Genomic DNA, 53,041 nt, shown 5'->3' with positions numbered 1-53,041 from the left:
ACCCGACGAGGGATAAAATTTGGCATTGACTATCAAGCACACTGTTGAGTTCTCAAACAACCGACGCACACCATCCGGTCCCAAGCTTCCGCTCGTTTCCCGTCCGGGGCAACCCTTCAACCTTACCCGGTTCGTTTTTCCCTGTCAACTCCCTGCCGTGAGGCTGAGAAGTTGATCCGGGCGTACCGGTCCCGACCGAGAGCGCACTGCGCCCTCGAGATGAAGGAGTCGGGATCTCGCCCTCGGGACCGGCCACCGGTACCCACCCTCTCGGGTGTCTCCTCGGTGTCCGTTCCTCCCTGCCGGGCGAACGTCGAGAACATTACTCAGAGGTTTCCCCCTGCGTCAAAGCGCTGCGCGGCGACCTGCGTCACACCCCGTCGCTCAGCGCTCGAGGCCCCAGCTGCGGTCCGTGAGCATGCGCGAGACAGCCAGCCCGATCGCCAGCGCCACGACCACCAGGCCGGCGTCCACGGCGTACCCCAGCGCCTCGGCCGTGCTCCCCGCGTTGAACTCGTACACCGCCCGGTAGGCCGTCACGCCCGGCACCATGATCACGACGGCGGGGACCGAGATCGTCAGGCGCGGGACCCGCAGCCGGCCCGCGAACGCACGCGCCAGGAGCCCCACCACCAGAGCGGCCCCCGCGGCAGCCGCCTGCGGTGCCACCGCCCACACGTCGACCATCACCAGGCGCAGCACGTTGGCCACCATGCCGATGCTCGCGGCGCCGAGCGCCATGTACCAAGGGCTGTTGAACATCAGGGCGAACCCCAGCACGCCGAAGAAGCTGGCGAGGGTGAGCAGCGACCACGTCGTCACCGGGTCGAGCGCGGCGGGCTCGAGCGCCTCCGGCTGCAGCCCCACCACCGCCGACACCGCCCACAGGGAGAGTGCCGCCGAGAAGAGGATCATCACCGCATAGGTGATCCGGGAGATGCCCGCCGAGAAGTCCAGGCGTGCCAGATCGAGCGCCCCCGTGACCAGCGGGAAGCCCGGCACCAGGAACAAGACCGCCGACACGTAGCCAGCCACGTGCTGTCCCGGCAGGTCCAGCAGGTCCCCCACCAGCAGCACCAGGCCCAGGTACGCCAGGCTCGCCACCGCCGCCGCCAGCATCGTGACCCCGAACTGGTTCACCCCACGGTGGATCAGCGAACGCCGCAGCAGCTGGCCCAGCGACGCGGCGACCAGCACCGCGGCGCACTCCACCGCGCCGCCGTGGTTCAAGAACGCGAACGCGGCACACGCCACCCCGGCCGACAACGCGTTCGCCCACGCCGGGTAGAGGGGCGGCTTCGCGGCGATCCGGTCCAGCCCCGAGGACACCTCGTCCAGACGCGCCCGCGGCGGGAGATCACCGATGTACCGCTCCAGCTCCGCGAGCCTGTCTGCGTTGATGCCCACCGTGCGGACCTCCGACACCTCCGTGCGGAAGATCGGCCCGCGCACCGACGTCGTCGTGATCTCCGTGAGCGCCACGTGCGCCTTGACCTCGTCCAGGCCCAGCGCACGCCCCACTCGCTCCATGTGCGACTTGACCCGGTAGCTGCCGTGCCCTGCCGAGAGGGCCAGCCGGCCCGCACGGTGCACCGTGCCTGACTGCCGGATCAGCTCCACAGGCTCGAGGTCTGCCTCGCCTGCCGCTCCCGCACCGGGATCCTGGGTGGTCACCCGGTCATGATCCCGGGTTCACGGCGGACGGTCGACCCCGGCACGCACCCGAGCGGTGCGACGTACGGCACGCGTCCGTCCGCCGTCGGACCGGCGGCGGACGGACGCCCGAGGCGGAGGGCGCGGGATTCGAACCCGCGGTGCGGGGTTGCCGCACAACGGTTTTCAAGACCGTCACATTCGGCCGCTCTGTCAGCCCTCCACGGCGTCGCGCAGACTACCAGGGCGGGTCCCGGCAGCCCTGGCGGCAGCCGGCGCCGCGGGCGGCGAACGCCGTCGGGAGCGCCCACCACCGCGCACACCACCGCCCAGCCCCGACTGCGAGCGAGCCCCACAACGGGTAGGCAAGAAGCATGCGGATCCGAGACACCGGCGACCTGTGGTGGAAGAACGCCGTCATCTACTGCCTCGACGTCGAGACCTTCATGGACTGGGACGACGACGGCATCGGAGACTTCGGCGGCCTCGTCCAACGCATCGACCACCTCGCCGACCTCGGCGTCACCTGCCTGTGGCTCATGCCCTTCTACCCCACCGCCGACCTCGACGACGGGTACGACATCAAGGACTTCCTCGGCGTCGACCCCCGGCTCGGCGACGTCAGCGACTTCGTCGAGCTCATCCGCACCGCCCGCGACCGCGGCATCCGCGTCATCGCCGACCTCGTCGTCAACCACACCTCCGACCAGCACCCCTGGTTCAAGGCCGCCCGGCGCAGCAAGGACAGCCCCTACCGCGACTTCTACGTGTGGCGCGCCGACGAGCCGCCGCCCACCCACGACGAGGTCATGTTCCCCGACGAGGAACAAGGCATCTGGACCTACGACGAGCAGGCCGGCGAGTGGTACCGGCACCGGTTCTACCGGCACCAGCCCGACCTCAACACCGCCAACCCGCAGGTGCGCGACGCCATCGCCAAGTCGATCGGCTACTGGATGCAGCTCGGGCTCTCCGGCTTCCGCGTCGACGCCGTGCCCTACTTCGTCTCCGGCACCGCCGACGACCACGCCGACGGCCTGGACGACCCGCACGACCTGCTCCGCGAGCTGCGCGGGTTCCTCGGCCGGCGGCGCGGCGACGCCATCCTCATGGGCGAGGTCAACGTGCCCTACGAGGAGCAGCGCCGCTACTTCGGCGTCGAGACTCGCACCGGCGACGAGGACGACGTGCAAGGCCCCGTCGGCCAGGAGCTCACGCTCCAGCTCGACTTCAACGCCATGCAGTACCTCTTCCTGTCGCTCGCCCGGCAGGACGTCGCCCCCCTCGTCGACACCCTGCGCGCCCGGCCCGCCATCCCCCGCGACACCCAGTGGGCCACGTTCCTGCGCAGCCACGACGAGCTCACCCTCGACCGGCTCACCGACGAGGAGCGGCAGGAGATCTTCGCGGCGTTCGGCCCCGAGCCGCACATGCAGATCTTCGACCGCGGCCTGCGCCGCCGGCTCCCCCCGATGCTCGACGGCGACCCCCGGCGCCTGCGCAACGCCTACTCCCTGCTGTTCGCCCTGCCCGGCACCCCGGTGCTGTTCTACGGCGAGGAGATCGGCATGGGCGAGAACCTCGACGTGCCCGGCCGCCTCTCCGTCCGCACCCCCATGCAGTGGACCGCCGAGCGCAACGCCGGGTTCTCCCGCGCGCAGCCCCGGCGCCTCGTCGCCCCGCCGCCCGACGGCGGGTACGCGCCCGAGCACGTCAACGTCGCCGACCAGCGCCGCGACCCCGACTCCATGTACACGTTCATGCAGATGCTCATCCGGCGCTACCGCGAGTGCCCCGAGCTCGGGTGGGGCGAGGTCGAGATCCTCGAGCAGCCCGAGCCCTCCGTGCTCGCGATGCGCTCCACCTGGCAGGACGCCTCGATGGTGACCCTGCACAACATCGGCCCCGAAGCGACCACCGTCACCCTGGAGCTCGACGACATCCCCGCCGACACCCGCCTCGTCGACCTCCTGCAGAACGGCGAGCAGGTGATCGGCAAGGACGGCAAGGTCGAGGTCACCCTCGACTCCTACGGGTACCGGTGGCTGCGCATCAGCCGGCCCGAGTCACGCCGGCTCCTGTGAGCGGCGCCTGACCGACCCTGGGTACGACCACGGCGGGCCGGCGACCATGTGGTCGCCGGCCCGCCGTCGTCGGGACGCCCTGAGACGGGCTCCCCCGGAGTCAGGACTCCGTCAGGAACCCGCCCCCGCACGCAGCTGGCGCATCGCCAGCTGCACGAGCGAGATGAGCGTCTGCTTCGTCGCCGCACGCGAGCGCGCGTCCGTGTACAGCATCGGCACGTGCGCCGGGATCTGCAGCGCCTCGCGCACGTCCTCCAGGCGGTGCTTGGCCACGCCGTCGAAGCAGTTCACACCGACGACGAACGGGATGTTGCGCGACTCGAAGTAGTCGATCGCCGGGAAGCACTGCTCGAGACGGTCCGTGTCGACCAGCACCACGGCACCGATCGCGCCACGCACCAGGTCGTCCCACATGAACAGGAAGCGGTCCTGGCCCGGCGTGCCGAACAGGTACAGCCACAGGTTGCCCGGCAGCGAGACACGACCGAAGTCCATCGCGACCGTCGTGGTCGTCTTGCGGTCCGTCACGCCACCCGCGTCGTCCACGCCCACCGAGTGCTCCGTCATGGCAGCCTCGGTGTTGAGGGGCTCCACGTCGGAGATCGAGCCGATGAACGTCGTCTTGCCGACGGCGAAGCCACCCGCCACGACGATCTTGACGACCGTCGGAGCAGCACGGTCCGGGGCCGGAGCCGACGCAGGCGCCTGGCCCGCAGCCGGGGCAGGCGCCCCCTGACGGGCGGGAGCCTGCGCCATCGGAGCGGTACCCGTGCCGGGCTGGCCCGCCTGGGCCGTCGGAGCGGCCGGCGCCGGAGCGCCAGGACCGGACAGGACGCTGGTGCGGGCCGGCGCGCTCGCCTGCGGGGCGGCCGCGGGAGCCGGGACACCGGAACCGGAGCCACCGAAGCCCGCGCCACCGCCCTGGCTCACCGGAGCCCAGCTGGGTGCAAGACCGCCGGGCGCCTGGCCGGTTGCGCGGTCAGAGGGCGGAAATGCCATTGAGAACACTCTCCAAGACGCTCAGGGACAGGCCCGACTGGGTGCTTCCGTGCCCCGTGTGGACGTTCACCGGGGTCGAGGTGTGCACGGTGATGTGGCCCTCCTCCTGCATGTCCGCCACGAGGATGCGGACGACGCCCAGGGGCAGCCGCAGCAGGGCCGAGAGCTCGGCGATCGAGACGTACGTGTGGGCCGCGTGCTGCAGGATGGCGCGCTTCTCCGGCGTCAGACCCTGACCCGAGACTGCGCCGGGGAGGACCTCGACGAGCGCCTCGAGCGGCAGGTCGGACATCGCCGAGCGCACTCGCCCGCCCGTGACGGCGTAGGGGCGCACCGTGGCAGCCTCGTAGCCGTCACCGGCGTGAGGTCCAGGACGCTCTGCTCCGTGGGATCCGTACGACATCGGCGCTACCTCATCCCACCGACGTGGTGCGGGCCGCACCCTCGACCGGCAGGCTGCCACGCATCTCGGAGATGAGCTGCGGGGTGAGCGTCTGCTCCGTGCGCGACACCAGCAGGGCCATCTCGTAGCCGATGAGGCCGATGTCGCACGACGCCTCCGCGACCACGGCGAGCACCGAGCCGTTCGAGACGTTCATCAGGAACAGGAAGCCGTTGTCCATCTCGACGACCGCCTGGCGGACGTTGCCGCCGTTGAGCTGGCGCGAGGCGCCGCGCGTCAGGCTGGACATGCCCGACACGATGGCGGCCAGCTGGTCACCGCTCGTGCGGTCGAGCTGGTCGGACATCGCCATGAGCAGACCGTCTGCCGAGACCACCAGCGTGTGGCGGCTCCCCGGGACGGTGCGCACGAAGTTGTCCAGAAGCCATCCGAAATTGGTCGCTTCGGTGCTGAGGGTCACTCTTCCTCCTCGTCAGGACGCCGTTGGCGGTCGACGGGCTCCAAGCCCCCCGTCCCGCCGCACCGGCGCAGGGATCAGTGCGTCTGCGGCGCCGATCGGTCGCCATCATTCACGGTTCTGGGTGCCCACGTCGAGCCCCCGTCGCCATCTCCTTCGGCACGACCGCGGGCGGTGGCCGACTGGAATGCCGACAGCCGCGAACGCAGCTGCTCGGGATCCCGCTCGATGCGGGCGGTGAAGCGGTCTGCCGGGCTGACCCGCTCGGCAGCACGCGAGGTGCGGCGCACCAGCCCGTGGCCCTCGGCCGGGGCGACGGCGAGCGGGCGGTAGGTGTCGTCGTTCGTCGGAGTCACGCTCTCTTCCTCGAAGACACCGCGGCGCAGCAGCGAGGACATCTCCTCGTAGAGGACGGCCGACGCCATCCACTCGGAGCGTGCCTCGACGGTGTCGGGGACGTACTGCGGGTCGAGCGGATCCGCCACCGCGTCGGTCGAGGCGGAGCGCAGCGGCAGAGCAGAGCCGCCACGGGAAGAGCTGGTGGTGGTGCGCGTACCCGCCGGCGTACCAGCAGGCTCGAACGCCGCCGGAGCGGGCGTGTACGGCACCGAGTCGTGCTGCGGCTGCGGGATCGCCGGAGCCGGCACGGGGCTGGGCTGTGCAGGGGCGGCCACAGACGCCTGCGGGGCCGGCTGCTGCTGGTTGAGCACCGACGCACGCGCCGGAGCCGCCGGAACGGCGGCCACGGGGGCCGGCGTCGGCTCGCTCACCGGGGCGAACGGGCCCTCGGACGCCTCCGACTGCTGCGCCGGGAAAGCCGTCGTAGCGGGCGAGTCCTCCGGACGCCGACCGAACAGGCCACGCTTGCGAGCACCCTGGGAGTCTCGGGGGCTGCGGCGCGACGGCAGGTCCGCCATCAGCTCCTCGAAGGCAGGCAGCCCGTCACCGGCGGTCGGCGCCCCGGCCGCGGCCGGCTGAGCCTCGGCCGCCGGCTCCTCGGGGGCACGCACGGGCGAGAACGGGTTCGTCGGCGCCTGCTGCTCGGGGGCGTACTGCTCCTGCGGACGGAACGCCTCGACCCGCTGCTCCGGCGCACGCTGCTCCGGGGCGCGGTGCTCGTGAGCGCGGTGCTCATGAGCCTGCTGCTCCTGAGAGTGGCGCTGAGGCTCCGGCGCGGGGCGCACCGGGGCGGGAGCAGGCGTCTCGGCCACTGCGACCTGCGGTGCCGTCAGCGGCTCCGGCAGGGCCGCCGGGTCGTCACCGGAGCCCTCCAGGTGGAGCGAACCCGTCTCCGCAGGGTCCGGCTCGATGCCGCTCAGCGAGCGGAAGCTCGAGAACAGACCCGTGCGCTGGTCGACGGCCAGCACGGGCGCTGAGACAGGCGCCGGCTCCGGCAGCGAGTCGGCCTGCTGGGCGCTGCGCTGCCGGCTCGGCAGGGAGCGACCGCTGGCCTCGACATCGGACGGCGGGGTCCACGAGTCGTCGAGCGTCAGGTTCGTGGGCAGCTCGGGCGTCTCGATCGGGGGCAGCACCACCGCACCCGTGTCCTCCGGCTCCGGGCGGGCCGTACGACGACGCGGCATCCCGGTCGCCGTCGTGCCGTCCGTGAGCGCATCGAGGTCCACCGGGACCGCGACCGGGGGCTCCGGCTCCACCAGCGGGGCGGCCGCGCGGGCCGCCGGCTGCTCGTACGCCGGGGTCTCGTAGGCGGGCGACGGCGCGTACGGTGCGCCCGTCTCCGCCAGCGACGGCAGCTCCGGGTGCTGACCGAACGCCCCCGCGACCGGCACCGTGGCCGTGTGCGGGCCCGTGACCGAGGGGCCGCCGTGGCCGAGGCTCGCGACCTCGCGCTGCGTGGACGCCTCCAGCGGGTCCGTCGGCTGCGGCAGCGGCACCGCCTCGTCCGGCAGGAACAGCTGCGACGGGAACACCACCGTCACGACCGTGCCCGTGCCGTCCGGCCCGTTGTCGAACGTGATGACCGCACCCAGGCGGTCGGCCAGACGACCCACCACGTACAGGCCCAGGCGCTGGGCGCCGACGGCGTCCTGCGCCGAGCGGCTGGCCACCTTGCGGTTCGCCTCCGCGATCTCGTCGGGCGCCATGCCCAGACCGTGGTCGCGCACCGTGACGACGACGCCGCGCTGGTCGCGGTTCGTGGACACCTCCACCGGCGTGTGCGGCTCGGAGAACATCGTCGCGTTCTCCAGCAGCTCCGCCAGCAGGTGCGCGGCGTTGAGGGCGTTGTGGCCCAGCATCATCGGGTCGACCGTCAGGTCGAGGCGGACGCGGTCGTACAGCTCGATCTCGGACGACGCCGTACGGATCACGTCGGAGACCGGCATCGGCTGGCGCACGCGACGGCCCGAGTCGATGCCGGCGAGGACCAGGAGCGACTCGGCGTTACGACGCATACGCGTCGCGAGGTGGTCGAGGCGGAACAGGTTCGACAGCGTCGACGGGTCCTCCTCCGACCGCTCCAGCTCGTCGAGGAACGCGAGCTGGCGGTTGAGGAGCACCTGGTCACGACGGGCCACGTTGACGAACATCTCCGCGATCGAGCCACGGAGAGCGGCCTGCTCGCGGGCGACCTCCATCGTGGTCACGTTCACGTCGTTGAACGCAGACGCCAGACGGCCGATCTCGTCGCGGGACTCGACGGGGATCTGGATCAGGTCCACCGACGGCTCCTGGCCCGGCACCGCCATCTGCTCCACCATGCGCGGCAGGCGCTGACGCACCTCGGCCGTGGCCGCCGTCAGGCGCCGCAGCGGCATCACGATGCGGCGGGCGATGAAGATCGCGAAGAGGAGCGACAGGATCACGACGCCGAACACCGAGCCGGCCGTCAGGAACGTCTGCTGCCGGGCGTCGTCGGCCAGGCGCTGGGCGAACGCGCCGGTCTCCTGACGGACCTCGTCACGCGAGACGTTCGCGCGGTCGACCCAGTCGCTGGACAGGTCGCCCCAGCCCTGCGCGACCTCCGGGTCGATGCGGCCGAAGTCGTTCGCCAGCACCGCCGAACGGATCTGGCCGAAGTGACCCGAGAACGTGGGCACCAGGTGGCGGCCCGGGATGCGGTCCAGCGCGGTACCGGCGTCGGTGTGCAGCTGGTCCGTCTGACGGATCACCGTGGACAGGCGCTGGGCCAGCGCGGGCGTGATCTCCTGCCCCGTCGCCGCCCGCTGGAGGGCTGCGGCCACGACCGGGCGCTCCTCCGTGTTGCTCAGCAGCACCTCGTCCAGAGCGATGTACGCCTCGATGCGCGGCGCGAGGTCACGGTCGAGGGTGGTCTCGGCGAGGATGCGGGGCACCTCGAGGGCGTTCTGGATGAACGCGTTGTACTTCTGCGTCGCCTCGCCCTCCGTGATGGAGCCGTCCAGGACCTGCTTCTGCAGCAGGTCCACCGAGCCGACGTCGAGCATCGTGCGGCGCACCGCCTGGCCGACGCGAGGGTCGAGCGCGCTGGTGTCCAGCTCGGCCAGCGCCGCGTTGCGCTCCCGGAGCGCCTCGTCGGTCTCGGCCTGCGCCACGTTCAGCTGCGACCGCGCCCCCGTGATGCCGAGCGACATCGCGATGCTCAGCGCACGCTCCTGGGCGAACGCCGTACCGGCGCGGTCCTGCAGCTCCAGGGAGCGCACGAGCTGCGAGGTCTGCTCGGCTCGGCGAGCATCCTGGTAGGACCCCCACGAGATCCACGCAGCACCGAGCAGCAGCACGAGGACCGGCACGGCGAGTGTCGCGAGGATCTTCCCGCGCACGCCCAACCTGCGAAGCATGGACACCTCTTCTTTCCTCTGACGCCCCGCGCGACGGTCGTCTGCCTCTTGTCGTGTCGACGGTGCTGGCGCAGCCGCCGACCCCGCGAGCACGGCACCGACCGGGCGGTGGTCCCGCCGCCGTCAGACACCGTGCTTGCCCGCCTCGGAACCCACGTCTGCCCTGGTCGGGCGCACGTCGCTAGGCTCTTTCGGTGTGCGAGCCGTCACGATATCGGGACAACATGGTCCAGGGAAACTCTCTCTAGGGGATGAGATCGCGCCCGCCCCCAGGACGGGTGAGGTGATCGTCCAGGTCGCCGCCGCCGGCGTGAACCGCGCTGACCTGCTGCAACGCGCCGGAAAGTACCCACCGCCCGAGGGTGCACCCCCCTGGCCGGGCCTCGAAGTCTCAGGCACCGTGGTCCAGGTAGGTCCCGGCGTGTCCTCCCGGCGTGTCGGCGATCAGGTGGTAGCGCTGCTCGAAGGCGGCGGGTACGCCGAGCTCGTCGCCGCCCGCGAGACGCAGACCCTCCCCGTCCCCGCCGGCATCGACCTCGTCGACGCCGCAGCCCTCCCCGAGGCGGTGTGCACCGCCTGGACCAACCTCGTCGACACCGCCCGCCTCCAGCCCGGCGAGCACGTGCTCGTCCACGGCGGGTCCGGCGGCGTCGGCAGCATCGCCGTCCAGCTCGCACGCGCCCTCGGCGCGCACGTCGTCGCCACCGCCGGAGGGCCCGAGCGCACCGCCAGCGTGCGAGACCTCGGAGCCCACGCCGTCGTCGACCACCGCCGGGAGGACCTCGTGGACGCCGTGCGCGACGCCACCGGCGGCCACGGGGCCGACGTCGTCCTCGACGTCCTCGGCGGCGCCGCACTCCCCGCCAACGTCCGCGCGCTCGCCCACGGCGGGCGCCTCGTCGTCATCGGGCTGCAGCAGGGCCGCAAGGGCGAGCTCGACCTCAACGCCCTCATGGCCAAGCGCGCCTGGGTCACCGGCACCACCCTGCGCTCGCGCACCGCTTCCGAGAAGGCCGCGCTCGTGGCCGCCGTCGGGCAGCACGTGTGGCCCATGGTCGAGGACGGACGGCTGCGGCCGGTCGTCCACGCCCGCCTGCCGCTCGCCGAGGCGGAGGAGGCCCTGCGCACGCTCGAGGACGGGGAGGCGTTCGGCAAGGTGCTGCTCCTGCCCTGAGCGGACAAGCCCGCGTGCGCGCGCAGCACGCGCAAGGATGGGCCCATGAGCGAGCAGCCCGAGCACACCCCGGCCGACGCCGACGCGCAGGCCGCCCCCGACCAGCCCGCCGCGCCCCACGGCGACCGGGCCGCCGAGACGCGCGTCGTCACCCCCGACGGCGCCGAGGTCTCCGGCACCGACGTCGACGAGGAGGACGACGGCACCTCCCGCATCGAGGAGCCCGCCAAGGTCATGCGCATCGGCGGCATGATCAAGCGGCTGCTCGACGAGGTCCGCGACGCACCCCTCGACGAGGCCGCACGCAGCCGCCTCGCCGAGATCCACGAACGCTCCATCCACGAGCTCGAGGACGGCCTCTCCCCCGACCTCGTGGACGAGCTGCACCGCATCACCCTGCCCTTCAGCGAGGACTCCGCCCCCTCCGACGCAGAGCTGCGCGTCGCCCAGGCACAGCTCGTCGGGTGGCTCGAAGGGCTCTTCCACGGCATCCAGACCGCCCTCGTCGCCCAGCAGATGGCCGCTCAGGCCCAGCTCACCCAGATGCGCCGCGGGCTCCCGCCCGGCGCCGGCGTGCCCGGCGGGGCCCCCGGCGGGTTCCCCGGCGCACCCGGGCCGCAGGGCGGTGGCGAGGACGGCCGACCGTCTCCGGGGCAGTACCTGTAAGGGCGCCGCCGCGGTCGGCGCGGCCCCGGCGGTGTCACGCTCTGGGGCCGCGCCTCTCGCACACCATCAGCAGGTTGCCGTCAGGGTCCCGGAACTGCAGGAACGCGACCGACCCGATGTCGACCACACCGCTGGTCTCGGAGACCCCCAGCCCCACCAGGTGCCGCTCCACCTCCGCCAGGTCGTCGGCCCACCAGAAGAACCGCGGCGGTCCGTCCGGCGTGAAGGGAGCGTTCGCGTCGAGCGCGACACCCGGGCCGTCATCCATCGGCAGGTCGCAGATGGTGTCCTCGTGGCTCGGCGTCGCCACCGGCAGCCCGAGGAGCCGGCAGTACCACGGCACCGCGGAAGCCATGTCGCGGACCGGGACGAAGACCTGGCCGACCTCGCGGCGGATCGGTGAGCCCATGCCAGCCGACAGTAGCGGAGCCCGTGGACGGCCCGGGCTCGGGCACGGGGCGCTCGGGTTCATCCAGGCTAATGCGGGGAGCACTCCATCAGCTACGACGTGTGCGAGACAGGTGCCGGCTCATCCCCGCTCATGCGGGGAGCACCTTGCGTACTGACCCATCGAGCGGCGAGCGCGGGACTCATCCCCGCTCATGCGGGGAGCACCTGCTGGACCGCTTCCTGACGGTCGACAAGCCGGGCTCATCCCCGCTCAGGCGGGGAGCACGCCGTCGACCGTGGCGGCCTGGCCTTCCCGCTGGGCTCATCCCCGCTCAGGCGGGGAGCACGACAGCCCGCCATTGGAGAACGCGCTGGTCACGGGCTCATCCCCGCTCAGGCGGGGAGCACCCGACGATCTCCTCGGCTCGGAGGTTGACGACCGGCTCATCCCCGCTCAGGCGGGGAGCACGCCAAGGGCCTGGAGGGCGACGCCTGGAAGAAGGGCTCATCCCCGCTCAGGCGGGGAGCACGACTCCCACACCGGCTCGACCAGGCCGCGCGACGGCTCATCCCCGCTCAGGCGGGGAGCACGTGCCGTCCGGATTCACGCGAGCCTGGAAGTAAGGCTCATCCCCGCTCAGGCGGGGAGCACGACGGGTCGCCCACGCCGGTTGCGGGGTTGTAGGGCTCATCCCCGCTCAGGCGGGGAGCACGGCCAGATCGACGACGTCGCATCTGCCGCAGCCGGCTCATCCCCGCTCAGGCGGGGAGCACAGGGCGGGGTGGGACTGGATCGGCCGCAACGTCGGCTCATCCCCGCTCAGGCGGGGAGCACGTCATGGCCTGCTCGAACTCGGCGAACCCGATCGGCTCATCCCCGCTCAGGCGGGGAGCACAAGTCGCGGGGCATCGAGCCGCCGGCGGCAGGCGGCTCATCCCCGCTCAGGCGGGGAGCACGGCGTCCAGATGCGCCGGGCGTAGATGACGTACGGCTCATCCCCGCTCAGGCGGGGAGCGCCGGTGGCTTCCCAACCTGACAGGGCGGCACCCCGGCTCATCCCCGCTCAGGCGGGGAGCACTTGCGGGCCTCGCGCCGCCGGTCTTGCGCGGCGGGCTCATCCCCGCTCAGGCGGGGAGCACTCGGTCGACGTCGAGACCCACGACCGCAGCTGGGGCTCATCCCCGCTCAGGCGGGGAGCACTCGGTCGAGGCGAGGTCGGCGTTGAGGAGGCCGGGCTCATCCCCGCTCAGGCGGGGAGCACGTGCGCGCAGGGCGCAGGCGGTCCGCCAGCCGCGGCTCATCCCCGCTCAGGCGGGGAGCACCTGCCCACCGCCCGCTTCTCGATCGGTGCCTGGGGCTCATCCCCGCTCAGGCGGGGAGCACGATGGGGTCCTTCTCGCGCCACGAGGTGAGGTCGGCTCATCCCCGCTCAGGCGGGGAGCACTGTCGCGCCGGCCAGCGTCCCAGTACCTCGTGGGGGCTCATCCCCGCTCAGGCGGGGAGCACGCGGGCATCTCCGCCGTCGTGAGGGTGTGCGTCGGCTCATCCCCGCTCAGGCGGGGAGCACCCTTCGACCACCTGCGACGTGACGGTGATCGAGGGCTCATCCCCGCTCAGGCGGGGAGCACCCCCCGATGTTGGACAGCAGCGCGTCCACAGGCGGCTCATCCCCGCTCATGCGGGGAGCACGAGACATTCAGCAGCGAGCAGGATGCCGCGCGCGGCTCATCCCCGCTCATGCGGGGAGCACGCGAAGCTCGTGGTGCCGCGCCTGGCGCAGCGCGGCTCATCCCCGCTCATGCGGGGAGCACCGGGAGGGGGCTCGCTGATGCCGACCATCGACGGGCTCATCCCCGCTCATGCGGGGAGCACCTGCGCACGGTCGCCGTGGAGTGCCCGCGCTCCGGCTCATCCCCGCTCATGCGGGGAGCACTCCCTGAGTGCGTCGGCGGCCGCCGACGCCTCGGGCTCATCCCCGCTCATGCGGGGAGCACGGCTTGGTGCGGTTGCGGGAGGCCTGGAGCCCGGGCTCATCCCCGCTCATGCGGGGAGCACCGGCAGCTCCTCGGTGCGGAGCCCAACGGGCAGGGCTCATCCCCGCTCATGCGGGGAGCACCACCATGCGCTTGCCCCAGTCGACGAGGTTCGTCGGCTCATCCCCGCTCATGCGGGGAGCACGGGGTCGTCGTGCCGTGGTCGGGGCAGCGGGGGGCTCATCCCCGCTCATGCGGGGAGCACGCGGTCGAGGTCCGCAAGGGGCTCGCACACCTGGGCTCATCCCCGCTCATGCGGGGAGCACTCCCGGTCCAGGGCGTCGGCGTAGCGGTCCAAGGGCTCATCCCCGCTCATGCGGGGAGCACCCCCCGATCGTCACGGATGCGTTGTCGTTCGCCGGCTCATCCCCGCTCATGCGGGGAGCACCTCAAGGTGGTCGCCGGCGGGCTCGGATCGATCGGCTCATCCCCGCTCATGCGGGGAGCACGGCCTGTACGCCCGCGGCGCCCAGCTGATCGCGGGCTCATCCCCGCTCATGCGGGGAGCACCCCGCGAGCTCGGCGGGCATCCACTCCACCTTGGGCTCATCCCCGCTCATGCGGGGAGCACGACCGGGACAGGTAGATCGTCCCGATGGTCCCGGGCTCATCCCCGCTCATGCGGGGAGCACGGTGGCCTGATGGTTGACGTTGACGTCTCCGAGGGCTCATCCCCGCTCATGCGGGGAGCACATCGGGTCCTTGCCGAGCGGGTGTGCGGGCGCGGGCTCATCCCCGCTCATGCGGGGAGCACGCCTTCTACGGCTGGGCGCACGGGGCTGGGCTCAGGCTCATCCCCGCTCATGCGGGGAGCACACGAACAACCCCGACGCGACGGACTCGAACGAGGGCTCATCCCCGCTCATGCGGGGAGCACCACCGACGCCCGGGAATGCCCGCGAGGGTGAACGGCTCATCCCCGCTCATGCGGGGAGCACCGGCCCTCACCGCCCAGGTGTGTCGCGGCGAGGGGCTCATCCCCGCTCATGCGGGGAGCACTACGACCCGGAGCAGGCGTTCACGGCTGGACAGGGCTCATCCCCGCTCATGCGGGGAGCACTACACGGACGGTGCGGGGGCGGTGCTCGGCTGGCGGCTCATCCCCGCTCATGCGGGGAGCACACTTCTTGACCTGGGACTTTACCGCCAGGCAGAGCGATCCACCTTCACTCCGGGGACGGAGTCTCCTCGCTGGGTGGACCACTATCCCGGCGTCGCTCGACGGCGTTGCGGTACCGCCGTCGGCGCCCGGCCAAGCTCCACGCGCCGCCACGGCGTCTCTGCTCTTCGTCCAGCCCAGCGCCTGTGGCGTCTCCAGCACGGGCAGGCTGGCTCCTTCGACGGGCGAGCTCCCGGGACTCGGCCGTCTGACGGCGCACCAGTGCAAGACCGTCGAAGTCCTCCACAGCCCATGCGTGGTTGTGGACGCGGAAGGCGAGGCGCTGCTCGCCTCGTGTCGACCAGACCATCAGCGCCCGCCCACGACCGACGTCCTCGACGACCCGTAGCCACAACATCTCGCGGACGCGGGCGGGCAGGTGACCTACGTAGACGCCGGCGCTGATCTCGAGAAGCCACCTGGTGAGCTCTCCGCGCAGCTTCTCAGGGGTCACCGAGAGGACGACGACTATCACCAGTCGACGTCCAGCGCCTGGGCGGTGCTGTAAGAGGTGCCACCTGCGACGGTGCCGTCCCGGCCGTCCCACAGCATGACCACGTCAGCCCAGTCCTCCGCCCCGGTGGCGGCATCTTCGTCGCTGTCGCCCAGGAGCAACCAGCGCACGTCTCGGACGCACCGTTCGAGCAGCCGCGTCTCGAACATCCTGTCCCGCATCTGCCGGCGCACGTGGCCGCTGATGTCCGTCAGATCGAGAGCCGCCGCCTCGAACGCCACCGGGATGGCGAGCTCGGCCTTGTACAGGTCCGCGACGTCGTACACGAACGACCGCTCGTGCCCGGTGTGGACGAACCCGAGCCCCGGCGAGCAGCCCAGCGCGACGATGACGGAGTGGGCAAGCCCGTACAGGCACGTGGTGGCCCCGGAGAGCGCCTGGTTCACGGGGTCCGACGCCGCGAAGTCGTCCGGGCGGTAGTCCCGCCCAGTCCAGGGGACCCCTGTGCGCCGGGACTCCTCGCGATAAGCGCGTCGCACCCGGGCCCCTTCCCGCCCGCGGAGCTGCTGCATGGTCAGCGCGGCGACGTCCTCGTCGGGGAACCGCATCTCGTACATCTTGCGGGCCACGGCGAGGCGCGAGTCGCGTCGTGTCACCAGGTTGGCCTGGGCCTCGAGCAGGCGGGAGGAGCGTGCCAGGGAGCGTCCGTGCGCGTAGTAGCGCACGCCCCTCTCACCGATCCAGACGACGGTGGATCCGCTCTCGGCGAGCAGCACCATCGCCTGGTGGGTCACGTTCGTCCCGGGGCCGAGAAGGAGCGCGCCGAGGGTCGCGGCGGGCACGTGCACGGTGCCGCGCTCGTCCGTCGCGGTGATGGCGCTGGCGTCCCGGGAGACGACGCACCGTTCCAGGTAGAGGAACGTGAGCCGGTCCTGCGCGCGGACGAGCTCGGGCACCGACGGTGGCCGCGCCCCCGGGATCATGGGCTCAGCCCACCGGTGCGAGCGTCAGCAGGCCGCAGCCGTACCCCTTGGCCGGCCCCATCCCTGCCACCAGAGCCGTGCGCAGGGCGTGCGCGTCGGTGACCCGGAGGATGCCGTCGAAGGTCGCCTTGGCGATGGTGACGGTCGCTCCCTTGCGGTTGAAGCGCTCGGTGCGCCGGTCACGGACGACGACGTCGGGCACGCCGTCCTTCTCGGGCACCTCGAAGCCCCAACGCTCCGCGCGGTCGAGCAGCCAGTCCTGCTGCTGCGCGACGGTCACGTGCGCGTACCGCTTGGACCGGCCGCCGGGAGGCGACCCGGCAGGCACCTGCGGGATCCCGGCCACCACCTCGGTGGCCCGGCTGGACCGGGTCGGGTTGGCCGTGAGACGGAAGGCCCACACCTGACCGTCGGCGAGGCGATCCAAGAGCGGTCCGTACGGTCGCACGGTCCACGCCTCGTCACCGCCCTGCGTCGTCGGCCATCCCGCCTGCTCGACGACGTGGGCGAAGTCGGGGGCGGGGCGGCTCACCACGTACAGCCAGTGCTGGTGGGCGTCCCGGTCGACGCGCCACAGCACACGGCCACGCTCGTCGTCGGGCTGCGGGAAGGCGGCCAGCACCGCGGCGTGCATGGCCTGCGGTGACCCCAGGAGGGTGCGCCCTCCGCGCCGCGCGGGATTGATCTGGATTCGTGACAGGTGCATCAGGCCCCTCCGAGCAGCGCCATGGGATCGTGCGCGAGGTCCCGACCGTCGGGGTTGGAGATCGCGATCGCCGTCCGGACGACCTGCCGCAGGCCGTACTGCCTCAGCCGTGGGTCGTAGCTGATGGGGGTGTCCTTCTGCGTGAAGGGGGTCCGGTCGGCGTCCGGCACGTCCGCGGGCACCGCCTCGGCGTCCAGGAGCATCTCAAGCTCCAGGTTCTTGCCCTGCTTGATCTTCCACCAGCGTGCGGCCTGCCACTCGGTGGTCTCAAGGTCCGTCAGGGCCGTCCACAGGTCGGTGTGGACCACGCCGAGGTTGAGGCGCCCGGCGGGTGGGCACGAGCGCCTGCCCAGGTACAGGGGGAAGACGGGACGCCGCAGGGCCTCGTCGAGGGCGGCGATGAGGGAGTCGTCGCCCTCGACGGCCGCCACGAACGTCGCGTCCGTCAGGTAGAACCGCTCCGTCAGCGGGAAGGCCCTCGAGCCGTCCGCCGTCCGCGCCGTCTGGAAGTCACGCTCGACCCGCCCCGGCTGGTCGATCCGCACACCGAACCGCAGGGTCAGCAGCTCCTCGAGCGGGTCGGTCCGCCGCAGCCCTCGCGCCGCCGCCAGCAGGCCGACCACGCCGCTCTTGGTGGGGGCGTGGTCGGTGGACCTGCGCGTGAAGCGTGAGGACCCTCCCCATGCCTGCATGGGGCCGGCCAGGCGCAGCAGGAGCGTGCTCATGCGGAGGTGGCGGCACCCGCCGCCAGACGCTCCGCGACCAGGGAGGCCACGGACGCGACGGCGTCGTCGAACGATGTCCGCTCCCCGAGCGCCTCGAGCGGCTCGCCCGCCGCACCGACGCCCACGACCCAGGTCTTGACCGGCTCCCCGCCGTAGGCCTCCGTCACGCTGCGGGCGTGCTCGGCGAGCTTCTGCGCCGAGCGGCGCACCCGGCCGCCGTCGAGCGTCTCGGTGACCGCCTCCTCGAACGCCCCGACATAGGAGACCGGCTGGTCCTCGCGGACGCTCACCACGACGGCGTCGGGCAGGGTGCGGTTGGCGAACGTGTTCTGCTTGCCCGTGGGCATCGAACGCACGAACGCCTGGAGGAACGCACGAACCGCACGCTCGGCGGCCTCGACGTCACCCAGGTTCTTGGCGAGCAGGTCGACGTCGATGGTGGCGTAGCGGTACAGCGTGGCGGAGTTGAACTCCACCGTGCCGATCATGCCGGCGCCCGCGTCCTCCTCGGCGTCGTCCGCCTTGTGGTCGTCCACCGCCGTGAAGTAGTCGTACTCCGTCTCCACCACGTGGGTCGACAGCGCGTGCGCCACCTGGCACGAGGCGTCCACGTTGAGGTCCGTGACGTCGGCGACCATCCGCCCGAAGAGCGCGAGGTCGATCGAGTTCTTGCCCTTGATCAGGGCCTGCGCCGCCTTCTTGTCCGGCTTCTCGCCCGACGCCGCAGCCTCCGCCGCCAGCTCCGCGAGAGCGTCGCGCTGCTGGGCGGAGAGGAAAAGCAGGTAGCCCGACTCGGCCGGGGCGCCCTTATTACCCCGCGGCTCCTTGACGGCGATCCCCGCCTCCTTGAGCACCGTCTCCGCCGCCGCGAGCGCCTCCTCACGGGTGAGGTCGGCGCCCTGAGTCAGGATTCGCTCCGCGATCAGCTCCACGACCCGCTTGGTGCGCACGCCGAGCTCGCTGCTGTCCAGGTGGTCCTTGAACGCCTCACGGGTGGCCCGCTTCCACGCCTGGGACGACACCCGGGCCCGGCGCACGCCGCCGTACGTCGCCGTCTTCGGCGAGCCGTTGTCGTCACGGTTGAGGTTGCTCGGCGGGACGGTCTGCAGCAGGTGGACGTCCACGATGGTGCGGCTCACGGGTGCTCCTCGGCAGTGGTCTCGGGGGTGCTCTCGGGGGTGGTGGTCTGATCGTCGGCCGCCTCGGAGCGGTCGAGACGGTAGTACTGGCGGGCCCAGCGGCGCCGGACGTCGTCGGCACGGCCCGGCCGCTGGAACTGCAGGAGGTCCTCGGCGAGCATCCCGTAGTCGAGGCCCTCGCCCTCCGCGCGCATCCGCTGCACCAGGCCGCGCAGGTGGTGGGCGAGCTCGGTGAGGCTGCCGCTGGTGATCATGGCGTCGAACCGGCGGCGCACCGGCGAGGGGCCCTCCTGCTCCTGGCCACCCGTCTTGCGCTCGAGGCGCGCGACCGCCTGGCCGACGCCGACGCCCGGGCGGTGCATACCTTCCTCACGGGACTGCTGGTGGGCACCGAACAACGTCATCGCCAGGTGCACCGCCCGCTCCTGCGGCGTCGGGGCGTCGCCGTCGGGCACACCAGGCACCCCGTCGACGGTGAGCGCCCACGTCGTGGGGTCTGCCCCCGGTGCCCGCCCCACGCCCGCACGCAGACGGGCCAGGTCCCGGCGCGCCTGCGCGACGGCACTCCTGCTGTCGCTGTGGAGCTTCGCCTGGAGCGAGGCCGCACGGCGAGCCACCAGCTCCCGGACCCGGGCGGACGGCGGCACCGTCTCCTCGGCAGCGACGGTCGTGGACTCGCTCATGCGGCCTCCTCGGTCTCCGGCCCGGAGCGGCCGGTCGGACGGGCGTGCGGAAGGACCTCGCGCACCCTCTTGCGGAACCAGTGCAGCGCGAGACCGGCGTCGCGGAACTGCCCGCCCGACGTCCGGCCCACCAGAGCCGCGGGCCCCGCGGCGTCGACCACCTCGTCGGCGAGCGAGCTCACCAGGCGCAGCACCGTGCGGTGCCACGAGGCCCGCCGCTCGGCGGCGTCAGCGCTCGCGGTGAGGGTGGGCACCCAGCGTCGGAACTCCTGGTCGAGTGCCGCGTACGCGCGGACGGATACCTGCTCCCGAGGCCCGTCCGACTCGGGAGAGCCCCCCGCGGCCAGGGCGACGTTCTGCGCCAGGCTCCCGAGCGCGTAGACGGCCTTCTCCGCCGCGTCGACGGCGTCCACCGCCTCCTGCGCCAGCACGCGGTCCGCGAGCAGCGCGACCGGGAGCACGATCTCGTCCGCCACGATCTCGTCGAACACCGACTCGTTGGAGCCGTACTCGATCCCCACGGCCCGCCACCGCAGCAGGCGGTCGTCGAGGTGACCGTCGGTGCGCAGCTCCGCGACCCAGGCCGCGAGCGCCGGCGGCCTGCGCCGGTCCGGGCCGCCAGGCTTGACGGGGCGGCTGGTGTGCGGGAGGAGCGCTTCGAGCCCTCGCCAGAAGGAGCGTGCCGCGTCGTGCTTGAGCGGCATGTACGTGACCTGGCCGGCGGCCTTGGTCTGGGGCTCCGAGTACCGCCAAGCCGTCATGGACTCCACGGTGAACCGGTTCTGGGGCGTGGCCCGGTCCCCCTGGGCGTTGATCACGCCGGTGGCGCGCTCGCGGGTGCCGAACAGCCGGATGCGGCGCGTGGGCCAGGTGTACAGGTCCACCGGGCCGGTGGGCTGCCGGTAGCTCCGCCCGGAATCGTCGTCGGGGTGCCAGCCCTCGGGCAGCACCGTGAGCGGCGCCCGCTCCCACACCGGCAGGTCGGCGTCGACGTCGATCTGCATGCCGACGGCGTCCGGGGCCAGGAGGTTGAGCAGCAGCGTGTCGCGGAGAGTCTCGCCCACGAGGTGGATCGCACCGATCTGGCCGGCCCAGCCGGTCCCGATGCCGTAGCCCTTGCCTCCCTTGACCCGGGGGTCACCGACTCCTCCCGAGTGGATGCCCGAGACGTCGTAGGCGTGGGCGTGCAGCAGCCAGCGAGCCGCCTCCGGCCAGGTGGCGGTGTCGAGGTCCGCACCGACCCGGGTGGTCAGGAACGTCGAGGTCCCCGGCCCGTCGCACACGATGCGTGAGAGCCCGAACACCTCGTCCTTCGCGGTGCGCAGGTCGGGCACCTGCATGAACGGCTGCTCCGGGTGCTGGAGCCAGAAGCGGTCGTGAAAGTGGTCGAGATAGCCGTCGACCGCCTCGAGCGTCCCGCCCCAGTCGTCCCGGACGTCGGCCCAGTGCCCGACCTGCCGGGGCCCGTCCGTCGCACGGTGCAGCACCGCCAGCAGCAGGCGCAGCAGCGCCACCGACTGGGTGGGCAGCTCCCCCGTGAGGGTCACGATCTCGTCCGCCTGGTGGAACGCCTCGCGCAAAGAGACCTCCCGGGACCGACCGGCCGTGTCCAGCACCGGGACCCAGCCCTCGTCCACGAGGTTGAAGAACGGTTCGGCACCCAGCAGCTGCTCGCTCATGCGAGGCGCTCCGCGCTCAGTCCGGTCTCCCGGTCGTACGTCAGCGCCCATCCCGGGATGCGGGCCCGCCGCTCGTCGTCGAGCGGCAGCACCAGCTGTCCGGCCAGGTCGGGCGAACGCTGCCACGCCTCCAGGTCCAGCTCCACGGCAAGCCTCTCCAGGTGGTCGATCACCGCGTCCCCACCACGTCCACGGGACATCGATGCAGGTAGCCGCACGGTAGCGCCCGCGATCGCACGGCGGAGCGGCAGCGACGGGATTTCACCCCGAGGCACCTGGGCCCCCGCGACCTCCCCGTCGAACCAGTCCGGGACGCGCCACTGGTCCGCACCGTCCGCCTGCACCACGATCACCTCGATCGAGTCCTCGCTGTCGCGCACCTGGGCACGTGCCCCGACGACGTCCGCCTCCCCCACGCTCCCGTCCAGCCACCCGGCCAGGCCTCTGCTCCCAGCTCCTGGCCCCGGCAGCTGGAAGGCACGCGCCCGCGCACGCTGCACCTCCCGGACGTCGCCCTGCGCGACCCGCGCCTTGCGCATCGCCGGCTGCCACTCCTCCGGGCCGAGCGGCAGGCCGTCGTCGTACGCCTGCTGCACCAGGGGGGCGATGTCCTGCGGCAGCCGGAGCGTTCCGGAGCCCTGCACGACGTCGAGCACCTGCGCCGCGGCACGCAGCAGCAGATGATCCCCGTAGACCGCGCTGCTGCCCCTCACCGGCACCGGCGGCTGCGCCACCCAGTCCTCGACCCCGACGACGACGGTGCGCGGCTCGCGCACACGCTCCGGGCGCGTGCGCGCCGGACGTTCCTGGTGCCGGTGCAGCCGACCGATGCGCTGGAGCAGCAGGTCCGTCGGAGCCAGGTCGGTCACCAGGAGGTCCACGTCGATGTCGAGACTCTGCTCCACCACCTGGGTGCCCACCACGACGAGCCGGTGCGGGCGCGGGTCCCCTTCCGCCGTCGGCTTGCCCAGCAGCCGCACGAGCTCGGCCTCACGCCGCTTGCGGTCCGAGGCCAGGAACCGGGAGTGCAGCAGCATGACGGTCGTCTCGCCGTCCCCGGCATACAGGTCACGCAGCTCCCGGTAGGTGTCCTGTGCACGGCCCACCGTGTTGCGCACCACCAGGGCACACCCGCCGTCGGCGAGCGCCTCGCGCAGGAGGGCCTGCCACGCGTCCTCCGCAGCGACCTCCAGCCGGACGGTCGACACCCGCGACGACGGCTCGGGCACGACCCGCTGCGGCTGACCGTCCTTGAGGTAGGTCAGGACGGACGACGGCGGAGGATCCGCCGTCGGTACCACGGCGGTCTCCGCGGCAACGGTCCGAGCGCCGGCCGCTGCAGGAGACCCCCAGCGGGACCGGCGTGGGCGCTGCCCGCCCGCGGAGGGGAGAGGTGCTCGCGAGTCTGCTCCCTTCGCATACGCCTGGACCAGCCGGTCGCACAACGATGCCGGGAGCGTGGCCGACAACGCCACCACCGGCACCCCGTACGCCCCCAACCACTCCAGGGCGCGCTCCAGGTACTCGTTCATGTACGTGTCGAAGGAGTGGATCTCGTCCAGCACCACCACCTTGCGCGCCAGCGCCAGGTGCCGCAGCGCCACGTGCCGGGACTTCAGCGCCCCGAAGAGCACCTGGTCGATCGTGCCCACGACGAAGTCCGCCAGAACCCCCTTGCGGCGCCCACGCATCCAGCCGTCCACGTACGCCCCGCCCGCGCCAGCCCGCGCCCCGGCGACCGGTGCCTCCTCGTCGCGGCCGACGTCGAGCACCGGCGTGGCACGGGGCACCGCCGCGAAGTCCGGGTTCAGCCACGCCTTGTCGTGCGCCAGGAAGACGGCGCGGCGGTCCCCACCTTCCCCGTACGCGCCGTCGCGCACGATGTCGCCCCCGTCATAGGTTCGCGGCTGCGAGGCGACCCAACGCATCACCCGGGCGAACATCGCGTCAGACGTCGCCTGCGTCGGCAGCGCCACCAGCACCCCACCAGCCCCCGTGCGCGCGGCGAGCACCTCGGCAGCCAGCATGGCCGCCTCCGTCTTGCCCTCACCCATCGGCGCCTCGACCACCAAGATCCCCGCCGCGTCCATCTCCCGCGCCGCCGCGACAGCAGCCCGCTGCACCGGCCGAGCCTCGACCTCCCCCGGCAGCTCGAACCGGGCTCGCAACAGCTCGTCGGCCGCCAGCTCCACCTGCGCCGGGCTCCACGGCCTCGGCAGGTCCACGGCAGCCCAGGCCACCCGCAGCCGCGCCTCGTCGTCCCCGTCCGGCTGAGCCAGCGGACGGTCCTCCGCAGACGCCAACGGGAACAGCTCCCGGTTCGAGGCCAACCAGTCAGCGACCACCACCACCGACAGAGCCAGCACCAGCACCGACCGCGGCAACGAGCGCCACCCCTGCTGCCCCAGGCGCTCCGCCGCCCCGGTCCTCGCCGCCATGTGGTCCAGCAGCTCGGCCTGCACGCCTCGCCACGGCCCGGCCCCCAGCAGCTCGGCGTTCTTGTGGGACGGGGTCCGGGCATCGTCCGCCTCCGCCGTCGACGGCGGGATCCCGTGGTGCCCCCCGACCACCGACGCGAGCGCCCTCGCCTGCCCGGTGCTCCACCCGAACCGCGACTCCAGCCACGCCTCGACGATCACCTGGCCCGCGAGACCGTGCGGCCGCTGTGCGCGATCCGGCAGCACCTGCGGCATCTCCAGGCCGGACTTCACCAGCTCGTCCCGGAGCACGCCCACCTGGACGGCGAACGCCGGAGTCGCCTTGCCGACGTCGTGGACGCCCGCCAGGAACGACAGCAGGGCCCGGCCGGCCTCGTCGCCCCCTGCGGCCTCTGCGATCTGGCGCGTCACGATCGGCGGGAGCCACTCGTCCCACAGCCGCCCCGCGATCCCGGCGGCGTCGTGCAGGTGCTGCCACAGCGGGAGCCAGCTCTCGATCTCCCGGCCGTGCATCGGCCAGCTCTTGGCCCAGACCGTGCGAGCCTGCTCGCTGAGTGCCCCACTGACGGCAACGCTGCTCATCACTCTCCTCCCGACCTCCACCCGTTCCCCCTCAGAGGCCGTACGACGTAGGGATCAGGATCGCCCCCGGACCCGCGCGCTTGGCCAACGCCTTGTCGAAGGTCGCCAGCACGCCACCGTGCGCTGAGGCCAGGGCGACGAGGTACGCATCCGTGACCTGCCGATGCCCCTGGAGACCCGACAGGTCTACGTCGGCGTACGAGACGTCGTCGGGCCAGAACTCGCAGCCCGGCCGTGCTCGGACCTGGCCGAGGATCGAAGCCACCACCGCGGGTGGCTCGCCCAGACGAACGAGCGCCCGCACCAAGGCCCCCTCCACGACAGGGCAGATGGCCACGGTGTCGACGCCGGCGACCCACCGCCGCGCTGCCTCGTGGTGCTCGTGCTCGACCAGGGTGAGCGCGATGAGCACGTTGGCGTCCAGCAGATGTGCACCCACCACGCCCCCTTCGTTCCGCAAATCACTGTAATAAGCTCATTGCATCGTCTGTTCCGAGAGTTGTCAACTCTACAATGGGCACGTCCCGCCCGCGGGATGAGCCCAGACGTTGCAACGACGTCGCAGGCGACGCATCAGTGGTCCCGGCGGCAAGCCGGGATGAGCGGCGGGCGCCCTGTGCGCCCGCCGCTCACTCGTCGTCAAGCAGCTCGGCCACCTCGTCGGAGGTGATGCGCCGACCCAGGCTGATCGCCGGGAAACCCGAGACGGGGTCCGTCACCACCGCGACCGGCTCGTCGAGCTGGGCGAGCCCCCGGACGACTAGGTCCGCGACGACCGAAGACAGGGACGCACCTCGGCGCTCGGCGATCGCCTTGGCGCGCCGATGCACGGCGGGAGGCAGGTCTACCGTGGTACGCATGCCTGCATCATATGTTCATCACGAATGATGCGAGAGTCGCTGTCGGCCCCGGCTCACCCGCCCGTGCTACCGGCGCGCTCCCCTGGCAGGATCGACACATGCACCCTCGCGCTGGTCAGCCCGCACTTCCTGAGGACCTCATCGACGTCGACGCCGTCGTCGGTGCCTACTACGACCTGACCCCGGATCCGGAGGACCCGGCGCAGCAGGTCGTGTTCGGCACCTCCGGCCACCGCGGCTCGTCGCTGGACCACGCCTTCAACGAGGCGCACATCGTCGCCATCACGCAGGCGATCGTGGAGTACCGCGCCGCGCAGGGCACCGACGGGCCCTTGTTCATCGGCCGGGACACGCACGCGCTGTCGCTGCCGGCGTGGCAGTCGGCGCTGGAGGTGCTGGCGGCGAACGGCGTCACGGTGATGATCGACGCCCGCGACTCGTACACCCCCACGCCTGCGGTGAGCCAGTCGATCCTGCTGCACAACGGGGCCGGCACCCAGGAGGACGTGCGCACCTCCGGCCCGGGCCTGGCGGACGGCATCGTGGTCACGCCGTCGCACAACCCGCCGCGCGACGGCGGTTTCAAGTACAACCCGCCCCACGGCGGCCCTGCCGACTCCGACGCGACGAAGTGGATCGCGGACCGCGCGAACGAGATCCTGCGCGGCGGCATCGCCCAGGTGAGGCGGGTACCGCTGGAGCAGGCGCTCGCCGCGGAGACCACCCGGCGGCACGACTACCTGACCACCTACGTGGACGACCTGCCCAACGTCATCGACCTGGACGCCATCCGGTCGGCGGGCGTGCGCATCGGCGCCGACCCGCTCGGGGGTGCATCGGTCGAGTACTGGGGTGCGATCGCGGAGCGGCACGGGCTCGACCTCACCGTCGTCAACCCGCAGGTGGACCCGCGCTGGGCGTTCATGACGCTCGACTGGGACGGCAAGATCCGCATGGACTGCTCCTCCCCGTACGCCATGGCCTCGCTCGTGGCCCGCATGACCGGGGAGGGCGGCGCCGCCCCGTTCGACGTCGCCACGGGGAACGACGCCGACTCCGACCGGCACGGCATCGTCACGCCCGACGGCCTGATGAACCCCAACCACTACCTGGCCGTGGCGATCCAGTACCTGTACGGCGGGGCGCGACCGCAGTGGGCGGCCGACGCCGCGATCGGCAAGACCCTCGTGTCCTCCGCGCTCATCGACCGGGTGGCCGAGGGGCTGGGCCGCCGCCTGGTCGAGGTGCCGGTGGGCTTCAAGTGGTTCGTGCCCGGCCTGCTGGACGGCTCGGTGGGCTTCGGGGGCGAGGAGTCGGCGGGGGCGTCGTTCCTGCGCCGTGACGGCAGCGTGTGGTCCACGGACAAGGACGGCCTGCTGCTCGCGCTGCTCGCCTCGGAGATCATCGCGACCACCGGGAAGTCGCCGTCGGAGCACCACCGCGAGCTCGTCGGGAGGTACGGCGAGAGCTGGTACGCCCGGGTCGACGCGGCCGCGTCCCGCGAGGAGAAGGCCAAGCTCGCGGCCCTGTCCCCCGAGCAGGTCGCCTCGACCACGCTGGCCGGCCAGGACGTCACCGCGAAGCTGACCGAGGCGCCTGGCAACGGCGCCAAGATCGGTGGGCTCAAGGTGACGACGCCGGACGCCTGGTTCGCCGCGCGCCCGTCCGGCACGGAGGACGTCTACAAGATCTACGCCGAGTCGTTCGTCTCGGCCGAGCACCTGGAGCAGGTGCAGGCGGCGGCGAAGGACGTGGTGGGAGACGCGCTGGCCTGAGTCTCGGCCCTGTTCGGCAGGAGGTCTCCGGTTCGGCCGCTCAAGCTGCCGAACCGGGGACCTCTCTCTCCGCACTCCGCACCGAGCGCCGCACGCTGGCAGCGAGCGCCGTCAGCCGCCCATCGCGATGCGTTGCGCGTCCCGGATCGCCCGGGCCGGGTCCACGCCCTTGGGGCACGCCCGCGTGCACGCCCCGATCTGGGCGCAGGGCCAGATGCCCTCCTCGTTCTCCGCCATCGCCGCCATGCGCAGCGCGTCCCCGCCGTCGCGGGAGTCGGTGTCCCAGCGGCGGGCCGTCGCGATCGCCGCCGGGCCGACGAACCCCGGCACGGCGTCGAGCACCGGGCAGGCGGCGTAGCAGAGCATGCAGTCGATGCACTGGGCGAAGCCCCGGTAGGCGTCCACCTCGCCGGGCGTCTGGCTGTGGACGGCGAGCAGGTCGAGGGCCGGGACGCCTACCGGTGCCGCGGGCGCGCCCCCGACGTGGGCGTCGGCGCCCTGCACGCTCCCGGCGTCAGCGACGGCGTCGGCGCCAGCGTCAGCGTCGGCGTCGGCGTCGGCGCCCTGCGGGCTCGACCCCGCGGCGGGGGCGCTCTGCGTCGCCGCCTCCCCGCCCGGCACCAGCCACGGCGAGAGCGAGCGCAGCCTGTCGAGGAACCCGTCGGTGTCGACGACGAGGTCGCGCTGCACCTCGGCGTGCGCGAGCGGACCCACGGTGATGCCGGAGGTGCGGTAGCCGGACACGAAGGTCTCGCACCCGAGCACCGGCCGCCCGTTGACCATCACGCCGCAGGACCCGCAGACCGCCATGCGGCACGACCAGCGGAACGTCAGGGAGGGGTCGACGTGGTCCTTGATCCAGTCGAGGGCGTCGAGCACGGAGGTGCGGTCGGTGTAGGGGACCTCGAACGTCTCGTCGCGCGGCTCCTGCCCGGGTTCCTGGCGGGTGACGGTGACGCGGACGGTGGGCGCGCCGTCGGCGGGGTTCTCGCTCATCGTGCTCCTCCGGAGGCGGTGACGGGCTCGAGACGCACCTGCACGCCCCCTCCGGGCGCCGCGGTGGCGAGCGTGTGCCGGGCGACGTCGTCGGTGCCGGGGTGGTCGAGGCGCTGGTGGGCTCCGCGCGACTCGGTGCGGGCGCGTGCGCCGGCCACGACGGCGCGCGCCACGTCCAGCATCGCGCCCAGCTCGAGGGCCTGCAGCCAGTCGGTGTTGAAGGCGGCGGCGGTGTCGGCCACGCGCACGTCGGCGTAGCGCGCGCTCAGGTCCTCGACGGCGGCCTGCGCCTGCGCGAGGCCGTCGGCGTCGCGGTAGATCCCGACGTCGGCGTCGAGCACGCGGCCGAGCTCTCGCCGGATCACGGCCGGCGGCTCGCTGCCGCGCCCGCGCATCGACAGCCACCGGTCGGCGAGCGCCCGTGCCTGCTCGGTCGCCACGGTGGTGCCGGAGCCGGAGCCAGGTGTCCCGTGCGCGGGTCCTGACACGAGGGTGTGGGAGGCGGCGTCCTCCCCGGCGGCGCGCCCGACGACGAGCGTCTCGACCAGCGAGTTGGACCCGAGCCGGTTGGCGCCGTGCAGCCCGGTGGAGGCGCACTCCCCGGCGGCGTAGAGGCCGGGCACGGGGGCGCTGTCGGCATCGAGCACGGCCCCGCGCGGGTCGGTCACGACGCCGCCCATCGTGTAGTGGGCGGCGGGGCGCACGGGCACGGGTTCCTGAGCGGGGTCGATGCCGGCGAACCGCTTGGCGAGGCCGACGACGAGAGGCAGCCGCTCGCTCAGCACGTCGCGGCCGAGGTGGCGCAGGTCGAGCAGGACGGCGCCGCCGTCGGGCGTCGGGAGGGTGCGGCCGTCGCGGTCGGCCTGCCAGAACGCCTGGGAGATCTTGTCGCGGGGGCCGAGCTCCATGCGGCGCGGCTCGGGGGCACCGAGCGGTGTCTCGGGGCCGAGGCCGTAGTCGGCCAGGTAGCGGCGGCCGTCGGCGTCGAGCAGCACGCCGCCCTCGCCGCGGGCGGCCTCGGTGAGGAGGATTCCGCTGCCGGGCAGGCAGGTGGGGTGCACCTGCACCATCTCCATGTCGCGCAGGGGCAGGCCGGCGCGCAGGGCCATGGCGAGGCCGTCGCCGGTGACGATGCCGGCATTGGTGGACGTCGCCCAGGCGCGGGCGGCGCCGCCGGTGGCGAGGACGACGGCGGGGGCGAGGACGGCGAGGGGCTCGCCACGGTGCTGGTCGTGGGCGACGACGCCGGCCACCCGGTGTCCCGGGTCGTGGAGGAGGTCGAGGACGACGTGCTCGTCGTAGCGACGGACGCCACCCCCGGTGCCCGTGCCGGCGTCGGCGCGGGCGACATCGTGCCGCAGCGCCGTCTGGAAGAGCGTGTGCAGCAGGTGGAACCCGGTCTTGTCGGCCGCGAACCAGGTGCGCGGGCGCGACATGCCGCCGAACCGGCGCACCGCCGGCAGCCCCTCCGCCGTGCGCGACCACGGCATCCCCAGCCGCTCCAGGCGCGCCAGCTCGTGCGGGGCCCGTTCGACCACGAACCGGACGGCGTCCTCGTGCGCGAGCCCCGCGCCGCCGGCCAGGGTGTCGGCGACGTGCTGCTCCAGGGAGTCGTCCGCGTCCCCGCCCAGCGCGGGCGGCAGCACCCCGGCCGCCCCGCCCTCGGCCGCGACCGTGTGCGACCGCATCGGGTACACCTTGGAGACGAGGGCGACGACGGCGTCGTCCCGCCCCGCGGCGGCGAACCGTTCGAGGGCCGCGAGCGCCGCGCTCAGCCCGGCGGCGCCGCCGCCGACCACGACGACGTCGGCGTGCTCGACCCTCACTCCTGCCCCGCCTGCGCCGGGTTCGCCTGGTCGGGGCCGGGGCCCGCGGTGCGGGAGCCGAGGTCGGTGCGGGCGTGCAGGAGGTCGTCGTGCTCGGGGTGCCGGTCCATCCAGGCGCGCACGAACGGGCACAGGGGCACCACGGTGCCGCCAGCCTCGCGCACGAGGGCGAGGGCTCCTGCCACGAGCCGGGTGCCGATGCCCTGCCCCTCGTAGGCGGGGTCGACCTCGGTGTGGGTGAAGATCACGACGTCGCCACGGCGACGGTAGTAGGCGCCGCCGGCCTCCGTGCCGTCGTCGAGCCGGGCGAGGAACGCCGGGCGGTCGGGGTCGTCGCTGACGGTCACCTGCGGTCGGACCACACTCATGACCCCATCGTGGCGCGCCCGCGCGCCCGAGGCCAGCCGGCACCCGGGTGATCGCGTCACACGCGCCCGCAGCGCCTCACGAGGGCCGTGCCAGCAGCCGCTGGTAGCGCTCGTGCCGCGCCACGTACTCGGCGACGTACCAGCACAGGGGCTCGACCGTGCCGCCCGCGGCAGCGACGTCGTCCAGCGCCCGCTCCGCCATCGCCGCCGCCACCCCGCGTCCCCGGAACTGCGGCAGCGTCACGGTGTGCGGCATCACGACGACGTCGCCGCGGCGGTGGTACTCCAGGTACCCCATGACCTCGCCATCCTGCGGGTCGTGCGCCTCGTAGCGGGACTCGTCCGGCACGTCGACGACGACGCACACCGGCGGCCCGCCCGCCGCAGCGCCGTCGCCGCCGTGGCTGCCGTGGCTCCACCCCTGGTCGCTCATGTGGGCAACGTAACGCGGGTGAGACACCGCGGCACCTAGCGCACGGCGGGCCGCCCGCTGGCAGAATCCTGCGGTGCCCACCAACCCGTACCTCGACGTCCTGCGCACGCCCGGCGCAGCGATGTTCTCCGCCGCCGGCGCCATCGCCCGCATGCCCATGTCGATGGTGGGCATCGGCACCGTGCTCATGGTGCAGGCGTTCTACGGCTCGTACGCCACCGCCGGCGCCGTCTCGGCGGTGCTGGTGGTCTCGACGGCGATCGTCTCGCCGCAGGTGGCCCGGTGGGTGGACAAGACCGGGCAGCGGCGCGTGCTGCTGCCCATGCTGCTGCTCTCGACCACGGGCCTGGTCGGCCTCGTGGTGGCCGCGACGCTGCGGGCCCCGGAGGCCGTGCTCTACACGCTGGCCGTCCTCGCCGGTGGTGCGCAGGGCTCCTACGGCTCCTACGTGCGCGCCCGCTGGTCGTACGCCGTGCGCGAGCCGCGGCGCCTGCACACCGCGTACGCGTTCGAGTCGTCCGTGGACGAGCTGGTGTACATCGTGGGACCCGTGCTGGCCACGGTGCTCGCCACCGCCGTCATCCCCTCGGCCGCGCTGCTCGTCGCCGTCGTCACCGGCACCGCCGGCGGCCTGTGGTTCGTGCTGCAGCGGCGCACCGAGCCGCCGGTCGTCCCGCAGCAGCACGGCGTCGCCGTCGGGTCCGTCAGCACACCCGGGCCCGCCTCGGCCATCTTCGTGCCCGGCATGCCCCTGCTCGCCCTCGTGTTCGTGGCGATGGGCACCATCTTCGGCGCCGTGGACGTGGCCACCGTGGCGTTCGCGGAGGAGCAGGGCAGCAAGGGCGCCTCCGGCCTGGTGCTCGCAGCGTTCGCGTTCGGCTCGCTCGTGGCCGGTCTCGCCTACGGGGCCAAGCACTGGACGTCCCCGCTCTCGACCCGGTTCACGATCGGCACCCTCGTGCTGGCCGCCGGCGTCTCCCTGTTCTTCACCGCCGGGAACCTGTGGGTGCTCGCCCTGGTCATGTGCCTCACCGGCTCGGCCATCGCCCCCACCGTGATCAACGGCAACGCCATGGTGCAGGCCCTGGTGCCGCCGCACCGCCTCACCGAGGGCCTGGCCTGGGTGAGCACGTCGATCGGCGTGGGCTCCGCCCTCGGCTCGTGGCTCGCCGGGCTGCGCATCGATGCCGTGGACGCCCACGCCGGGTTCCTCGTCGCGATGATCGCGGGCTGGGCGTGCGCCGCGCTCGCGCTGGTCGCGCTGCCCACCCTGCGCCGACAGGGCCGGCCGGTGCCGATCGCGACCACGGACGTCACCCAGGTCTGAGCACGGCGGAGCCGGGCCGCAGGGCCCTGCGCGGCCGCCGGGACGTGCTCCGTGGGGCGCGCGGGACTGCGGGTGGGGCCGGGCGGGCTGACGATCGAGGGGAACCGTCGTCGCCCAGTCGTCGCCCAGTCGTCGCCCCAGGAGGAATCCCACCGTGTTCGGACTCGGCTCCCGCTCCACACGCGGCACCACCGTCGCCGACCTGCTCGTGCGCCAGCTTCTCGACGCCGGGGTGCGCCGCATCTACGGCATCGTCGGGGACAGCCTCAACCCCGTCGTCGACGCCGTGCGGCGCTCCCAGGAGGGGGACGGCCCCGGGATCGAGTGGATCCACGTGCGGCACGAGGAGGCCGCCGCCTTCGCCGCCGCCGCCGACGCCGAGATCACCGGCACGCTGGCCGTGTGCGCCGGGTCGTGCGGCCCCGGCAACCTGCACCTCATCAACGGCCTGTACGACGCCAACCGCTCCCGGGTGCCCGTGCTGGCCATCGCCAGCCACATCCCCAGCAACCAGATCGGCACCCAGTTCTTCCAGGAGACCCACCCCGACCGGCTCTTCAACGAGTGCTCCGTGTACTCGGAGATGGTCTCGAGCGCCGAGCAGGCACCCCGCGTGTTCGCCTCCGCCATCCACCACGCCTACGGCCAGAACGGCGTCGCCGTCATCACGCTGCCCGGGGACGTGGCCGACCACGACGCGCCCGACATGGTCAAGACGGCCACGTTCCGGCCCGCGCCGCCGCGCGTGCTGCCCGACGAGGGCGCGCTGCGAGAGCTGGCCGACGCCGTCGACGCCGCCAAGAAGGTCACGATCTTCGCGGGTGCGGGCGTGCGGGGCGCGCACGACGACGTGCTGGCGCTGGCCGACGCGATCGCCGCGCCGGTGGGCCACTCGCTGCGCGGCAAGGAGTGGATCCAGTACGACAACCCGTTCGACGTCGGCATGTCCGGCCTGCTCGGCTACGGCGCCGCTCACGACGCCCTGCACGAGGCGGACCTGGTGCTGCTGCTGGGCACCGACTTCCCCTACGACCAGTTCCTGCCCGAGGACGTGCGCACCGCCCAGGTGGACATCGACCCCACCCACCTCGGCAGGCGCACCCGCCTGGACGTGGCCGTCGTGGGCGACGTGGGCGAGACGGTGCGGCGCCTGCTGCCGATGGTGCGGCGCAAGAAGGACCGCTCGTTCCTCGACAAGAAGCGCAAGCAGCACGTGCGCGCCATGGAGGGCGTGGTGGGCGCGTACACCAAGAAGGTCGAGAAGATGCGGCCCATCCACCCCGAGTACGTCGCCGACGTCCTCGACGACGTCGCCGCCGAGGACGCCGTCTTCACCGTGGACACCGGCATGTGCAACGTGTGGGCCGCCCGGTACATCCACCCCAACGGGCGCCGGCGCGTCATCGGCTCGTTCCTGCACGGGTCGATGGCGAACGCGCTGCCGCACGCCGTCGGCGTGGCCGCCGCCGCCCGCGCGGCCGGGCAGGAGCGCCAGACCATCGCCATGGCCGGTGACGGCGGGCTGTCGATGCTGCTGGGCGAGCTCGTCACGGTCAAGGCGTACGACCTGCCGGTCAAGGTGGTGCTGTTCGACAACGCCTCCCTGGGCATGGTGCGTCTGGAGATGCTGGTGGACGGCCTGCCCATGTACGGCACCGAGTCGCCGTCGATCGACTACGCGGCCGTGGCCCAGGCCATCGGCATCCCGTCCGTGCGGGTCGAGGACCCGAAGCAGGTGCGCCCCACGCTCGAGCGGATGCTGGCCGCACCGGGACCCGCGCTGATCGACGTGGTCACCGACGCGCGCGCCCTGTCGATCCCGCCGAACATCACCGCCGGGCAGGTCCGCGGGTTCGCGATGGCGATGAGCAAGGAGGTGCTCGGCGGGGGCATGGGCGAGGTCGTCTCGATGGCGCGGGCCAACCTGCGCAACGTGCCGCGCCCGTGAGCGGCACGGTGGCCCCCGACCGGGGCGAGACCGGCCGCCCGCTGACCACCGACGAGTTCGACGCGTTCGTGGACGGCCTCGACTACCCGCTGTTCGTGGTCACCGCGCACGACGGCGACGAGCGGGACGGGTGCCTGGTCGGTTTCGCGACCCAGACGAGCATCGACCCGCCCCGGCTGCTCGTGTGTCTCTCGGTGGCGAACCGCACCACCCGGGTCGCGGCCGGCTCCCCCGTGCTCGCGGTGCACGTGCTCGGCGAGCGCGACCACCCTCTCGCCGCCCTGTTCGGCGGGGAGACGGGCGACGAGACGGACAAGCTGGCCCGTTGCGACTGGCGGCCCGGGCCGCACGGCGTCCCGCTGCTGGCCGACGCGCCGCGGCTCGTCGTCGGGCGGGTGCTGGAGCGCATCCCGCTCGGTGACCACGTGGGGCACCTGCTGGAGCCGGTGTCCGTCCGCAGGGATGCCGGCACGGGCGACGACGACGGCGAGGGCGGGGGCACCGCGCCGCTGACCCTCGCCGACGTGGACGACGTCGAGCCGGGGCACGCCGCCGGCTGAGCGGGCGGCGCCGGCCCGGGGCCGGGCCGGACTCAGGGCTCGGGGTGCCGGGCGTCGTAGCGCCAGAACCGCGGGGTCAGCCGGGCCACGACCCACAGGGCGACCAGGCAGGATAGGCCGCCCACGACGGCGGCCCACCCCTCGCCGAGCCACGCGGCCTCGGCGCCGAGCACCATCTCCCCGAGCCGAGGACCTCCCGCCACGACGACGATGAACACGCCCTGGAGGCGGCCGCGCATGTGGTCGGGGGCCGCCGTCTGGAGGATCGACTGGCGGAACACCGACGAGATGGCGTCGCTGCCGCCGGCCAGGGCGAGCGCCACGCAGGCGGCGGCGAGGGCACCGAGCATCACGCCCGAGGGCTCGGTGCGGCCCACGAGCACCAGCACCACGCCGAACGCCACCACGGACACGGACCAGGCGGTGATGGCCCACACGATGGCACGGCCGTGCCGGTGGATGCGGCCGAACGGCCCGGAGAACAGGCTGGCGAGGATGCCGCCGGCGGCGAACGAGGCGGCGAGCACGCCGGTGGTGGCGGAGCCGCCGCCCAGGTAGACGACGCCCGCTGCGGGCCACAGCACGCGGGGGAAGGAGAGCACCATGGCGCACAGGTCGACCACGAACGAGGTGCGCAGGTTGGGTCGCGTGGCCAGGTAGCGCAGGCCGTCGAGCACCGACCGCAGGCCGACGGCGCGGCGGGGAGCCGTGGCGGTGTCGTCGGTGCCGGGCTGGGGCGGGATGTCCGGCAGGCGCCACACCGCCCACAGCGCGGCGGTGAACATGAGGGCGTCGATGGTGTACGCCCAGGCGTACCCGCCGGTGTACACCAGCGCGGAGGCCGCGAGGGGCCCGCCCGTGAGCGCGACGTTCATGGTGAGGGTCTGCAGCGCGTTGGCTGCGGGCATGAGGTGCGCGGGCAGCAGGCGGGGGATGATCGCGGAGCGGGCGGGGTTGTTGATCGCGAACGCGGCCGACTGCAGAGCGACGAGCCCGTACAGCAGGTGCACCGAGTCGGCGTGCAGCCACGCCTGGAGGGCGATGGCGACGGTCACGAGCCACAGCACGCTCGACGCCAGGAGCGAGACCTTGCGGCGGTCGTAGTGGTCCACGAGCGCGCCGCCGTACAGGCCGAGGACGACGAGGGGCACGAGGGCGAACAGGCCCAGCGTGCCGACGGCCAGGGTGGAGCCGGTGAGGTCGTAGACCTGCAGCCCCACGGCGACGACGGTGAGCTGGGCACCCAGGTTGGAGACGCCGAGGCCCCACCAGAGCCGCCGGTACTCCGGCGAGACGCGCAGCGGCGTCAGGTCGGCGAGGAGGCGGGGCATGGTGAGGCGATGGTACGCCGGGGCGACCGCTCGGCGGCCGGGCGTCTCAGGCGTCCTGCTCCTCGGGCAGGGCGTGCTGCACCTCGTCGACGATGCCGGCCATCGCGCGCTGGGCGGCCGCGGCGTCCCCGGCCGCGACGGCGCGGGCCACGGCCTCGTGGCCGTCGAGCGCGACCGTCTCGGGCGAGGCGGGCATCAGCCCCAGTGCGGTGCGCCCGGAGAGCACGGCGGCGACGACGTCGGACAGCGCGCCGAACAGCTCGTTGCCGCTGGAGCGCAGCAGCAGCTCGTGCATGCGGATGTCCAGGCCGAGGAACTCGGCGTGCGCGCCCTCGCCGGCCTCGCCGAGCTCGCGCATGCGGCGGGCGATGTCGAGGATCTCGGCACGCACCTCGGGGTCGGCGTGGCGGGCGGCGCCCGCGGCGGCGAGGGGCTCGACGGCGTGGCGCAGCTCGGTGAGGGAGCGCAGCTGGTCGACGCGGCCCGCACCCTGCAGGCGCCAGGAGATGACGCGAGGGTCGAGCACGTTCCAGTCCTCCATGCCCAGGACGACGAGGCCCACGCGCCGGCTGGAGCGCACCAGCCCGAGCCCTTCGAGCATCCGCATGACCTCGCGGGCGACGGTGCGCGAGACGCCGAACTCGCCCCCGAGCCCGTCGAGCGTGAGCACCGAACCGGCAGGCAGGTCACCTCCGGTGATGCGGCGGCCGAGCGTGTCGAGCACGGTGCTGTGGAGGACGTCTGCTGGCACGAGACCAAGGGTAAGGGCGCGATGACGACGATTGATCACACCATTGACTTGCCAAAGGTGATACCAAACCCGCATGCTGTGCGCGTGGACATCGACGTCGCCGGGACACCGCAGGTCCCCCAGCGAAGCAGCGCCGCCGCCAGCACGGCCGGGAACGACCCCGCCCCGACCGCGGCAGCACAGGAGCCCCGCTCCACCCCCTCGACGACCCCCGCACCCGACGTCGACCTCGTCGTCGTCATGGGCGTGGCCGGGTCCGGCAAGACCACCGTCGCCGCCCTCCTGGCCGGGCGCCTCGGCGCCGAGTTCGCCGAGGGCGACGAGTTCCACCCGCCGGAGAACGTCGCCAAGATGAGCGACGGCATGCCGCTCGAGGACTCCGACCGCTGGCCCTGGCTCGGCCACATCCGCGACTGGCTCGCCGAGCAGGCCGCCGCCGGACGCTCCGCCGTCGTGCCGTGCAGCGCCCTCAAGCGCTCCTACCGCGACCTGCTGCGCGAGGCCGGCCCCGTCCGGTTCGCGCACCTGACCGGCTCCCGCGAGCTGCTCACCGAGCGCATCCAGGGCCGTGCCGGCCACTTCATGAAGCCCGCGATGCTCGACTCCCAGCTCGCGACCCTCGAGCCCCTCGGCGACGACGAGGACGGGTTCACCGTCGACGTCTTCCCCCGGCCGCCCGAGATCGTGGACGAGATCATCGCCCACCTCGATCGCTGACGCGGCCACCCCCCACCAGCCCCCGACGGGCCCCGGCCACCACGACGGCCGGGGCCCCGAGGCCACCCCACATCGCCACACGTCGACGGAGACACCATGACGCCCGAGGACTGGACCCAGACCCTCACCGCAGGGCCGCTGCTCGCCATCGCGGCGGGCGCGATCGCCGCCCTGCTCGTACTCATCATCTGGCTGCGGATGCACGCGTTCGTCGCGCTCATCCTCGTCAGCCTCCTCACCGCGGTCGCGACCGGCATCCCCATCGGGTCCGTCGTGCCCGTCATGACCAGCGGGTTCGGGTCGACTCTCGCCGGCGTCGCCCTGCTGGTCGCCCTCGGCGCCATGCTCGGCCGCCTCGTCGAGACCAGCGGCGGCGCCCAGGTGCTCGCCGACTTCCTCATCAAGAAGTTCGGCGAGAAGCGCGCCCCGTTCGCGCTCGGCCTCGCCTCCCTCATCTTCGGCTTCCCGATCTTCTTCGACGCCGGCCTCGTGGTCATGCTGCCGATCGTGTTCGCCGTCGGGCGTCGCCTCGGCGGGTCCGTGCTGCTGTACGGCCTGCCCGTCGCCGGTGCGTTCTCGGTCATGCACATCTACGTGCCGCCGCACCCCGGCCCCGTCGCCGCCACCGAACTGCTCGGCGCCAACATCGGCACCGTCATCGCCGTCGGCCTCCTCGTCGCGATCCCCACCTGGTACGTCACCTCGTACCTGTACGGCATCTTCATGGGCCGCCGCATCGAGCTGCCCATCCCCTCGATCCTCGGCAAGGCCGACGACGACGCCATCGCCAACCCACCCGCGTTCGGCACCGTCGTCGCCCTCCTGATGCTGCCGCTCGTGCTGATCTTCGCCAACACCGGCCTCGACGCCCTGCGCGCCGCCGGCACCGTGGACGGCGACGCCACCTGGGTGCAGGCGTTCCGCGCCCTCGGCCAGACGCCCGTCGCGCTCGTCGTCACCGTCATCGTGGCCACCTGGGTGCTGGGCCGCCGCCGCGGCACGTCCGGCACCGCGCTGGAGAAGATCGTCGACTCCGCCCTCGGCCCCGTCGCGTCCGTCATCCTCATCACCGGCGCCGGCGGCATGTTCGGCGGCGTGCTGCGCGCCTCGGGCATCGGTGACGCGCTCGCCGACGTGCTCGGCGACCTCGGCGTCCCGCTGATCCTCGCCGGCTTCCTCATCGCCGCCATCCTGCGCGTGGCACAGGGCTCGGCCACCGTGGCCCTGACCACCGCCGCCGGGCTCATCGCCCCCGCCGTGGCCGCCGGCAGCTACAACGCCGTCGAGCTCGCCACGATGGTGATCGCCGTGGCCGCCGGCTCCGTGGTGCTCAGCCACGTCAACGACTCCGGGTTCTGGCTCGTGGGCCGGTTCTTCGACATGGACGTCAAGACGACGCTCAAGACGTGGACCGTCATGGAGACCACGATCGGCGTCATGGGCTTCGGCATCGCCGCGGTGGTCTTCGCCATCGCCTGACCCGAGCACCCTCCGCCGAGGCCGGTGGAGCGGCCGGGGCCCCTGCGCCCTGCCGTTCCACCGGCCTCTGCCGTCCGCGAGCCCTCGCCCGGCGGTCCCCCGAGACCACCGGGCGAGGGTCGCGGTCACGGTGCCGCGGCCGGGCCCCCTGCGCCCTGCTGCGACACCGCCGCCCACCGCCCGGCGGCCCCAGGCGGGACCGGGCGGCGGGGGCTCGAGCCCCCGCGTCCCCGCGGGGAAGCCGTCACACCCCGGGCACCGCCGCACCCCCCACCTGCCGGCGACGCCCGCCGGCCAGGAGCAGCAGGCCCAGCGCCACGAGCCCCGCCGCCGGCAGCAGCAGGACGGCGCTGCCGCCCGTGCGGGGCAGGGCGTCCGCAGCCGCCGCGGTCAGCGCGCCCCGCACCGCGGACGCGGTGCGCGCGTCACCGCTCGCCGTCGCCGTGGGGACGACGCCGGACGCCGTGCCCGCGCTCGTGCCGGCCTGGGACGCTCCCGGCGGGACCACGCCCGCCATGCCGGGCAGCTCACCGGCGCCAGGCAGCGGGACGGTGCCGATCGGGGACGTCGGCAGCGCGCCACCGCCCCCCGTGCCGGAGCCGGGACCACCGGTGCCGGGGTCCGTGCCCGGATCGGTGCCGGGGTCGGTCCCCGGGTCGGTGGTGCCGCCGCCCGGCAGGCCCGGCGCCCGGTCCTCGAGGAGGTCGTCCACCAGGCCGTCGTCGGCCAGCAGAGATGCCAGCACGCCGGGCACGTCACCGGCCACGAGGTGCTGCAGCGTGTCGTCCAGGTCGGCCACCACGTGCTCCACGAGCTCGTCGGTGGGGCCGGCCTCCGGCTCGTCGGCACCGAGCACGTCGTCCAGCAGGCCGTCGTCGCCGGCCACGCCGTCGACGAGGCCGGTCAGAGCCCCGTCGGTGCCCAGGGTGCCGTCGACCGCGCCGGCGACGTCGCTCACGGTGCCGATCGTGGCGTCCGCGCCGCCGTCCTCCAGCAGGTCGTCCACCAGGCCCTCGTCACCGGTCAGGCCGCCCACGGCACCCGCGACGTCGCCCGCGGCGAGGTCGCTCAGCGTGGAGTCGACGTCGTCGACCACCGCCTCCACCACCTCGTCGGTGAGGCCCGCCTGCGACGCGTCGGCGCCCACGACGCCGTCCACCAGCCCGTCCTCGCCGAGCACGTCGCCCACGACGTCGGCGACGGCGCCCGAGCCGGTGGACAGGTCCGCGACGTCCTGCGCGACGGCGTCGGCGCCGCCGTCCTCCAGGACGTCGTCCAGCAGCGCCCCGTCGCCCGTCACGGACCCGACGACGGCGGGCACGTCGGCCGCGGTGACGGCCTCGACCGTCGCCGCGACGTCGTCCGCCACCGGCTGCACGAGCCCGTCCGTGGTGGTGCTCGACGGGTCGTCCGGGCCGACGACGTCGTCCACGGCTCCGCCATCGCCCAGCAGGCCGTCGACCGCCGTCTCCAGCGGCTGGGTGTCGACGGCGGGAAGGTCCAGGCCCGTGTCGACCGGCACCTCCGGGAGCTCCGGGGCCACCTGGTCGAGGTTGACGTGGATCGAGGTGTCCTCGCCGAGGTCGACGTCGACGACGTCGTCCGGGGCGGCCGAGGCCACCGAGGCGCCGGCGACCAGCAGGCCCCCGGCGACGAGCACTGCGCGCAGCGCACGTCGGACGTAGATGTTCATGGTTCTCTCCTGACGGTGACGGGTGGGCCACCGGCGGGCGCCGGTGGCGGCGTTGCCGCGCTCAGGGGCGCGGCGTCACCACGTCAGGCGGGAGAGACGGGGACGTCGAAGAACGTCGACGGGTGGCGCACCACCGAGGCGGCAGCCGCGACCAGCCACGAGGTCGCGTGCGCCTGCTCGGCCGCGGCCAGGTCGGCCTGGTCGCCGCCGACACCACGAGGGTGCGAGACGGAACCGTCGGGGCCACCCGTCACCGGGGCAGGAGCGGTGGGTGCCGGAGACGTGGGGAGCAGGGAGCCCGCCGGGGCGAGGGCCCCGGCCGCACGGGCCGAGGTGACCGGCTCCGCGCCCGCCGCGGCGGCACGCTGCGTGCCGGCGGACAGGTCACCGGCCCCGGGGTCCTGTGCGGCCCCCGTGCTCCCCGTGCTCCCCGTGGCCTCGGCGGGCGCTGCGCCAGCCGGGGTGGTCGGTGCTGCGGGGACGGCGAGCACCGTGGGGCCCGCGAGCACCGCACGGCTCGTCGAGCCTGCGAACGCCCCCGAGGCCCGGCCGGACGGGCCAGCGACCCCCGGACCGGCAGGTGTCACGGCGCCCTCGTCGTCGGGCAAAGCGCCGGGCGCAGGCTCCGCAGGCAGGAGGGGCAGCGCTGGCAGGGCGGGCCGGACGACGTCGTCGAGCACGGGCTCCAGGACAGGTCTCAGCGGGTCGACGACGGCGGCCAGGGGCGGCGCCAGCGCGTCACCCACAGGGCGCACCACCGGCCGGAGCACCCGGCTCACGGGGGCCAGCGCGTCCACGACCGCACCCGTGACGGGCGCCAGGCTGCCCGTCACGGGAGCGAGGCCGTCCAGCAGCGGGTCCACGGCTCCGCCCACCCCGGCGGTGACCGGAGCCGCCACCTGAGCCACGGCGCCGGCGACCGGCCCGAGCACGGGGCGCAGCGCGTCCACCGTCGGCGCCACCGGCGAGAGCGCGTCGGCGGCCGCTCCGCCCACCTCCCCGACCGCGGGAGCGAGGGAGGCGGCCAGAGGAGCGAGCGTGTCGGCGGTGATCGTGCCCAGGGCGCCGAGCGCGGGATCGAGCTTCTCGCCGGCCACGCTCGCCACCGGGCTCAGCGCCTGGGCAGCGGCGCCCGCGACAGGGGCTGCGCCGCCGGCAGCGGCCCCCACGGCGAGGGCAGGAGCGGGGGCCGGAGCGGGGGCAGGAGCGGCGTGCTCGGCCGGTGCCGGCGCGGCCGGTCCGGGCGCGGGCTGGCCCGGCGCGGCCGGAGCGACGGGCGGCGAGGCCGGCGGCTGCGCGGCCGGAGCCGCGTGCTGCGGAGCCGGGGCAGCCGGCTCGGCGGGAGCCGGGACTCCCGGGGTGGCTGCGGGCGCCTGCGGGGCGGCCTGGCGAGGCGACTGCGGGGCTACCTGGGCCACCTGGGCCGCGACGGCGTCGAGCGTCCCGGTGATCGGGCCGGTGACCGGGGCCGCGGCGGGCACGACGTGCTCGACGGTGGCGGTGACCGGCGCGAGCAGCGACCCGAGGCCGGGGGCGGGTTCGTCGGCAGCCGCCCCGGCGGCGAACGCGACGCCGAGCGCCGCGGTGGCCAGGGCGCCGGCTGCGGCACCGCACGCACGCACCGCGAACCGCCGGAGGGCTGCCGCCCTCGGCGCACGCTGGCCGTGCTGTGCCATCGTCTCCCCCTGCGTCGCGTCGTCGCGACCGGCCTCGCAGCCCGGGTGTGCGCCCGGGACACCGGTTCCGAGGTCAGCGTGCGGCAGATGTGCCCGCCATGCAACACATCGGGGCAGAAATTTTCCGCACGGCTCGACGGGCACGGTTCACCGCAGGCCTCCAGGGAGGCTCCCCGGACCCGGTCAGCCCACCGTCGTGCCGAAGACCAGGCCAAGGAGGTACGTGGCACCTGCCGCACCGAAGCCGATGGCGAGCTGGCGCAGCGCCCGCGTCAGCGGCGAGGTGCCCGAGAGCAGGCCCGTGATCGCGCCCGTGACCAGCAGCGCGACCCCCACCATCGTCGCGGCCACGACCACCGCGGTCGTGCCCGTCAGCCCGAGCAGGTAGGGCAGCACGGGCACCAGCGCGCCCGACGCGAAGAAGCCGAAGCTCGACACCGCGGCGCCCCAGGCGGTGCCGTGCGTCTCCAGGTCGTCGTGCGCGACGCCCGCCCCCTCCTCCGCCCGGCGGCCCGCGCTCAGGTCCGCCGCCGTCGGTGCCACCGGGACCGCGCCCGTGCCCGTGGTTGCTCCCGACGCCGCCCCCGACGCCGCCAGGCGCAGCAGCACCTGGTCCGCGTGCTCCTGCGCCTCCTGCGCGCCCATGCCGCGCGCCCGGTAGACCAGGGCCAGCTCGTTGGCGTCCACGTCCAGGTGCGGCAGCGCGCTGGCCGACTCGGCGGTGGGAGTGGACGCCTCCAGCAGCTCGCGCTGGGAGCGCACCGAGACGAACTCCCCCGCCCCCATCGACAGCGCCCCGGCGAGCAGACCGGCCAGGCCCGTCAGCAGCACCGTGTGCTGCGAGGCGCCCGAGGCGCCGATGCCCAGCACCAGCGCCAGGTTGGAGACCAGGCCGTCGTTGGCACCGAACACCGCCGCGCGGAACGTGCCGGACAAGCGGTTGCGCCCGCGCGTGGCCAGGCCGCGCACCACCTCCTCGTGGATGCGCTCGTCGGCCGCCATCGCCGGCGTCGCGTCGGCCTCGGAGCCGTAGCCCGAGCGAGCCTCGGCCCGCTGCGCCAGCGCGAGGACGAACACCCCGCCGAAGCGCCGCGCGAGCCACCCCAGCACCCGGGTGCGCAGGTCGCCGCGGAGCGGACGCCCGACGTCGTCACCCAGCAGGTCGAGCCAGTGCTTCTCGTGCCGTCCCTCGGCCAGGGCCAGCGCGAGCAGGATCTCCCGCTCCTCGCCCGTTCGCCGGCTCGCCAGGTCCCGGTAGACGGCGGCCTCGGCACGCTCGTCGGCCAGGTACCTGCGCCAACGGCGCACGTCCGCGGCGGTGCGCCGGCGCTCGGCCGGGACGTCGCCCGGCGGCGTGCCGCCAGACCCGCCAGGACCGGGGGCGGCAACGGGCCCGTCCGGCGACCGCTGGGTGGACGCGTCGGGACCGTCGGCGGGCGTGGGGAACGTCATGCTGCGATTGTGGGGCGCCGCGCCGGCCTGCGGTTTCGTCTCTCCCCATCCGGCGGAGGGCTCGTGAGACCCCCGCCACGCCGACGCGCCAGGGTCCACCTGGTCGACGGTGTCGGAGGGGGCAGGCACAATGGGCGCCCGTGATCATCGTGAGCACCGACGGCTCGTGCCTCCGCAACCCCGGAGGCGCGATCGGCTGGGCGTGGATCGCGCACGAGGGCGGCCGGTTCGACTCGGGCGGCGCGGCCTCGGGCACCAACCAGGTCGCCGAGCTGACCGCCGTGCTGCGTGCCATCGAGGCCCACCCCGGCGGTGAGCCGCTCCTGATCGAGTCGGACTCGCAGTACGCGATCCGCTGCTCCTCGGAGTGGATCGAGGGCTGGAAGCGCAAGGGCTGGCGCACGGCGTCCGGCTCGCCGGTCAAGAACCTCGAGCTGGTGCAGGCCATCGACCGTGCCATCACCCAGCGCGAGGGCCCGGTGCGGTTCCGCTGGGTGCGGGGGCACGTGGGCAACCCGTTCAACGAGCGGGCAGACCAGCTCGCCGGCCTCGCCGCCCAGGACTGGGCCGCCGGCCGGGGCGACGTCGGCTCCGAGCTGCTGCCCGCCAGCCCGGCCGGGGACGCCGAGCCCGAGACCGCGCGTCGCCGGACTGCGGCGCCCGCCCCCGTGCCTGCCGCCGGGGCGACCGTCACCCCTGCCGCCTCCCAGCCCTCCGGGCGCCCCGCCCCGGCGGCCGAGCCCCAGTGGGAGCTGGGCACCCTGTTCGACTGACGTGTCGACCGACGTGACGGTCACCGCCGCGCACCCCACGCCCGCCGGGCCTCCGCCCGCCGACGGGGCGATCGTCGTGCGGCACCGCTCGTCGCGGCCGCTCGATGTCGCCCTCACGCTCGCGCCGCTCGCGCGCGGCCCCTGGGACCCGGCGTTCCGTCGCACCCCCGACGACGCCGTCTGGCGCACGTCCCTCCTGGCGAGCGGTCCGGTGACGCAGCGGGTCGTGCAGGACGGCGCCCGCTGCGCCGTCGTGCAGCTGTGGGGTCCGGGCGCGCGGGAAGCGGCCGACGCCGTGCCGGCCCTGCTGGGCGAGGACGACGACGCCACGGGCTTCGCCCCGCCGCCACAGGTGCGCGACGCGCACCGGCGGGCCGTGGGGATGCGCATGCCGCGCACGGGGCGGGTCATGGAGTCGCTCGTGCCGTCGGTGCTCGAGCAGCGGGTGCAGACGGTGACCGCGCACCGGGCGTGGCGGTGGCTGCTGCAGCGGCACGGGACGCCGGCGCCGGGCCCCGCGCCGGCGGGGATGCGCGTGGTGCCCTCGGCCCGGGCGTGGGCGGCGGTGCCGGTCTGGGACTGGCACCGTGCCGGCGTGGACCCGGGCCGCGCCCGCACGGTGACGGCGTGCGCACGCGTGGCCGGTCGGCTCGAGGAGGCGACGACGATGGCTCCTGTCGAGGCGCGGGCGCGGCTGGAGAAGGTGCCCGGGGTGGGCGTGTGGACCTCGGCGGAGGTGGCGCAGCGGGCGTTCGGCGACCCTGACGCCGTCTCGGTGGGCGACTTCCACCTGGCGGCGGCGGTGGGCTGGGCGCTGACGGGCGAGCGCACCGACGACGCCGGGATGCTGCGGCTCCTGGCACCGTACGCGCCGCACCGGCACCGCGTGGTGCGGCTGCTCTCCCTGCGCGGGCACCCGCGCGCACCGGGCCGGGGCCCGCGCCTGCCGGTCCCGGACTACCGGGCCTTCTGAGCCCGGCCGTGCGAGGCGGGCGCACCGGCGCTCGGCGGCGGCGCCCGCCAGTGCCCGCCCGACGGCGTCTGGGGGGACGGCGAAGGCCGCCTCCCGTGGTGGAGGCGGCCTTCGCCGTCGTGGCCGGGCCCTGGCGGTCCGTCAGCGTTCGGTCTCGTCCTCGCCGAGGGCGACCAGGGTGGCGTCGTCACGCATCGGCGCGGCGACGTCGGCCGGGTTGCGACCCGCCAGGGTCGTGCGGCGGGGGTTGGCGATCGAGCGGTACAGGGTCTCGCTGTCGGTCATCGCAGCCTCCTCATGTGGTCCCACGGGCTTCGGTGGCACGTCCCGCGACTCCCGCACCGTCGCGGGAAGGTGTCCATTCTGGGTGAGACCCAGTACCGCTCGCCACTGCAGCGGTGTGACTCCGATCACTTCTCGCAGGCAACGGGTGGCACCCCGTCTCCATCGCGGTGAGACTCCGGATCACATGCTCCGTACGGGCGGCCGTGGACGCCGTGCGTCGAGCGACTGCCCCGCCCCTGCACGACGATCGGACCATGGCCCTCACGCCCGCGCCCGACCCCCAGCTCGTGCTCCTGCGCCACGGCGAGACACCGTGGTCGGTCAGCCGACAGCACACCGGCCGCACCGACGTCCCGCTGACCGCCGCCGGCGAGGAGCAGGCGCGCACCGCCGGCCGCGCCCTGGCCGCGTACGACTTCGCCGCCGTCTACACCTCGCCCCTCGTCCGCGCCCGGCGCACCGCCGAGCTCGCCGGGTACCCCGACGCCGTCGTCGACGAGAACCTCGCCGAGTGGGACTACGGCCCCGTGGACGGGCGCACGTCGGCCGAGGTCAGCGAGATCATCGGCCACGAGTTCCAGGTGTTCGACGACGGCGTCCGCGTGCTGCCACCCGACCCGAAGCGCTCCGACGGCCGCCCCGGCGAGCTGCTGGAGGAGGTGCACGCACGCGCGCAGGCCGTCGTGGCGCGGGCGGAGCAGACCCTCGACCGCGGCGGCCACGTGCTGCTCGTGGCGCACAGCCACCTGCTGCGCGTGCTCGTCACGGCCTGGCTCGACATCGACCCACGCCTCGGCGCTCGCTTCGAGCTCGGCACGGCCACGATCTCGATGCTCGGATACGGGCACGGCCTGCGCACCGTCGAGGGGTGGAACGTGCCGCCCGCCCCCTGACACCCGCAGAGACGCTCGCTGGCACTGCTCGCCCGCGGCTCAGCGGCGCAGCACCATGCCGAGGCTGTGCGGTGCCGTCTCCACGAAACCGAGGCTGCGGTAGAGGGGCCGCCCCGGCTCGTCGGCCATGAGGGTGACGTACGGGTCGGCGGGAGCGCGCTCGTCCACCTGGGCGAGCAGCCACGTCATGACGCGCCGGCCCAGCCCGCGCCGCTGGTGGGCCGGGTCCGTCGCGATGTCGGCCACGTGGAAGTACCAGCCGCCGTCGCCCAAGATCCGGCCCATCGCCACGGCCTGCCCGGCGGCGTCGCGCACGTGGCAGAACGCCCAGCTGTTCGCCACGGCCGGCCCGGCCTGCTCGGGCGTGCGCGGGCTGAGGCCGGAGACGGCACGCAGCCGCACGTACTCCTCGACGCTCGGCGCCGTCGGGTGCAGCACGTACGCGTCGCCGCCTGCCGGGATGCCCGCGCGGATGTCCGGGGTGGTCGGGGTGCTCACGCGAGCACCCTAGGCGTACCACCACGGCCGCGAGTGCTGGTCCGGCCCGACGGTGCCGCCGTCGGGCGTCCCGCGGCAGCCCGCCCGGGCCGGCGCGCACGACGCTAGGCAGGCCGGTGAACGCGGTCCTGGACCGCCGGTGGCCTGCCGGTGACGGTCGGCTGAACCCTGGCCCCGACCCGGGCACGCAGGGCACCCGTGCCACGGCCGGCGCGGGTCGGAGCACCGAGCGCACGGTGACGAACACGGCACGCCACAGCGGTTGGTCGGGCACCCGGGGCTCGCGTACGGTGAGCCGGTCGCCGGCGACGCCCGCCACCCACGACGGCGGACGCGCCCTCGGAGGGGGCGGCCGGTCTCACTCCCCTCCGCACGCCACGAGAGGAGCACCGGGTGACGGACACCGCAGGGCACGACACCGACCTGCCGCACGTCGTCGTGGTCGGCGGCGGGTTCGCCGGCCTGGCGGTCGTCAAGGGTCTCGCGGACGCCCCCGTGCGGGTCACCCTGATCGAGCGGCGCGTGTACAACACGTTCCAGCCGCTGCTCTACCAGGTGGCCACCGGCGGCCTGAACCCCGGTGACGTCACCTACTGGCTGCGCGGCCTGCACCTGAAGCAGAAGAACGTGCGCGTGGTGCACGAGCACCTGGTGGGCATCGACCACGAGGGCCGCCGCATCCACCTCCTCAACGACGAGTGGGTGCCGTTCGACTACCTGGTGGTCGCCAACGGTGTCACGGTGAACTTCTTCGGCACGCCCGGTGCCAAGGAGAACGCGCTGCCGATGTACTCCCGGTCGCAGGCGCTCAAGATCCGCGACCAGCTCTTCATCCGGCTGGAGAACTCGGCGTTCACCAAGACGATGGAGGACGGCCTGCGCGTGGTCGTGGTGGGCGGCGGCGCCACGGGTGTCGAGGTGGCGGGCGCCCTGGCCGAGCTGCGCACCGCGGGCCTGGCCCCCGCGTTCCCCGAGATCCACGGTGACGCGTTCGAGGTCAAGATCGTCCAGCGGGGCAAGGAGCTGCTCAAGGCGTTCGACCCCAAGCTGCGCGCGTACGCGGCGAAGGAGCTGGAGCACCGCGGTGTCACCCTGCACCTGGGCGCCGGGGTGGCCGAGGTGCAGCCCGACTGCGTCGTCCTCACCGACGGCACCCGCATCCCCGCCGACCTGACCGTGTGGTCCGCGGGCGTCTCGCCCCACGAGGAGGTCGACGCCTGGGACCTGCCGCGCGGGCACGGCGGGCGCATCGCCGTCGGGCCGGACCTTCAGGTCGAGGGCCGGCCGCGCGTGTTCGCCGTCGGGGACATCGCGGTGGGGCCCGACGACCTGCCGCAGCTCGCCCAGCCGGCCATCCAGGGCGGCAAGCTGGTGGCCCGGAACATCCGCGCGCTGCTGGAGGGGCGGCCCACCGCCCGCCTGCGGTACCGCGACAAGGGCACCATGGCCGTCATCGGCCGTCGCGCGGCCATCGCGGAGATCGCCGTGCCGTTCACGCGCTGGCGCGTGAAGCTGACCGCGGGCACCGCGTGGCTGGTGTGGCTGTTCGTCCACATCATGTCCCTGGTGGGCCCCCGCAACAAGGTCACGACGCTCGCCGGGCTGGTCACGCGGTACGGGTTCCCGTTCCATCGCCGCCCCATCCCGATCGTGGGCGACGTGCCCACCGTCCGGCCGCCCAAGCGGGCGCCGGACCCGGCGGAGCCCGAGACCACGGACCCCGCCGAGCCGCAGCCGGACGGGACGACGACGCCGGACGGCACGGCGCCCGCCGAAGCGGCGCCCAGCACGCCGGCGGCCGGCGGGAAGACGTCGGGCACCGCGGGCGCCTGACCTCTCAGGCGGTCCGGCGCTCCACGCCGGGCAGCTCGCCGTCGCCCACCAGGTCGGCCAGCCGCCACCCGGTCAGCGCGTCGGCGTGGGCCGCGGCGGCGCCGTCGGGCCGCACCTCCTGGAGCACGTGCCGGCGCACGCCCGCGGCCCGCAGGCGGGCCGCGAGCTCGAGCACCTCAGCACGCGTGTGGGCGGTGGGGTCCACCGTGGTGCGCACCTCGTGGTCGACGCCGGAGGCGAGCAGCACCTCCAGCGACCGCCAGGCCGCCCGGCCCGACGGTGCCGCACCCGTCACGGCCCCGTACCGCTCGGGCAGGTGCTTGACGTCGAGGCCCACCCAGTCGAGCCGGCCGCTGTCCAGCAGGGTGGCCAGCCGCCGGGGCCACGGGCCACCGGTGTGGAGGCCGACGGCGAAGCCGCGCTCGCGCACGGCGTCGACGGCCGCGGGCAGCGCCGCGGACATCGTGGGCTCCCCGCCGGAGAACACCACGCCGTCGAGCAGGCCCCGCCGCCGGTCGAGGAACGCCAGCACCTCGCCCCACGGCACCGCAGCGGGCGCCCGCGGGTCGAGGATGGCGTCGTTGTGGCAGTAGGTGCACCGCCACGGGCACCCCTGGAGGAACACGACGGCCGCGAGCCTGCCGGGCCAGTCCACGGTGGACAGCCGCACCAGCCCCGCCACCACCGGCTCCCCCGCCCCGGTGTCAGACGGCCGCCGGCTCACGGAAGGTCACCCGCTCGTGGTACTCCCCCTGCTTGCCGGTGTTGAAGCTCGACACGGGCCGCAGGTACCCCATGACGCGCGTCCACACCTCCGTCTCGGCCCCGCACGTGGGGCAGGTGAGCTGCTCACCGGTCAGGTACCCGTGCGCGTCGCACACCGAGAACGTGGGCGTGACGGTGATGTACGGCAGGCGGAACCCCTCGAGCGCCCGGCGCACCAGCCGCTTGCACGCCTGCGCGTCGCTGATCCGCTCGCCCATGTACAGGTGCAGCACGGTGCCGCCGGTGTACCGGGTCTGCAGCTCCTCCTGCTGCTCCAGCGCCTCGAACGGGTCGTGGGTGAACGCCACGGGGAGCTGGGTGGAGTTGGTGTAGTACGGCTCGTCGTCCGTGCCGGCCTGGATGATGTCGGCGAACCGGGCGCGGTCCTCGCGGGCGAACCGGTAGGTGGTGCCCTCGGCCGGGGTGGCCTCCAGGTTGTACAGGTGCCCGGTGGCCTCCTGCGCCTCGACCATGCGGGCGCGCACGTGGTCGAGCACCTCCAGGGCCATGAGGCGCCCGGCGTCGCTGGTGATGTCGTGCTCGTCGAGCGTGAAGTTGCGGATCATCTCGTTGACGCCGTTGACGCCGATGGTGGAGAAGTGGGCGTCCAGGGTGCCCAGGTAGCGCCTGCTGTAGGGGAACAGGCCGTCGTCCATGAGGCGCTGCACGGTGGCGCGCTTGATCTCCAGGGACTCGACGGCGAGGGCGACCAGCCGGTCGAGGGCCTCGAGCAGGTCGGTCCAGGACCCGGCGTGCAGGTAGCCGAGCCGGGCCATGTTCACGGTGACGACGCCGATGGATCCGGTCTGCTCGCCGGAGCCGAACAGGCCGTTGCCGCGCTTGAGCAGCTCCCGCAGGTCGAGCTGGAGGCGGCAGCACATGGAGCGCACGTCGCCCGGGTTGAGGTCCGAGCTCACGAAGTTCTGGAAGTAGGGCGTGCCGTACTTGGCCGTCATCGCGAAGATCTTGTCGGCCACCGGGGCGTCCCAGTCGAAGTCGGCGGTGATGTTGTAGGTGGGGATGGGGAAGGTGAACGCGCGGCCGCTGGCGTCGCCCGCGGTCATGACGTCGACGAACGCCTCGTTGATCATCGCCATCTCGGCGGTGAGGTCGGCGTAGGTGAAGTCGCAGACCTGGTCGCCGACGACGGGGTGGGTGCCGGCGAGGTCGTCGGGGACGACGAGGTCGAAGGTGAGGTTGGTGAACGGCGTCTGGGTGCCCCATCGGGAGGGCACGTTGAGGTTGTGGACGAGCTCCTGGATCCCCTGGTGGACCTGCTCGTAGGTGAGGCCGTCGAGGCGGACGTACGGGGCGAGGAGGGTGTCGAAGCTGCTGAACGCCTGGGCGCCGGCCCACTCGTTCTGCAGGGTGCCGAGGAAGTTGACCACCTGGCCGAGGGCGCTGGAGAAGTGCTTGGCGGGGCCGGAGTCGATCGTGCCGGGCACGCCGCCGAACCCTTCCTGGAGGAGCTGGCGCAGCGACCAGCCGGCGCAGTACCCGCCGAGCACGTCGAGGTCGTGCACGTGGAGGTCGCCGCTGCGGTGGGCCTCGCCGAGCTCGGGCGAGTACACCTCGTCGAGCCAGTAGTTGGCGGTGACCTTGCCGGCCACGTTCAGGACGAGGCCGCCCAGGGAGTAGCCCTGGTTGGCGTTGGCGCGCACGCGCCAGTCGGAGCGGTCGAGGTACTCGCCGATGGTGGTGGCGACGTCGATGGTGCGGCCCACGGGTGACTCCTTCTCGCAGTGGTCTGTCCACAGCGAGACTGGCACCGCGTGAAGGGCTTCACAAGCAGGGTGACGGCGTGTTTTGTGACAACATCTTGTGGCGCCCGTCGCACCCACCCCTACATGTAGGGGCTACTCCGCGGCAGCGCCCACCGACGGCGCCCGCGAGCGCCGTCCCTTGACCGCCGTCGTCACCGCGTAGCAGGCCAGGATCACCAGCACCAGGCCCGCCGTGGCCGCGAGCTGGGCCCGCGCCGCGGCGTCCGAGAGCATCAGCACGATCACCGCCGCCAGCCCCGCGAGCGTCGCCCACGTCAGCCACGGGTACGCCCACGTGCGCACCGCCAGGCGCTCGCCGCGCTCGCGCGCCTCCGCCTCCAGGCGCGGGCGCAGCCGCAGCTGTGACACCGCCACCAGGATCCACACCACCAGCAGCGCCGAGCCCACCGCGTTCAGCAGCACGCCCAGCAGCGCCTGCGGCAGCACCGCGTTGAGCACCACCGCGACCACGCCGAACGCCGTCGAGACCAGCACCGCCACCCACGGCACGCCGTTGCCCGCCACGCCCGTCACCGGGCGCGGGGCGTCACCCCGCTCCCCGAGCGAGAACAGCATCCTCGAGGTGCCGTAGATCTGGGCGTTGTAGGCGCTCAGCAGCGCCAGCACGACGACGACCTCCATCAGCCGCGCGGCACCGCCCAGGCCCGCGTGCTCCAGCACGGTGACGAACGGGGAGGCCAGGCCACCGGCGTCGTCCCACGGGATCAGGGCCACCATGATCGCCACGGCACCCACGTAGAAGAACAGGATGCGCCACAGGATCGTGCGCGTGGCACGGGCGACGGCGTTGCTCGGGTCGCGCGCCTCCGCCGCCGCGATCGCCACGATCTCGATGCCGCCGAACGCGAAGACCACCACCAGCAGACCGGCGGCCACCCCCGCCAGGCCCGCCGGCGCGAACCCGCCGTGCGCGCCCCAGTCGGCCAGGCCCGGCCCGGCGGTCGGGATGATCCCCACCACGAGCAGCGCGCCCACCACCAGGAAGCCCACGATCGCGGCCACCTTGATCGCCGCGAACCAGAACTCCGCCTCGCCGAAGTTGCGCACCCCGGACAGGTTCACCGCCGCGAACACCGCCACCACCACGGCGGCGACCGTCCACTGCGGCACCTGCGGCCACCAGCCGTGCACGATGCCGGCCACACCCGTCACCTCGACGCCCAGCACCATGATGAGCATGAACCAGTAGAGCCAGCCGAGCAGGAACCCGGCCCAGCGGCCCAGCGCCACCTCGGCGTACACCGAGAAGGAGCCGCTGGCGGGCACGGCGGAGGCCATCTCGGCCAGCATCCGCATCACCAGCACCACGATGGCGCCCGCGATGGCATAGCTGACCAGCACGGCGGGGCCGGCGGTCGCGATGCCCTCGCCCGAGCCGAGGAAGAGGCCCGCACCGATCGCGGAGCCGAGCCCCATCATCGTCAGGTGCCGCGGCCGCAGACCGTGGGCGAGCGGCTCGGGGGCAGAGGCGAGGCCCGGCGCCGAGGTCCGGGTCTGGTCGTTCGTCACGACCGACCACGGTAACCCCCGCCGCCGGGCCTGGCCTCATGGTCTCGCCCCACGGTCCGCAGACCGTGGGGCGAGTCACCTCACGGTGCCCGTCAGCGTGCCCTGCGGCTCCCCGTGCCGGAGCCGTCCGCCGAGCGGTGCCCGCCGGCCTGGGCCGACGCGGCCCGGCGACGGCGGCCCAGGACCACCCCGCCGGCCACCACGAGGGCCGCCGCGAGCGCGCCCACCGCGAGCACGTCCGCACCCGTGCGCGGCATCCGGTCCAGCAGGGACCGCACCACGCCCGCCGAGCTGCCCGCCTGGTGGGTGGGCTGGTGGGTGGGCTGGGCGGGCTGCTGGGCGGGCTGGG

Annotated in this window: 44 protein-coding genes, 1 tRNA gene and 1 CRISPR repeat array; of the genes, 13 read left to right on the top strand and 32 right to left on the bottom strand. The window is 73.8% G+C overall.

Features of this window, described 5'->3' with window-relative positions; translation table 11 throughout:
• Positions 1-384 precede the first annotated feature (384 nt).
• On the bottom strand, positions 385-1,674 hold the full coding sequence (locus DNL40_RS15300; RefSeq protein WP_111252124.1) for a threonine/serine exporter family protein: 1,290 nt from the start codon (positions 1,672-1,674) through the stop codon (positions 385-387).
• Between the two features lie 114 nt (positions 1,675-1,788).
• A tRNA-Ser gene (locus DNL40_RS15295) sits at positions 1,789-1,876 on the bottom strand.
• A gap of 151 nt (positions 1,877-2,027) precedes the next feature.
• On the opposite strand from DNL40_RS15295, the gene DNL40_RS15290 reads away from it, so the two are divergent.
• A complete protein-coding gene (locus tag DNL40_RS15290; RefSeq protein WP_111252123.1) occupies positions 2,028-3,737 on the top strand; it encodes an alpha-amylase family protein in 1,710 nt (569 codons plus the stop codon).
• Between the two features lie 111 nt (positions 3,738-3,848).
• On the opposite strand, the gene DNL40_RS15285 is transcribed toward DNL40_RS15290, so the two are convergent.
• The 4 genes from DNL40_RS15285 to DNL40_RS16925 all read right to left on the bottom strand — a co-directional run bounded on the left by DNL40_RS15285 (position 3,849) and on the right by DNL40_RS16925 (position 9,375).
• Complete coding sequence (locus DNL40_RS15285) at positions 3,849-4,493, bottom strand: GTP-binding protein (protein ID WP_245885983.1); 645 nt, start codon at positions 4,491-4,493, stop codon at positions 3,849-3,851.
• A gap of 223 nt (positions 4,494-4,716) precedes the next feature.
• Entirely contained in the window at positions 4,717-5,139 is a 423-nt protein-coding gene (locus tag DNL40_RS15280; protein ID WP_111252121.1) for a DUF742 domain-containing protein, read from the bottom strand.
• 10 nt (positions 5,140-5,149) lie between these two features.
• A complete protein-coding gene (locus DNL40_RS15275; RefSeq protein ID WP_111252120.1) occupies positions 5,150-5,599 on the bottom strand; it encodes a roadblock/LC7 domain-containing protein in 450 nt (149 codons plus the stop codon).
• A gap of 74 nt (positions 5,600-5,673) precedes the next feature.
• Positions 5,674-9,375, bottom strand: coding sequence for a sensor histidine kinase (locus DNL40_RS16925; protein ID WP_146252117.1), 3,702 nt, complete (start codon positions 9,373-9,375; stop codon positions 5,674-5,676).
• 196 nt (positions 9,376-9,571) lie between these two features.
• Here DNL40_RS16925 and DNL40_RS15265 point away from each other — a divergent pair, with 196 nt between their 5' ends.
• Positions 9,572-10,549, top strand: coding sequence for an NAD(P)H-quinone oxidoreductase (locus tag DNL40_RS15265; RefSeq protein ID WP_111252118.1), 978 nt, complete (start codon positions 9,572-9,574; stop codon positions 10,547-10,549).
• Positions 10,550-10,594: 45 nt separating this feature from the next.
• Positions 10,595-11,215, top strand: coding sequence for a bacterial proteasome activator family protein (locus DNL40_RS15260; RefSeq protein ID WP_111252117.1), 621 nt, complete (start codon positions 10,595-10,597; stop codon positions 11,213-11,215).
• A 34-nt stretch (positions 11,216-11,249) separates the two neighbouring features.
• On the opposite strand, the gene DNL40_RS15255 is transcribed toward DNL40_RS15260, so the two are convergent.
• From DNL40_RS15255 to DNL40_RS15205, 11 genes are all read right to left on the bottom strand, one after another.
• Entirely contained in the window at positions 11,250-11,624 is a 375-nt protein-coding gene (locus DNL40_RS15255; RefSeq protein WP_111252116.1) for a VOC family protein, read from the bottom strand.
• A 56-nt stretch (positions 11,625-11,680) separates the two neighbouring features.
• Positions 11,681-14,761: direct repeats of the CRISPR family, unit length 28 nt; unit sequence GGCTCATCCCCGCTCATGCGGGGAGCAC.
• 44 nt (positions 14,762-14,805) lie between these two features.
• Positions 14,806-15,273: a type I-E CRISPR-associated endoribonuclease Cas2e gene (gene cas2e / locus DNL40_RS15250; RefSeq protein ID WP_111252115.1), complete on the bottom strand. Its 468-nt coding sequence runs from the start codon at positions 15,271-15,273 to the stop codon at positions 14,806-14,808.
• The gene (cas1e, locus tag DNL40_RS15245; protein ID WP_111252114.1) at positions 15,270-16,235 is read right to left on the bottom strand and encodes a type I-E CRISPR-associated endonuclease Cas1e; all 966 of its coding nucleotides are present in this window, start codon (positions 16,233-16,235) and stop codon (positions 15,270-15,272) included. Before cas1e ends, cas2e begins: the two co-directional genes overlap by 4 nt.
• Before the next feature lie 4 nt (positions 16,236-16,239).
• Positions 16,240-16,941 carry a type I-E CRISPR-associated protein Cas6/Cse3/CasE gene (gene cas6e / locus DNL40_RS15240; protein WP_111252113.1) on the bottom strand — a complete coding sequence of 234 codons (702 nt, stop codon included), beginning with the start codon at positions 16,939-16,941 and terminating at the stop codon, positions 16,240-16,242.
• Positions 16,941-17,666 carry a type I-E CRISPR-associated protein Cas5/CasD gene (gene cas5e, locus DNL40_RS15235; protein ID WP_111252112.1) on the bottom strand — a complete coding sequence of 242 codons (726 nt, stop codon included), beginning with the start codon at positions 17,664-17,666 and terminating at the stop codon, positions 16,941-16,943. The genes cas6e and cas5e overlap by 1 nt, the downstream gene beginning before the upstream one ends.
• On the bottom strand, positions 17,663-18,805 hold the full coding sequence (cas7e, locus tag DNL40_RS15230) for a type I-E CRISPR-associated protein Cas7/Cse4/CasC (RefSeq protein WP_111252111.1): 1,143 nt from the start codon (positions 18,803-18,805) through the stop codon (positions 17,663-17,665). Before cas7e ends, cas5e begins: the two co-directional genes overlap by 4 nt.
• The gene (casB, locus tag DNL40_RS15225) at positions 18,802-19,488 is read right to left on the bottom strand and encodes a type I-E CRISPR-associated protein Cse2/CasB (protein ID WP_111252110.1); all 687 of its coding nucleotides are present in this window, start codon (positions 19,486-19,488) and stop codon (positions 18,802-18,804) included. The genes cas7e and casB overlap by 4 nt, the downstream gene beginning before the upstream one ends.
• Positions 19,485-21,167 carry a type I-E CRISPR-associated protein Cse1/CasA gene (gene casA, locus DNL40_RS15220; RefSeq protein WP_179951103.1) on the bottom strand — a complete coding sequence of 561 codons (1,683 nt, stop codon included), beginning with the start codon at positions 21,165-21,167 and terminating at the stop codon, positions 19,485-19,487. The genes casB and casA overlap by 4 nt, the downstream gene beginning before the upstream one ends.
• Positions 21,164-24,187 carry a CRISPR-associated helicase Cas3' gene (gene cas3 / locus DNL40_RS15215; RefSeq protein WP_111252109.1) on the bottom strand — a complete coding sequence of 1,008 codons (3,024 nt, stop codon included), beginning with the start codon at positions 24,185-24,187 and terminating at the stop codon, positions 21,164-21,166. Before cas3 ends, casA begins: the two co-directional genes overlap by 4 nt.
• A 31-nt stretch (positions 24,188-24,218) precedes the next feature.
• Positions 24,219-24,629 (bottom strand): TA system VapC family ribonuclease toxin, encoded by a 411-nt coding sequence (locus tag DNL40_RS15210; RefSeq protein WP_245885981.1) that lies wholly within the window; start codon positions 24,627-24,629, stop codon positions 24,219-24,221.
• Positions 24,630-24,816: 187 nt separating this feature from the next.
• Positions 24,817-25,047 carry a hypothetical protein gene (locus DNL40_RS15205; protein WP_111252108.1) on the bottom strand — a complete coding sequence of 77 codons (231 nt, stop codon included), beginning with the start codon at positions 25,045-25,047 and terminating at the stop codon, positions 24,817-24,819.
• A gap of 98 nt (positions 25,048-25,145) precedes the next feature.
• Between DNL40_RS15205 and pgm the strand changes: the two genes are divergently transcribed.
• Entirely contained in the window at positions 25,146-26,822 is a 1,677-nt protein-coding gene (gene pgm, locus DNL40_RS15200; RefSeq protein ID WP_111252107.1) for a phosphoglucomutase (alpha-D-glucose-1,6-bisphosphate-dependent), read from the top strand.
• A 111-nt stretch (positions 26,823-26,933) separates the two neighbouring features.
• Here pgm and DNL40_RS15195 read toward each other — a convergent pair whose 3' ends face one another.
• From DNL40_RS15195 to DNL40_RS15180, 4 genes are all read right to left on the bottom strand, one after another.
• Positions 26,934-27,818 carry a succinate dehydrogenase/fumarate reductase iron-sulfur subunit gene (locus DNL40_RS15195; RefSeq protein WP_111252106.1) on the bottom strand — a complete coding sequence of 295 codons (885 nt, stop codon included), beginning with the start codon at positions 27,816-27,818 and terminating at the stop codon, positions 26,934-26,936.
• Complete coding sequence (locus DNL40_RS15190) at positions 27,815-29,644, bottom strand: FAD-binding protein (RefSeq protein ID WP_179951102.1); 1,830 nt, start codon at positions 29,642-29,644, stop codon at positions 27,815-27,817. The genes DNL40_RS15195 and DNL40_RS15190 overlap by 4 nt, the downstream gene beginning before the upstream one ends.
• The gene (locus DNL40_RS15185; protein WP_111252104.1) at positions 29,641-30,012 is read right to left on the bottom strand and encodes a GNAT family N-acetyltransferase; all 372 of its coding nucleotides are present in this window, start codon (positions 30,010-30,012) and stop codon (positions 29,641-29,643) included. Before DNL40_RS15185 ends, DNL40_RS15190 begins: the two co-directional genes overlap by 4 nt.
• 76 nt (positions 30,013-30,088) lie before the next feature.
• On the bottom strand, positions 30,089-30,445 hold the full coding sequence (locus DNL40_RS15180; protein ID WP_179951101.1) for a GNAT family N-acetyltransferase: 357 nt from the start codon (positions 30,443-30,445) through the stop codon (positions 30,089-30,091).
• Between the two features lie 73 nt (positions 30,446-30,518).
• Here DNL40_RS15180 and DNL40_RS15175 point away from each other — a divergent pair, with 73 nt between their 5' ends.
• From DNL40_RS15175 to DNL40_RS15165, 3 genes are all read left to right on the top strand, one after another.
• Complete coding sequence (locus tag DNL40_RS15175) at positions 30,519-31,772, top strand: MFS transporter (protein WP_218926082.1); 1,254 nt, start codon at positions 30,519-30,521, stop codon at positions 31,770-31,772.
• A gap of 154 nt (positions 31,773-31,926) precedes the next feature.
• On the top strand, positions 31,927-33,720 hold the full coding sequence (locus tag DNL40_RS15170) for a pyruvate dehydrogenase (RefSeq protein WP_111252101.1): 1,794 nt from the start codon (positions 31,927-31,929) through the stop codon (positions 33,718-33,720).
• Positions 33,717-34,280, top strand: a complete 564-nt coding sequence (locus DNL40_RS15165; protein ID WP_218926081.1) for a flavin reductase family protein — start codon at positions 33,717-33,719, stop codon at positions 34,278-34,280. Before DNL40_RS15170 ends, DNL40_RS15165 begins: the two co-directional genes overlap by 4 nt.
• 32 nt (positions 34,281-34,312) lie before the next feature.
• Here the strand turns inward: DNL40_RS15165 and DNL40_RS15160 are convergent, their stop codons facing one another.
• Both DNL40_RS15160 and DNL40_RS15155 read right to left on the bottom strand, forming a co-directional pair.
• Complete coding sequence (locus DNL40_RS15160) at positions 34,313-35,611, bottom strand: MFS transporter (protein ID WP_111252100.1); 1,299 nt, start codon at positions 35,609-35,611, stop codon at positions 34,313-34,315.
• Between the two features lie 46 nt (positions 35,612-35,657).
• Positions 35,658-36,362 carry a FadR/GntR family transcriptional regulator gene (locus DNL40_RS15155; protein ID WP_245885980.1) on the bottom strand — a complete coding sequence of 235 codons (705 nt, stop codon included), beginning with the start codon at positions 36,360-36,362 and terminating at the stop codon, positions 35,658-35,660.
• 240 nt (positions 36,363-36,602) lie between these two features.
• Between DNL40_RS15155 and DNL40_RS15150 the strand changes: the two genes are divergently transcribed.
• The gene (locus DNL40_RS15150; protein ID WP_111252130.1) at positions 36,603-37,079 is read left to right on the top strand and encodes a gluconokinase; all 477 of its coding nucleotides are present in this window, start codon (positions 36,603-36,605) and stop codon (positions 37,077-37,079) included.
• 96 nt (positions 37,080-37,175) lie between these two features.
• The gene (locus DNL40_RS15145) at positions 37,176-38,558 is read left to right on the top strand and encodes a GntP family permease (protein WP_111252098.1); all 1,383 of its coding nucleotides are present in this window, start codon (positions 37,176-37,178) and stop codon (positions 38,556-38,558) included.
• Positions 38,559-38,802: 244 nt separating this feature from the next.
• Here DNL40_RS15145 and DNL40_RS15140 read toward each other — a convergent pair whose 3' ends face one another.
• From DNL40_RS15140 to DNL40_RS15130, 3 genes are all read right to left on the bottom strand, one after another.
• A complete protein-coding gene (locus DNL40_RS15140; protein ID WP_111252097.1) occupies positions 38,803-40,251 on the bottom strand; it encodes an LPXTG cell wall anchor domain-containing protein in 1,449 nt (482 codons plus the stop codon).
• A gap of 83 nt (positions 40,252-40,334) precedes the next feature.
• Positions 40,335-41,927, bottom strand: coding sequence for a hypothetical protein (locus DNL40_RS15135; RefSeq protein ID WP_111252096.1), 1,593 nt, complete (start codon positions 41,925-41,927; stop codon positions 40,335-40,337).
• A gap of 183 nt (positions 41,928-42,110) precedes the next feature.
• Positions 42,111-43,379, bottom strand: coding sequence for a VIT1/CCC1 transporter family protein (locus DNL40_RS15130; RefSeq protein WP_111252095.1), 1,269 nt, complete (start codon positions 43,377-43,379; stop codon positions 42,111-42,113).
• Between the two features lie 140 nt (positions 43,380-43,519).
• On the opposite strand from DNL40_RS15130, the gene DNL40_RS15125 reads away from it, so the two are divergent.
• Together DNL40_RS15125 and DNL40_RS15120 are read left to right on the top strand one after the other, a co-directional pair.
• Positions 43,520-44,152, top strand: a complete 633-nt coding sequence (locus DNL40_RS15125) for a ribonuclease H family protein (protein ID WP_111252094.1) — start codon at positions 43,520-43,522, stop codon at positions 44,150-44,152.
• 1 nt (position 44,153) lies between these two features.
• Positions 44,154-45,125 (top strand): DNA-3-methyladenine glycosylase family protein, encoded by a 972-nt coding sequence (locus DNL40_RS15120; RefSeq protein ID WP_245885979.1) that lies wholly within the window; start codon positions 44,154-44,156, stop codon positions 45,123-45,125.
• 141 nt (positions 45,126-45,266) lie between these two features.
• Here the strand turns inward: DNL40_RS15120 and DNL40_RS16540 are convergent, their stop codons facing one another.
• Complete coding sequence (locus DNL40_RS16540; RefSeq protein ID WP_179951100.1) at positions 45,267-45,410, bottom strand: hypothetical protein; 144 nt, start codon at positions 45,408-45,410, stop codon at positions 45,267-45,269.
• A 254-nt stretch (positions 45,411-45,664) separates the two neighbouring features.
• On the opposite strand from DNL40_RS16540, the gene DNL40_RS15115 reads away from it, so the two are divergent.
• A complete protein-coding gene (locus DNL40_RS15115; RefSeq protein WP_111252093.1) occupies positions 45,665-46,303 on the top strand; it encodes a histidine phosphatase family protein in 639 nt (212 codons plus the stop codon).
• A gap of 39 nt (positions 46,304-46,342) precedes the next feature.
• Here the strand turns inward: DNL40_RS15115 and DNL40_RS15110 are convergent, their stop codons facing one another.
• The gene (locus DNL40_RS15110) at positions 46,343-46,801 is read right to left on the bottom strand and encodes a GNAT family N-acetyltransferase (RefSeq protein ID WP_425450791.1); all 459 of its coding nucleotides are present in this window, start codon (positions 46,799-46,801) and stop codon (positions 46,343-46,345) included.
• 393 nt (positions 46,802-47,194) lie between these two features.
• On the opposite strand from DNL40_RS15110, the gene DNL40_RS15105 reads away from it, so the two are divergent.
• A complete protein-coding gene (locus tag DNL40_RS15105) occupies positions 47,195-48,634 on the top strand; it encodes an NAD(P)/FAD-dependent oxidoreductase (RefSeq protein ID WP_245885978.1) in 1,440 nt (479 codons plus the stop codon).
• Positions 48,635-48,638: 4 nt separating this feature from the next.
• Here DNL40_RS15105 and DNL40_RS15100 read toward each other — a convergent pair whose 3' ends face one another.
• From DNL40_RS15100 to DNL40_RS15085, 4 genes are all read right to left on the bottom strand, one after another.
• Entirely contained in the window at positions 48,639-49,358 is a 720-nt protein-coding gene (locus DNL40_RS15100; RefSeq protein ID WP_111252092.1) for an anaerobic ribonucleoside-triphosphate reductase activating protein, read from the bottom strand.
• A complete protein-coding gene (locus DNL40_RS15095; RefSeq protein WP_245885977.1) occupies positions 49,339-51,123 on the bottom strand; it encodes a ribonucleoside triphosphate reductase in 1,785 nt (594 codons plus the stop codon). The genes DNL40_RS15100 and DNL40_RS15095 overlap by 20 nt, the downstream gene beginning before the upstream one ends.
• Before the next feature lie 132 nt (positions 51,124-51,255).
• Positions 51,256-52,692, bottom strand: a complete 1,437-nt coding sequence (locus DNL40_RS15090) for an amino acid permease (protein WP_245885976.1) — start codon at positions 52,690-52,692, stop codon at positions 51,256-51,258.
• A 92-nt stretch (positions 52,693-52,784) separates the two neighbouring features.
• A partial coding sequence (locus DNL40_RS15085; protein ID WP_146252115.1) for an LPXTG cell wall anchor domain-containing protein occupies positions 52,785-53,041 on the bottom strand: 257 nt, incomplete at its 5' end.

Origin of the sequence: Xylanimonas oleitrophica (assembly GCF_003244315.1) — a bacterium.
Lineage (GTDB): Bacteria > Actinomycetota > Actinomycetes > Actinomycetales > Cellulomonadaceae > Xylanimonas_A > Xylanimonas_A oleitrophica.
The sequence above is the reverse complement of the archived record's forward strand: the minus strand, read 5'-3'. Positions and strand labels throughout refer to the sequence as shown.

Excerpts from the sequence above, each read along its gene's own strand:
- cas3 (WP_111252109.1), bottom strand. The coding sequence starts at position 24,187 with ATGAGCAGCGTTGCCGTCAGTGGGGCACTCAGCGAGCAGGCTCGCACG.
- DNL40_RS15130 (WP_111252095.1), bottom strand. The coding sequence starts at position 43,379 with ATGACGTTCCCCACGCCCGCCGACGGTCCCGACGCGTCCACCCAGCGG.
- casB (WP_111252110.1), bottom strand. The coding sequence starts at position 19,488 with ATGAGCGAGTCCACGACCGTCGCTGCCGAGGAGACGGTGCCGCCGTCC.
- DNL40_RS16925 (WP_146252117.1), bottom strand. The coding sequence starts at position 9,375 with ATGCTTCGCAGGTTGGGCGTGCGCGGGAAGATCCTCGCGACACTCGCC.
- DNL40_RS15285 (WP_245885983.1), bottom strand. The coding sequence starts at position 4,493 with ATGGCGCAGGCTCCCGCCCGTCAGGGGGCGCCTGCCCCGGCTGCGGGC.
- DNL40_RS15185 (WP_111252104.1), bottom strand. The coding sequence starts at position 30,012 with ATGAGTGTGGTCCGACCGCAGGTGACCGTCAGCGACGACCCCGACCGC.
- DNL40_RS15145 (WP_111252098.1), top strand. The coding sequence starts at position 37,176 with ATGACGCCCGAGGACTGGACCCAGACCCTCACCGCAGGGCCGCTGCTC.
- DNL40_RS15115 (WP_111252093.1), top strand. The coding sequence starts at position 45,665 with ATGGCCCTCACGCCCGCGCCCGACCCCCAGCTCGTGCTCCTGCGCCAC.
- DNL40_RS15180 (WP_179951101.1), bottom strand. The coding sequence starts at position 30,445 with ATGAGCGACCAGGGGTGGAGCCACGGCAGCCACGGCGGCGACGGCGCT.
- DNL40_RS15140 (WP_111252097.1), bottom strand. The coding sequence starts at position 40,251 with ATGAACATCTACGTCCGACGTGCGCTGCGCGCAGTGCTCGTCGCCGGG.
- DNL40_RS15195 (WP_111252106.1), bottom strand. The coding sequence starts at position 27,818 with ATGAGCGAGAACCCCGCCGACGGCGCGCCCACCGTCCGCGTCACCGTC.
- DNL40_RS16540 (WP_179951100.1), bottom strand. The coding sequence starts at position 45,410 with ATGACCGACAGCGAGACCCTGTACCGCTCGATCGCCAACCCCCGCCGC.
- DNL40_RS15160 (WP_111252100.1), bottom strand. The coding sequence starts at position 35,611 with ATGCCCCGCCTCCTCGCCGACCTGACGCCGCTGCGCGTCTCGCCGGAG.
- casA (WP_179951103.1), bottom strand. The coding sequence starts at position 21,167 with ATGAGCGAGCAGCTGCTGGGTGCCGAACCGTTCTTCAACCTCGTGGAC.
- DNL40_RS15205 (WP_111252108.1), bottom strand. The coding sequence starts at position 25,047 with ATGCGTACCACGGTAGACCTGCCTCCCGCCGTGCATCGGCGCGCCAAG.
- DNL40_RS15280 (WP_111252121.1), bottom strand. The coding sequence starts at position 5,139 with ATGTCGTACGGATCCCACGGAGCAGAGCGTCCTGGACCTCACGCCGGT.
- cas1e (WP_111252114.1), bottom strand. The coding sequence starts at position 16,235 with ATGATCCCGGGGGCGCGGCCACCGTCGGTGCCCGAGCTCGTCCGCGCG.
- cas6e (WP_111252113.1), bottom strand. The coding sequence starts at position 16,941 with ATGCACCTGTCACGAATCCAGATCAATCCCGCGCGGCGCGGAGGGCGC.
- DNL40_RS15260 (WP_111252117.1), top strand. The coding sequence starts at position 10,595 with ATGAGCGAGCAGCCCGAGCACACCCCGGCCGACGCCGACGCGCAGGCC.
- DNL40_RS15255 (WP_111252116.1), bottom strand. The coding sequence starts at position 11,624 with ATGGGCTCACCGATCCGCCGCGAGGTCGGCCAGGTCTTCGTCCCGGTC.
- cas5e (WP_111252112.1), bottom strand. The coding sequence starts at position 17,666 with ATGAGCACGCTCCTGCTGCGCCTGGCCGGCCCCATGCAGGCATGGGGA.
- pgm (WP_111252107.1), top strand. The coding sequence starts at position 25,146 with ATGCACCCTCGCGCTGGTCAGCCCGCACTTCCTGAGGACCTCATCGAC.
- DNL40_RS15150 (WP_111252130.1), top strand. The coding sequence starts at position 36,603 with ATGGGCGTGGCCGGGTCCGGCAAGACCACCGTCGCCGCCCTCCTGGCC.
- DNL40_RS15135 (WP_111252096.1), bottom strand. The coding sequence starts at position 41,927 with ATGGCACAGCACGGCCAGCGTGCGCCGAGGGCGGCAGCCCTCCGGCGG.
- DNL40_RS15290 (WP_111252123.1), top strand. The coding sequence starts at position 2,028 with ATGCGGATCCGAGACACCGGCGACCTGTGGTGGAAGAACGCCGTCATC.